Raw genomic sequence first — 57,671 nt, forward strand, 5'->3', positions numbered from 1 at the left:
TTCTCTGGAAACAAAAGGTTTTTTTGTTTTTGATACGCTTCGCTCACGCAGCGATGCAACTGTTCATTCAATTAATAGTCTTTTTAATCTAGATGATAGTATTCCCAGGCCAAATTACAGTTATGCTACGAATGGATTAAATCAAAACTTATGGATAAAATCCTTGCAGCAAAAAGGATATGAATTTGTTAACCTTGATTTTTTTAACATTGGCGGGCATCCTAAATTTTATTTACTGAGGTTTTTTACAGATAACTATACAGATCAGCTTATAGATGGGTCTGTTTTTTCTATCTTACTAAATAAAATCATTAAAAAAGATATGCCTGCTGATCAGTATAATCAGAAAATAATTAGTGCCTTTAAGTTAAAGGTCCGTGAAAAAAGAGCTAAACCAGCTTTTATCTGGGTACATTTATTGATACCGCATGAACCATTTTACAGAGATGCAAATGGGCAGCTTAATAAAGATCCTGTTTTAGATGTTAACTCTTCTTCACACGCAAAGGTAGCTAGTCAATATACAGCCTATCTCAACTATGGTAATAAAGTAGTGCTGGAAATGTTAAATGGAATTCCGGACTGGAGAAATAAAACGATTGTTATTTCGGGAGATCATGGCGCAAGGATGATTGTGCCTGATAACGACCCCAGAAGAAAACAAACATTTGGTGCAATCTATTATCCTGATATGGATAAAAAAGAATTGAACAAAATTAAGTATATGCAGCAAATCCCGTTTCATCTTCATTAATAAATGAATAACAGAGCACTTTGTTTTGGAATTGTATCCTTTGCGAGATCATTTATAACGGTTATGTTTCTAAAAACTGTAAATGAGCTGACATAAAGCAAGAGCGGGAAACCGATATTTGTGGCGAGTATAAAATTAAATCATCTATGAAATTATTAATAACTTGTCTTACTGTTATCTTTTTCTCTCTTTCTGCTTCAGCGCAGGACATCGGTTCAAAAATACCTAACGCTATCTTTTACAACAGAGATAATACCCCCTTTTCTACTTACAATATTCCCAATGGTAAAAAGTCACTGATTATCTTTTTTGATGCAACCTGTGAACACTGTCAGAAGGTGGTTGCGCAAATGAGTAAAAGGACAAAGGAATTGAAAAACGTAAATGTCTACATGATTTCACAAGATGAGTACAGATCTATCGATTACTTCATGACTAATTTTGGAAAGCCATTTTTACAGCAAAAAAATGTAAAGGTAGTTCAGGATCGTGACCATGTATTTATTATGGCCTTTCATCCCAAACAATACCCTGCTATTTATTTATACAACGCAGATAAAAGTCTGGCTTTTACTTCGAGTAATCAAAATGATGTCCCTAAGTTTTTTAAGCTGATTAATCCTTAGTAAAATAGAACACTATAAAAAATGCCTTTCTGATCAAAAAATCAGAAAGGCATTTTTTATAAAATAGGGAATGTCATTACCAATTTATATGTTTACAGCATGGAAGTTAAACTTGACAAAACCACGCTGCCACAACACGGCCAGCAAGTGCTATTTCAAACTGTCATTGATGAAGAATATGAAACCTGGCAAGAAGGGATCTACAATGCAAAAGCTGAATATATACGAATCTCAAAAGGAGATATTTACGACATGTGGGGAGACGTAGTCAGGTGGGAACCCTCAGTCTAAGAACTTATGCTCCGAAAGCTTGTTCATTATTTTGTAAACGTTGAAATTAACTAAAAATAAAAGACAAAGTTATCTTAAAATCCAGTTTTCTTTATTCAGCCCCTGAATATATCACCTGTCGTTTAAGTTGTATTGAATATAAAAAAATAGCTTCCATAATCCTATGGAAGCTATTTTTGTTTTAAATAATCTCATTATTAGCGTTTTATGTTTTAAAATAAGCCTTTGTAAAGGTTGATGGTCTAACTTAAAACTGCAAGGAAAATCTCCCGGGGCCAATTAATTACTGGCTATTCGCTTCATTTCATTTCATTTTGTTTTACCAGCTTTCTGGTTTTTATTTCTTTCATGTTATTATATTGTGAATAAATTATACCTGTTTTATTCTTTTTGTTCATTCCTCTTTCTGAGGCAGAAACCTATAACCAGAGTCGTAAATTTGTTCTATTGAAAGAATTAAGGCTCAACTTGATTATAGTTTTTTCGATTTAGCTAATTTATTAGCTTAATTACAACTATTTGGATGTTAAGCGGGGTGGATTCTTTGACATACTGAATCATTTTGTAATAGAAGTTTTTGACAGAATAATATCTATAAAGTTTAATATTTTATCTACCTAATAATATGGAAAATCTTAAGATAATCGGAATAACTCCATTTGAGAAGCCAGATACCGAACTTGCAATTGCTTTAGATCAAGCAGGAATATTTCCTGTACTTAATCTTGGCTATCAGCTCCCTGAAGCAATCCAGGCATTGAATAAATTAGTACAAAAAGGTGTGACAGACTTTGGAGTCTGTATTCCGTCTTCTGATTTGACAACTATTGTTCTTCCTGCACAAGTAAGCCTGATCATTGTTCCTGATGGTGTCGGATTTCAGCACAAACCAGGAATTAAACTGGTTCGCCAGGTCTATGATCTGGAGTCGGCCAGGGAAGCTAAAGCCGCTGCTGCTGATGGGATTATTGTGAAAGGAAATGAAGGCGCGGGAAAGGTTGGACACGAATCATCCTTTGTGCTTTTTCAACGAATTATACAAGAAATAAAAGATATTCCTGTCTGGGTACAAGGTGGTGTAGGCGTACATACTGCTGCTGCTTTAATCGCTCAGGGAGCCGCTGGGATTATATTGGATAGTCAGCTGGTTTTATTTCCAGAATGCAGTGCACCGAAAGCAATCAAAGATAGCTGTGCTAAATTAAGCGGTACCGAGACCAGGTTATTTGGCAATTACCGTGTGTTATCCCGCCCAAACTCACCTGTAATTGAACAGGATATTACCCCGAAAGAACTTATTGCTTATTTTACTGACTTCGATCTGGATAAGAGTTATCTTCCTTTAGGGCAGGATATTACACTGTCTGCAGATCTCTTTAGCAGCTATAAAAAACTAAGTAAGCTCGTATTTGGTATCAAAGAAGCCATTTACGGACATTTAAATCAGGCAAAATCAATCAATGTAATCAGTCCTGAGAACCCACTAGCTAAAGAACTTAACCTAACCTATCCGATTGCACAAGGCCCGATGACCAGGGTAAGCGATGTTGCACAATTTGCAGATGCTGTATCTGGTGCTGGCGCTTTATCCTTCATCGCTTTATCCTTACTCAAAGGAGAAACCGCAAAAAACCTGATTAAGGAAACTAAAAGACTCGCAGGTACAAAGACCTGGGGAGTAGGTATTCTGGGTTTTGCGCCGCAAGAACTGCGTGACGAGCAAATGCAATATATACTAGAAGAAAAACCACCAGTAGTTTTAATCGCAGGAGGCCGTCCATCACAAGCAAAACCATTGGAGAAAGCAGGCATCAAAACATTTCTGCATGTGCCTTCAGCATCTCTGCTCGACATGTTCTTAAAAGAAGGAGCCCGGAGATTTGTTTTTGAAGGCCGCGAATGCGGAGGCCACGTTGGCCCGCTATCCAGTATGGTCCTGTGGGAAAAACAAATTGAACGTTTACTGAAAGAGGACAACCCGGAGCAAATCAGTGTATTTTTTGCCGGAGGTATCCATGATGCTTTCTCTACTGCATTTATCTCGATTATGGCTGCCCCACTTGCCGCAAAAGGCGTAAAAGTCGGTGTATTGATGGGAACTGCTTATTTATACACCAAAGAAGCCGTAAGTACCGGAGCTATTCAGGAGAAATTTCAGCAGCAGGCTGTACAAGCGAGTGACACCATATTATTGGAAACAGCTCCTGGCCATGAAACAAGATGCCTTAAATCTCCATTCTCTGATTTCTTCAGTGAAGAGAAGGTCAAACTTCAGCAATCAGGGATAGATAAAAAAGAGATATGGGCAAAACTGGAAACGCTGAATGTAGGGCGTTTAAGAATTGCAGCCAAAGGAATAGAGCGCAGAGGAGATAAACTGGTTACGATCAACGAAGCCGAACAGCTTACCCTGGGGATGTATATGATTGGCCAGATTGCCGCGTTGCAAAATAAAGTAGTTTCATTGCTTGAGCTGCACCAGGATGTAGCCGAAGGTAACTATCAGCATGTACTGAATGCTGCACTTTCTGTTCCACCAGAAAAAACCGGAAAATCTCTGGATGTTGCTATCGTAGGAATGGCTTGTATTTTCCCGGGAGCAAAAAATCTGGAAGAATACTGGAGCAATATTATTTTAGGAAAAGACAGTGTGACCGAGGTTCCTGATGAACGCTGGAACAAAGAATTATATTATGATCCGGAATCTACAGCAGGTGATATGTCACACTCTAAATGGGGTGGCTTTATTCCTCAAATAGACTTTGACCCAGTTGAATTTGGTATTCCGCCACAATCACTGGCGGCCATAGAACCTACCCAGCTGCTAACGCTGATGGTGGCTAAACAAGCTATGGAAAATGCAGGCTATCTGGATGGCGGTTATGATCAGGAAAATGTATCTGTAATTATTGGTGCCGAAGGTGGTAACGATCTGGCAAACAGCTATGGATTCAGATGTTTCTATAAACAAGTATTCGGAGAGATGCCAGCCGAAATCGATCAGGCGCTGCCTAAAATGACAGAAGACTCTTTCCCGGGTATTCTGGCTAACGTAATTTCAGGAAGAGTAGCCAACAGGCTAAACCTCGGCGGACGTAACTTTACCGTAGACGCAGCCTGTGCATCCTCTCTTGCAGCAGTTGATTTAGCTTGTCAGGAACTATTTTTAGGTAAATCTGATATGGTACTGGCAGGTGGAGCCGATTTACACAATGGGATCAATGATTACCTGATGTTTTCAAGCACACATGCACTTTCACGTAAAGGCAGGTGCGCAACTTTTGATGCTGAAGCAGATGGGATTGCCTTGGGTGAAGGTATAGCTATGGTCGTCTTAAAAAGACATGAAGATGCTTTGAGAGACGGAGACCGTATTTATTCAGTCATTAAAGGTGTTGGCGGTTCAAGTGACGGTAAAAGTTTAGGCTTGACTGCACCGCGTAAAAACGGGCAGGTACAAGCGCTGGAACGTGCTTATGATCAGGCTGGGATTACGCCTTCAGTAGTTGGACTGGTTGAAGCGCATGGAACAGGAACTGTAGTAGGTGACCGCACAGAATTAAGTGCGTTGACGGATAAATTTATTCAATCTGGCGCAATAGCCGGACAAGTGCACCTGGGCTCTGTAAAAACTCAGATCGGGCATACTAAATGTGCTGCTGGCCTTGCTGGTCTGATTAAAGCATCCCTGTCAGTTTATCATGGCATTAAACCACCAACAATCAATCTGAAAAATCCAAATAGCTATTATAATGTGAAAACCAGTCCATTTGCTTTTCATACTGAAGCAGGATTGTGGTCTGAAGAAAAACGTTATGCAGGAGTGAGTGCATTTGGCTTTGGCGGAACTAATTTTCATGCCGTAATTGAGAATAAAACCCCCGTAAATACAATGGTGCCGACCTTGAAAACGTGGCCTTCAGAGCTTTTTGTTTTCAGAGGCGATACTTATGAAGAAGCGAAAACCAAGCTAACAGCAGTTAAAACATTATTAGACAGCAATGCACAGGTTGACTTAAAAGATATCGCTTACAGTCTGGCTATGGCCGATCAAAAACCAATACAATTATGTATTGTCGCTGACCGGCAGGAAGACCTGAATATGAAGGTAGAACTTACGCTATCTGGTATTGAAAGTAAAGATACTTATGCCACTAAAAACAAAGCTGGTAAAGTAGCTTTTATGTTTCCCGGACAGGGCAGTCAGCGTATTAATATGGCAAGAGACCTTTTTGTCATCTTCCCGGCCATGCGGGGATTATTAAAAGACTTACCTGAATATGAAAAAGTACTGTTTCCAGATGCAGTATTTGATGCCAACTTGCTCAAAGCACAAAAAGAAGCCATTAAAGACACCCGCATGGCGCAACCACTACTGGGAATTGTCAACCTGGCTATTGCTAACTTCCTGAGAGAACTGGGGATTGTACCAGACATGGTTGCCGGACACAGTTATGGAGAATTGCCAGCGCTATGTTTTGCTGGTGCATTTGCTGAAGATCAATTGGTAGAACTCAGTTCAGCAAGAGCAAAAGCTATTCTGGATGCTGTTGAAGGCGAAGATACCGGAGCAATGATTGCGGTAAATGCCAAACAAGAAGAGCTGCAGAAAATCATTTCTGGCTTAACTGATATTTATGCTGTTAATTACAATTCACCACTGCAATGTGTGCTTGCAGGAACCACACCTGCAATTCAGCAGCTGATGGAAACCCTTAAAGCAGCCAAAATATCTTTCAGAGCATTAGAAGTTGCCTGTGCATTCCACAGCCCGCTGGTTGTTAAATCAAAAGAACTTTATCAGCAAGTATTAGCGGATGTTCAGTTCAATGAGCTGAATTTACCCGTATGGTCGAATACTACTGCAAGAGAGTACCCTGCACAAGCAGTACAAATTAAAGAAAGACTGACAGATCATCTGATCAAACCAGTGAAATTTGTAGATCAGGTGCAAGAAATGTACGCTGCAGGAGCCAGAATCTTCATCGAAGTCGGCCCGGGTAAAGTATTGTCCGGTCTCACCAAAGCCTGCCTGGGTAAAGACGAAATTCTGATGCATGCTGAAGACAACGGGTTGAATAAGCTGACCCATCTTTTAGGAATGCTGGCCAGTTATCTCTCTACCGGACGTACCGTCCACATCGAAAAATTATTTGAAGGCCGCGGCGCAAGATTATTAAATCTCAATGAACCAGCATTGTATAAAAAAAGCCCTACAGTCTGGTTCGTTAACGGCCAGCATGCAATTCCTTCTAACGGGAAATTGCCAGCTAACGGGGCGTTACCTATCATACAACCTATCCAAATGAAAAACAGAGAATTAAGATCAGAATCCTCACAAAACGCTCACTCTACCAGTGATTTGATGATGCAGGAATATCTGAACAGTATGAAATTATTAATTCAGGCACAGCGGGATGTCATGCTTACCTTTTTAGGACAAAATGTTCCTTTTAACCAAGGATTAGCTAATCCCGTAGCTTTACCGCAGCCTGTTTTCGCGCAACCAGTACCGCAGGCAGCCGCTTACCAGGCAGCAGCGCCGCAAGCAGTTATACAACAACCAGCAGCAGCGGTTCAGCAGGCAGAACAAAAGGATGTTAAACTTGCTTTATTAAAGATTGTAAGTGATAAAACAGGCTATCCGCAAGAAATGCTGGGCATGGAAATGGATCTGGAAGCCGATCTGAGTATTGACTCTATTAAACGCCTGGAAATTATAGGTGCCTTGCGCACCGAATTAGGAAGCTTTAGCAGTACGCAGAGTGAAGATACAGTGATGGAGCAACTTGCCAGTATTAAAACCTTAAAAGGGTTGGTCAACTGGATCACAGAAAACGCAGCACCAGCCAGTACCAACGTCTCTGCAACCATCAATATAGAAGTTACCGTTAATGGTAATCAACCTAAGTTTTCAGCAGAAGAGCTCAGAGCAGCAATCCTGTCTGTAGTGAGCGAAAAAACAGGCTATCCTGAAGAAATGCTGGGAATGGATCTTGATCTGGAAGCCGATTTAAGTATTGATTCCATCAAAAGAATGGAGATCATCGGTGAACTGAAACTGAAAATTGGCTTTAGCCAGGGGCAGGAGCAGGATGATGATATCATGGAGAAACTGGCAGCCATTAAAACGCTGAACGGACTGGTGAACTGGATCTCGGACATTGACTCAGAAACCAACGAGATACTCACAGAAGCAAAAAAAATCATAGAAGAAACCCTGGTAGATAATTCGAGTCTGGAAAAACTATCCAGATTACGTTTTGAACTCACTCCGGCAGCAGTATCTGATATTGAAGCGGCTATCCTTAAAGGACAGCGTTTTGCCATCACTGATGACGGTAACGGACAGGCTATCAAGATCAAAAATCTGTTTAAGAAAAGCGGTGCTTTGGTAGATGTGATATCGGCTGGTGATGATTTGGAAAGCTACCAGGGATTGATTATCCTGAATATGTTTACCACAGCAAAGAAATCAAGTATCATAGATCATTTTGCAATGATCAAACAACTGAATTTTGAAAAGGTAAAATGGGTTTATATGATTTCTGATATCAGAAGTCATCTGAATGACAGTGCCGATGTAGAAATGCTGAGACTTTACCAAGGCTATTCGGGCTTCTTCAAAAGCCTGGACAGAGAGTATGAAAATACCAAATGCAGAATTGTGAGCCTGGAAACGAAAATGTCTGGTGAAGCTATTGCCAACATTACCCTGAATGAAATCTTAAACCCTGATAAACCATCAGAGATTATTTACCATGACCAAAAAAGACAGATCATGGAATTGATTCCTGCAGAATTGGTTACCGGGCTTGAAGAATCTCATATCCAGTTGGATAAAGACGCAGTTGTACTGGTTTTGGGGGGCGCTCAGGGAATTACAGCAGAGCTGATGATTCACTTTGCCAAAGACTTCCCTTGTAACTATATCCTGGTTGGCCGTTCGGCAGATCCAAAATCAGCTGTTCAGGGCGTAGCTGCATCCTTAAAAACAAAAGATGAAATCAGGAGCTTCCTGGTGCAGCAGGGTGAACTTAAAAAACCAGCTGAAATAGAGCAGGAAACGGCCCGGATTTATAAAAATAATCAAATCCTGCACAGCATTGCCATGCTCGAAAGCGGAGGCTCTAAAGTAGTTTATGAATCCATGGATCTGCGTGATGAAGAAGGCCTGAACCGCTTCGTTGACAGTGTATACAAAGAATATGGCCGTATTGATGGCGTGGTACATGGTGCAGGACTATTAGAGGATAAACTGTTCCACAGTAAAACATCAGCATCTTTTGAACGCGTATTTGATACCAAAGTCACTCCTTTAAGAGTACTTGCAGAAAAACTAAAAGCTGAAACTCAATTTGTCATTCTCTTTTCAAGCATAGCTTCTGTTTACGGAAACCGCGGGCAAACAGATTACGCTGCTGCAAATAGTGTAATGGATAAATACGCCTGGGCATTGAAGCAGAAAATTAATGGAAAAGTACTGGCTATCAACTGGGGCCCCTGGAAAGGAGCCGGTATGGTTTCTCCAACACTGGAAAAAGAATATGAAAGAAGAGGCATAGCCCTGATTCCATTGCAAGACGGTATGGAAACGTTCTTAAATGAACTTAAATATGGAAAAGAAAGCCAGGTACTGATTATGGCTGGAAATAACTGGTAGCTAAGCTGTTTAAACGAAATACTCAATGAAGAAAACGGATGTAGCTGTAATTGGAATGTCCTGCATTTTTCCCGGAGCGGGAGATCTGGATACTTTCTGGAAAAATATTATTAATAAGGTTGATTCTACTCAAGTTGTGCCACCGGATCGTATTGATCCGGTGCACTTCGATAAAGATTCAACTGGAGTAGACCGTTTTTATTGTAATAGGGGTGGATTTATACCTGACTACAACTTTGATCCACAGCGCTTCGGTATTCTTCCTGTAGCCGTGAATGGTACGGAACCTGATCATTTACTGACACTGGATTTGGTTTACAGTTCCCTGGAAGATGCAGGTGTATTTGAAAAAAACACTTCCTTAGCAAAAACAGGGATTATCATTGGCAAAGGAAATTATGCAGGCCCTGGCGCAACAAGGGCTATTGAAATTGTAAGAACCGGTGAACAGATTGCTGCGGTACTGAAAGATTTACTGCCACAACTGGAAACCGCAGCAATAGAAAAAGTAAAACATGAATTCCAGGCACGCAAGGGCCGTTTTGGGCCGGATACAGCGATGGGGTTAATCCCAAATCTGGTAGCCTCACTCGTTGCTAACCGTTTAAATCTGGGAGGTGTTGCATTTACGTTGGATGCAGCATGCGCAAGCTCCCTGATTGCTATAGACCATGCGATTCAGGAATTGAACAGCGGACGCTGCAATATGGTGATTGCTGGCGGGGTACATGTTGGGCAGAATGCAGCTTTCTGGAGTATATTCTCCAATTTAGGTGCACTCTCTAAACAAGAAAAGATCAAACCTTTTGATGCTGGTGCTGATGGTTTAATAATTGGTGAAGGCTGCGGCTTTGTCGTCTTAAAGCGATTAGAAGATGCTATCCAGGATAAAGACAGGATCTATGCAGTGCTTAAAGGTGCAGGGGTAAGCAGTGACGGAAGCGGTACCAGCGTAATGAGCCCTTCAGTAAAAGGTCAGCTCAGGGCGATTACACAAGCCTGGGAAAATTCAGGATTGTCTGCTAAAGACATTGGTTATATTGAAGCCCACGGAACAGGTACACCTTTAGGGGATAAAACTGAACTGGAAACCCTGACACAGTTTTTCGGCCATGATGCTGAATTACCCAAAGCAGGAATTGGAACGGTGAAATCTAATATCGGCCATGCCATGCCAGCAGCAGGGATTGCCGGGCTGATCAAAACCTGTTTAGCTTTATACCACGATATCCTGCCGCCAACATTGCACTGTGAAAATCCTTTAACACAGCTCGCAAAAACCCAGTTTTCAGCAGTTCAGGAACCATTAAGCTGGGAGAAATCCGGGTTGCCTAAAATAGCCGGGGTCAATGCCTTCGGTTTTGGAGGGATTAACGCCCACGTGGTTCTGGAAGGATTTAACGCGCCTAAAAAAGACAAAGTCTTATTACTGGCACGTCCCACACACGAAGAGTTGATCCATGCTTTGGAAAACAACGATTATAGTGCTGGCAATGGAAATTACCGGATAGCACTATTCGATCCGACTCCCGAAAGAATTAAAAAAGCAATTAAGATTGCCGCAAAAAATAATCCCTGGCGTAATAAACAGGATATCTGGTATACCAACGAACCTTTAATTAGCAATGGTGGCAAAATAGCCTTTGTATTTCCTGGTCTGGATGGTCTGGCAGGTGGTGAAGTATCGAGCGTAACTGATTATTTCAATATTGCTGAAGCGCAGCATGCTAAAGCGGAAGGTTTACTAAGTGATGCCTTAAAAACACTGAATAAAAGCAGTGTATTAGACATTGCCCTGAAACAATTAGGCGTACAACCTGATATGAATGCCGGGCACAGTTTAGGCGAGTGGCTGGCAGCAAGATCATCAGAACTGGCCGAAGAAAGTTCTGTTTCACAATTGCTTAAAGTCCTGGATCCAGAAACTTTTGAGTTAAAAGATTCAAGATTTATCGCTGTGGGATGCGGAATAGAACTGCTCTTACCCATCATCGCCAATATCAATGACGTCTATCTTTCTAATGACAATTGTCCGCAGCAGGTTATTTTATGTGGAAGTAAAAATGCTTTAGAAGAGCTGACCCCTCTATTGAAAGCAAGGCAGATTTTTCATCAGATTTTACCTTTCCAGTCTGGTTTCCACTCTCCGTTTATCGCAGATAAACTGGAAGTAATCCTGGAAGGAATGAAAGACATGCAATTCCGCAAAACTACTACGCCATTGTGGTCGGCTACTACGCTGGAACTTTATCCCGAAGGCTTTGAAGCCATCCGTCAATTGAGCGCGGAACATCTGATTAAACCAGTGCGTTTCCGTGAATTGACAGCAAAACTCTATGAACAGGGGGCAAGAGTATTTATACAGATCGGATCGGGTGGATTAGTCGGTTTTATCGATGATACACTAAAAGGAAAAAACTTCAGTACCATTTCTTCCAACGTACCTGTCAGATCTGGAATCACTCAACTGCAACGCGTAATCGCTGCCTTGTTTGTCGAAGGTAAAGAAACCGGACTGGACTTTCTCGGACAAATTAAATCCAGCCCTGCTTCAAAAGGGAAGGGGATCAAATTAGAATTGGGTTTACCCACCATTACCGGACTGAATAGCCTGAAAGAGCTAGCAGCAGGGTCACCATCAGTTCATGCACAACCAAATCCCGCGGTATATGCCAAAGGTCTATTGGAAGATGTAGCTGATCCGGTGATGGAAGCTTTCAATGAAAATATACTGGAAATGGCAAATATCCAGGCCGAAATACAACAATTGTTTAAAGACAGAGTCTTGCAGCCTGCAAACTATACTAACCGGTTAACCAAGCCGGAATTCGCTACGCCTGAAGTGTCAACGCCACTGGCACCTCAGGTATTAGCAACACCATTAAACAGAATGCCTTTTTCCAAACAATTGGATATTACGCTCGAAAACTGTCCTTATCTGAAAGACCACGCTTTACTCAGACAGCCTAAGGACTGGCATTGTGTAGATGACATGGATCCGGTTATTCCGATGACGATGATTTTTGAGTTGTTTGGAGAAATTGCAGAAGAACAGTCTCGGGGAGAACAGGTTCATAAAATATTGAACATCAAAGTTTTTCAATGGATGAATGTGGTCAAGCCTTTCCGCGAAACGATTACTGGTGAATGGAAAGATCAGCAAAAGGTATACCTCAACTTGGAGCGTTTTGCAAATGCTGAAGTTTTGCTGGCTGAAAAGCTGGGTATACCACCTGCGCAACAATCTTTTGACATTGGTAAAATCCTGGACATCCAGCGCACCGCAGAACAGATCTATGAAAATCATATGTTTCATGGACCGGGTTATCAGGGCATCAAACACTTAAAAGCAGTGGGTGAAAAAGGGATTACCGGGACCATAGAAAGTGGTGCCGGAAAAGGGTCACTGCTGGATAATGCAGGTCAGCTTTTTGGTTTGTGGCTGCAACTGATCCTCACTAAAGACCGGATTGCTTTTCCTGTGAAAATACAGGAGATTGAGTTTTTCGGAAATATGCATGACCAGCAAGGTGAATTTGAATGTACCTGTGTGCTGACCGATATGAATGAAGAATTTGCGACAGGTAATTTTATCATTAAACGTGATCACCAGGTTTGGGCAATAATTTCGGGCTGGCAAAACAGGAGACTGGAAATAGATGACGCGCTATGGAGTGTTTCTATGTCACCGCTGCACAACCGTTTATCTAAAGAAATTGCCCCTGGCATTTTTATGTTTCATAATGCCTATTCAAGAGTCGTTTCCTGGGATTTTATTCTGAAACGCTATTTCAATCAGGACGAGAAAAAGTATCATAACGCACTGTTGCCTAACAAAAGAAAGACCTGGATGATTAGCCGGGTGGCCGTAAAAGATGCCGTCAGGGATTTGCTTAACAAAGAAAAACAGCATGCCTGCTATCCGATCACCTTTGAAATTAAATCGGACGAGCTGCAAAAACCTTATCCTCACGGTGGTCAAACTGCTGGTATTCATGTTTCTTTAGCACATAAAGGAACTGATGCCGTGGGGATTGCCCGCCTGAACAGACCTGTAGGGATTGATATCGAAAGTATTGAAGAACGCAGTGCAGGATTTTTTGACCTCGCATTCACCAGCACAGAAATGGCTTTACTGCAAGGCAGGGACAAAGCAGAATGGGCAACCCGTTTCTGGACTGCCAAAGAAGCTTATGGCAAGTACCTGGGTAAAGGCCTGCAAGGCAATCCAAAAGCCTATGGGGTAGAAGAGATCATAGGGGAAGAATTACGCATCAAAGACACAATTATAAAAACCATTAAACACCATAACTATATAATCGGATGGACGCAATAGCAACGAATCGGCAATTAAATAACAACGAAATCTTTGACTTGATGAAACAATTCATCACAGAAGTTATTGGGGAAGAATTTGTGGAAGAAATGGACATTACCCCTCAAAGTTCTTTTACCAAGGACCTTGAAATGGACAGTATAGAAATTGTATCCTTCTCTGAAAAGATAAAAACACACTTTGGTGAACAGATCGACTTTACAGGATGGTTATCTGCAATGGATCTGGATCAACTCATTAACCTGAACCTGGAAATGATCATTAATTATATACACGAATGCCAGTCATCCAAGTAAATCAAAGAGAAGTGCACATCCAGGAATTGAATAAAGGAGCAGCTGAGACTGTTCTTTTAATTCATGGCATGTTCAGCAATCTTTCTGTTTATTATTTTAATATCGCCCCGGTACTGGCCGAACATTTCCATGTGGTCATGTACGATCTGAAAAGCCATGGAATGAGTGAGCGTGTGCTGGAAGGTTATGACCTGAACAGCATGACTGATGATCTCTGTGCGCTGATGGATGTATTGAAACTGAAAAAAGTACATCTGGCAGGGTATAGTTTTGGAGGCCTCATTGCTTTAAAAATGGCGATGCGTTTCCCTGAAAAATTAGGCAAACTTGTGGTCATTGAAGCGCCAAATCCGAATGATGAAAAAACCCGCGGCATTATTGATGACTACAGCAGAGAATTCCTGGAGCACTATGTAGCGAATTTTACAGATACCACCAAGGTGAAAATGGGTAAAAGACAGATGGAGCGCAACCACAGGATGTATGAATATCTATTCTATCAAACCAGTATCAAAGAAGATATGATTCTGGAAAGCGGATTTTTCTGTACACCAGAAATGAATACGCTGGAAAAAGATACGCTTTTACTCTATGGATCAGCTTCTGATTGCTTACAGGCAGGAAAACAACTGAATAAACTGATCAGCAAATCCGACCTGATCCCACTCGATGGTGATCATAATATCCCGATTCAGAAACCAGAAATGGTCGCAAATATTGTAGCCGGGTTTTTTATAAACTAATTCAATCTTATACGCGCGCTATGGCAAAATTTGTATTTATTGTTCCCCCGCTCACGGGTCATATCAATCCCACTTTAAGTATGGGGGCTGTTTTACTGCAACGCGGACATCAGGTGGGCTGGATTACACTAGACCCTGACCTGGCTTTAAAATTACCTGAAGGAGGGGAATTATTATGGATTCAGTATGACGAAAGCGATCAGGATAAACAGGATAGTGAAAAGTATCTTGATATGATCACTAAAAAGATTGTTTATGGAATTGATAGTATCAAGTTTTTATACGAAGAAGTATTAATTCCGTTAAACCGGCATAGCTATGAAGGTATAGTGAGCTGGCTGGAAAAATATAAACCTGATCTGGTGATTACCGATCACCAGATGTTTGCTGGTGCTATTGCAGCAGTGAACCATAAAATTCCTTATGCAACCTCGGTTACTGCACCTGCCGCCATTAAGATTATGGACGAACTCCCTAAAGTTCATGAATGGCAAGTGAACCAGATCGTCGCGTTGCAAAAAGAACTGGGTATTGATAAATCAACTTCTATAGCTTGTTCAGGCATCCTGACGATGGTTTTAACGTCTAAAGATTTTTTTGGAGAATTGGAATTACCAGCTTCCTATCGTTTTGTTGGGCCGGTGATTAACCGTAAGCCAGTCCACACATACTTTAACTGGGACTTATTACAGAAAAATAACAGGCCTAAAATATTAGTCAGTATCGGAACAACCTTTGACCATGTGCATAAAAAGAACTTTTTTGCGAAGGTCATTGAAGCTTTTGAAGACGAAGACCTGACTGTAGTCGTTGTTTCTGATCCCTCACTTTTTGACGTCTGGCCAGCCAACTTTATCGTGCAGCGCATGGTTCCGCAATTGGAATTACTGCCGCATCTGGATGCTGTAGTTTGTCATGGAGGGCACAATACGGTCTGTGAAACCCTGATGAATGGTTTACCGATGGTCGTTATTCCAATTGCCTACGACCAATCACACGTGGCTGGAAGAGTAGTGCGTGTTGGTGCCGGTTTACGTTTGAATTTTAACCGTTTCAAAGCCAGGCACCTTCAGGAAGCTGTTCAGCAAATATTGCAGGATGCTGCATTCAAAACCTCAGCAGAAGAAATTAAAGCCTCATTTATAGCTGCTGGCGGTACCGAAGCTGCCGCTACTTTACTGGAGCAGTTTAGTGTCAACGAACCTTTGTTTTTATTAAATAATTAAAACAGGAATTATGTCTAAATTTTTATTTGTCGTACCCCCATTTTTTGGCCATATCAGCCCAACTCTTAGCATAGGCTCCAGTTTAATAGCCCGCGGGCATGAAGTGAAATGGATTGGGATTACACCGCTTGCCGCAAAACATATCCCGGAAGGCGGAGAATTTATTTATCCCGAAGCCGATCTGGTTGAGCATCAGGAAGAAATTGACCGGATATTAAAGCGTCAGGATGATGGCCCTGCTTGTTCTGGCCCGGAGGTCATGAAACTGGCACTGGAAGAAACTTATGTTCCATTTGCAAGGATCATGATGAAAGGCCTGGGAAACTTTGTGGACGAGTGGAAACCAGGCGTGATTGTAAACGACTGTATTACTTTTGCAGGGGCTTTATGTGCCCATATCAAAGGTATCCCATCAGTAACCACTACACCAGTGCCACCAGATGTGATCGGGGATACCCAGACCAGCGCACCAAAAATATTTGAATGGCAACAACAGCTGATCAAAGGTTTGCAACAAGAGTTTGGTATCTATGAAGATGATATATTCATTCATTCTCATAAACTCAATCTTGTTTTTACTTCCCAGGCATTCGCCGGATTTACGGAAACCCCGCCGCATATGAAATTTGTCGGCCCGGTAAAAGGCAGACCAAATCATGCAGCTTTTGACTGGGAAAGACTTGCGGCCGCAAAAACACCCAAGGTTTTCGTTTCTTTAGGCACTTTATTAGTAGATATCAGAGCTGCATTTTTTCAAAAACTGATTGATGCTTTTGCAGATCAGCCAATCACGATCATCGCAGCAACGAACCCGGATATTTTTGACGTATGGCCTGATAATTTTATCGTCAACGGCTTTGTCCCGCAAACAGAACTGATGCCGCATATGGATGCAGTGATCTGCCATGGCGGTTTCAATACTGTTAACGATACTTTTACCAATGGCTTACCGATGCTGATCACACCAATTGCTTATGACCATTTCCATACAGCCAAACTTATAGTTAATGCAGGCTGCGGAATTAGTATCCGTTACAAAAGATTAAAAATTGCTGATTTGCAAATTGCTGTTTTTGAATTGCTGGAAAACCCACAATACCGGAACGCAGCTTTAAAAATAAAAGAAACTTTTATGGCTTCAGGAGGAAATGACAAAGCAGTACAGCTGCTGGAAGATTTCGCTGAAGCGGAACAATTTGTCGAAGAATAATTAACGCCAATGAACCCGGCATGATTAAAATAAGTATTAGGCACACAGGGCAATAATTAGTTTAATGATCAAGGTTTCATCTAAAAAAAATGTAAATAAATAGATGAAAAGAAAACTGCTTTTTGGAGAAAGATTAATGCTTGGTGATGGAAAAACTCCTTTTAATGGGATAATCCCTGTTAAAATCCGTGGAGAATTTTCTGCTGCGAGCCTGCATCATGCCCTGTTAAGACTGCAACAGAAACATCCCTGGCTGAATGCGGTTATTTCTTACGATAAAAATAACCGTCCAAGCTTTACTACGGATACTGTTCAGCCCGTTAAAATTCCCGTTCAAATCATTTCCCGGCATAAGGATACCGATTGGGAAGTTGAATCTGTTAAGCAGTGGTCAATTCCATTTGAAACAGACCGGGATCCTATGATGCGTATGGTCTGGTTAAAAGGAGAAGGAGTTTCAGAACTGATTATGGTTATACACCATTGTCTGATTGATGGAGGTTCAATTTTGACACTGTTGACAACACTTTATGAACTAATTGACAATGGCGATGCTGATATAGGTCAGGAAAATCCGATCAAAGGAATTCATGATATAGTACCAGCAGAGATTCTGGGGAGCAGGAAAAAAAGATTGAAAGCAAGCCTGATCGGGAGTATAGCAGTTTTAGGATTGTGGCTTACCCCTTTAAAAAAGAAAGCTGTAGCAAGGCAAAAAGATTACCTGATCCATTGGACTGTTGAGGAGGAAATGACTGTAGCTCTTACTCAATTGTGCAAAAATTCTGGAGTAACCATGAATACGCTTTTATGCGCCGTGCTATTAAAAACTTTCAAAGAAGTCCGAAAAGATAATGCACACAATAAAATATCATGCCCGGTTGATCTCCGTAACCTAAACCACCGGATAAAAAAGGATAACATTTTTGCTTTTGGATCTATGTTCGTGGTCAGTTCTTATGCTGATCTCGACTTTATGAGCAATCTCAAAGCCATACAGGAAGACATCAGGCAGAAAATTAAAAAGCTCGATCCCCATCTGATGTTAATGGTACTGGAGAAAGCGCATCCTGTACTTCATAAATTCGGCCGTTTTTTAAAGTATAGTAAATCAAATAATGACTGTATGTTCTCCAACCTGGGAAGAATTACCATCCCTGCGCATTACAAAACATTTGAAATTGAAATGATCTGCACGCCAACAGCAATTGGCCCTTTAGGCAATACGACTTCACTCATCACTTCTACTTACCGTGGCAAGATGGATTTTTCATTTGTAGCCAGCGAAGGTTATGTCCCTTACCTGGAAGGTCAGGCTATACAAACAAGAATGATGACGATTCTCAAAGAACAATTACAAACACAGCTTCAACCAGCATAACAAATGAAAAGAAAATTGATCATTGGAGAAAGGGTAATGTACGTGGATGCAATTACCCCTGTAAATTGCATTTTTACGGCTAAGATCCGGGGTGTGATTGCGCCGGAAAACTTACGTGCTGCTCTAGATAAGATACAGCACAAACATCCTTTATTAAGGATGCAGATTGATGATCAGCAAGCTGGCGGGCCCTATTTTGTTTTGAATGAAAAGCTTAAAGTAATTCCTGTAAGGGTTCTGGAGCGCAATGGGGAACAGGACTGGCTGCATGAATCCAAAGCAGAATGGGACAAATTATTTGACGGTGAAAATGAACCACTGGCCAGGGTTGTCTGGTTAAAATCAGCAGAAGTATCAGATCTTTTATTCGTGCTGCCACACTGCATCTGTGACGGGACTACGCTGGTGACCTTGATGCAGGAACTGTTATTTCTGCTCGATGAGCCGGGTATGGAGCTCAAACCCTATGCTTCTTTCCTGTCTGTAAAAGAACTTTTAGCCTCGTCTTTTTCAGTTTCGCAGGCGAAGATTTTGAAAGCACGCCTATTTTCTTTACTAGGCAGAGCCTTTTTCTATTTCAAACCCACACAGCGTAAAGTTGCAGCAGGAAATAATTATGTAGTGCATTGGAGGCTGGATCAGCAGGAAACCGTTGAATTGGTTGAGCGCAGTAAAGCTGCAGGCACTACTGTTCATGCAGCTTTATGTATTGCGGTTATGAAGGCTTTTGAACAAGTGAGGGGAATAAAGGCACATGGAAAAGTAATTTGCCCGGTAGACATCAGGCAGTTTATCCCTGAAATCAAGAATGATACTATGTTCGCTTTTGCACCTATCGTAGAATTGGAGATCGATAAGAATGCGGAGATAGATTTCTGGACAAAAGCAAGAATGCTGAAAGCCGACCTGAATACTAAAGTGGGGGCCCTGAAAGTGTCAGAAATGCTCTGGATGAGTGAATATTTCCATGCGATTGTGAGCAGGATGGTCAGGTTTTTAAAAGCTACAGAGGGTACACACGATGTTACGCTTTCCAATATGGGCAGGCTCCGGATTGCTGAAAACTATCAGAATTTTGAAGTATTGGCTATTCATAGTCCGACGGTGGCTTTTCCGTGGAGAAATCCCAGTACGCTGATTGCAAGTACTTATAAAAATAAAATGGATTTTACCTTGATGTCTAATGATACTTTTTTGACTGAACAAGAAGCACGGCTTATTCAAGCAGAAACAATGAACTTATTATTTGAAGACCTAAAACAACTTTCTGTTGCCTGATATGCTGATACCTGATACAAAAAAAAATGAAGTCACGCTAAAGCGTTTTTTGCGTAAAAATTTGCTGTATTATATTATTCCGAATGTATTTTTCAATACGATCATTCCCTATTTTAGTTTTACAGACCTGAATGCCGTTCACTTATTTGATGGAACGCAAAACCTGGCCCGGTTTATTTTGCCAATGGCTTTTTTTCTGCCCTTCATCATTACTTTTGATATTCTGAAAAAGACCATTACACTTTCAGAGAAAGGACACTCCGAAATCATCTTGCCAGAAGGCTTCAGAAAAATTAAGTTCATCTTTCAGATGGCAGGCATGAACGGTTTTTGTACGGTATCCTTTGTTTTTGCAGTGATGCTTGGCCTGCATTTTGGCTTTCCTGAGTTTTATAATTATAATGGAACTGTTCTCGCTGTTCTTTTAGGATTAACAGCAGGCGTATTTTCTGTTCTTTTTACTTACCTGCCGATCAAAAAAATAAAGAAACACCATCTGCCTTATCCCGTGGAAGACCACGTTGATCAGCAGCAATTGATTAAAGAATAATAAGTAAAGGCAGGTAATCCTGCTTTAGCATTCCTCTTTTAATCTTAAGCTATGAATGCCGGAATTTCAACTGTTTTTCCTGGTGAACTACTGCCATCAAAACTAATTCAATTCAAAATCTTTTAATTCACTTTCCCGGCCATTGAGAATAATAGCTAACTGTTGTGCGCCGGGATAGAACTTCCTGGTCGTAATAATTCTAAAACTTTGTTTTCTATTGATCACAGCAATTTCTGCAGGCTGAAATTCACGCTCACTGATTTTGAAAACCTTTTTAGAGGCCTGGCCATTCAGCCTTTTATAATAAACTGCATATTCCATGCGGATTTTCTGTGGAACCAGTGCTGTATTTTTAACACTGATCGTAAATTCAAGATGCTCACCAATAGCGACAACTGCGGTCAATATTTCAAAATCCAGTAATTCGATAGCCGTACTTTCGAATCCATAATGTGCTAATATTTTAGTATGGCCTTGTTTCAGTAAACCGCGGCAGCCATGTTTAATGAGTGCATCCGTTTCTTTACTCAATCCCTTCCAGCGGCCGGCAATAGCGATCACAATTTCAGGATGATCTTTAGAAATGTCATTTAAGCTATTTGCTACACTTCTGCGTACATACGCTGAAGGATCAGTCTTTAGATTTTCCAAAACAGGGAGGATCATCGAAGGATCTTTTTTTAATCCGGGTACCGCCATTGCCCAGGGTAACCTTGATCTGCTGCCTTCACTGGCCAGTCTTCTGACATGATGGTTTTCATGTAAAGACCATTTTTCCATTTGCATCATCATCTGCTGCCCATATTTAGCCAGAAATGGTCTGACTGCAAACTCACAGCTGATAAATTGTGTAACCGATTCGATGGCCGGAATGGATGTTTCATAATCTTCCAGCCCGTAGGTTTCAATATAGTCCGGCAAAAATATATAAGCCAGCATTTGTTCTCCTGTTTGCTGTTTTTTCAGCTGATGAATCAGAGCGGATAAATGCCGGATTGCTGCTGGATACCCGGCAGGCAGGAACTGATGAATGACCAATGTGGTATGGTGCATCCGCTGCTTAAGTTCCATAGCAGTGAACCCCTCCACATTGATCAGTTCAATAAATCTTTTTTTATTGAATTCAGGATTGAGCTGAATCAGGCTGTCGGCTAATTTATTATAAAAGGAAACGGAATATATATCTTTTAATAAGCTCATTTAATTTAATCTTCTTTTTTTCTGACACCGCTAAGGTCGAACTGATTGTTGATGTTACCAACTATATTATCTTCATCTTTTTTGAGCAGGTTCATTTCTACCTGACCGCTGCTATGGTCAAATGTAACTGTAACCGTAGAATCTTTTAAGGTGACTGTTTTAAAAGGCATCTCTTTTTTCTCTGCCATACTCGTTATACTGCCAGCCAGCTGACCATCTTTCAAATCAAACTTCACCAAAACATCGGTATTACCATTGGGAAGCCCTTTAATTAAGACATTCCATTGCCCTACAAAATAGGTGTCGTTTTTTTGAGCTGATGCAGCACTGGTCATCAATAACAGTACTACAAAAGAGAAAATAAAGCTTAAATTCTTCATAATTGTCTGATTAAACGTTTTCTTTAAATATAAATAATAATTAGTCAAACGAAAGAAGCCGGCCCCCGTCTTTTTATAAACATTCGAACCGGCTTCTGAGGAAGATATTTTTGTATTATCCGACTAATTCAATTGCTTTATTTAAGCTATTTAATTCAACAGTACTTAAAGTGATATCCATTGTTTTTGCGTTGTCAATGGCCTGGGCAGCATTTCTTGAACCAGCAAGTACAATGCTTACGCCTGGTTGCAGGGTAGTCCATCTGAGTACTACTTGTGCAACCGTTGCATTTTTGCTTTCCGCAATAGGCTCAATAGTTTGCAGCAGTGCTTTTACTTTTTCAGGATCAAACTGGCCAAAATAACCGTTACGGTGATCATTTGATTTCAGTCTGGCATCTTTGAAATATTTGCCAGTCAGCAAACCTCTTTCCAGCGGACTGTATACAATGATACCAATGTTATTTTCTATTGTATAAGGCACAATTTCTTTTTCAATTGCCCTGTTCAGCATACTGTAAGAAACTTGGTTTGAGGCAAGGCTGATAGTTTTTTGTGCTTCCTTTAACTGATCAAGGCTGTAATTACTTACACCAGCTGCTCTGATTTTACCTTGTGTTATCAATTGATCAAGTGCTTCCATGGTTTCATCAATCGGAGTAGTTGCATCGGGCCAGTGTAACTGTAAAAGGTCGATATAATCAGTTCCCAGGCGCTTTAATCCTTCCTCTACTTCTTTAATGATATTACTTTTAGCCGCATATTTATAAACGGGTATACTTTTACCATCTGCTCCTGCATCAAAAAAGAATTCTCCTTTGCCATTATTGCTGCCATCCCAAACCAAACCGAATTTATTCAACAACTGGATTTTCGAACGATCTCTTCCTTTAATGGCTTCACCAATCAGTTCCTCACTTAATCCGAATCCGTAAAACGGTGCAGTATCGATACTGGTTACTCCATGGTCAAGTGAAGCATGAATTGCATCAATTGAATCTTGTTTTTCATTTCCACCCCACATGGTTCCGCCGATTGCAAAAGCACCATGGGTAATCGTTGATAAGTTTAATTCTGTATTTCCTAGTTTTCTGTATTCCATTATTATAGCTTATAATCACTGGCCGGAGCAGGGTTTAATCTACTCTTTTAGTGAGGTGTAAGATGGGTGCGCCATCTAATATTGGTGCAGCATCTGCTGCAAATTTTTTAATATGAGGAGTTACATTGTGTAAATCCAATTCTTCCTGACTTGCCCATTCTTCATGGAAAATAAACAAATCCGGATCTTCTTCAGACTGATGCAAATCATATTGCAGACAAGCAGCTTCACTTTTTGATCCTGAAACCAAAGTTTTTAGCAGCTTTTTTAACTGTTCAGCATTTCCTGGTGTACTTTTAATTATTGCTGTTAGATAAACACTCATGTTCTTGTTTTTGATTAATGAAGGTATTGGTTAAATGTTCCTGATATAATTTCATATCATTTACAATATCAGCATTCTTCTCTACATCGTGAAAATGGATACCAGCTAATGGCTGCATTCCTGTAAAAGCATTCATCCGGTGAAAACCAAACAATACGCCATTATCTACACTGCGCTGATCGAAAAACTCACCAGGCAAAGTGAAAGCAGTAGCTGGTGCATTCCACGAAGAAGTTACCATATATTTTTTGCCATGTAAAGAGCCACCAGTTCCGTAATTAATGTCCGGATTGGCCGAAGAGCGGCCATCGCTTCTGTAGATCCCTTTCTGGTGACCTTCAGTAAATACAACGTCAATATATTTTTTTAAGCCATGGGGTACCTGAAACCACCAGATAGGCGTATGGTAAATGACTACATCGGCCCATACATAGTTTTCAACTTCCTGTGCTGGATCATATTCATCATTGATATCGGTTGACCTGATTTCAAATCCAGGCTGACTTTTAAAGAAGTTTAATGTTGCATTGAAAATTGTGTTGTTAAAACGACCTCCGGAGTGTCCGAAAACTTGTCCTCCGTTGATCACAAATATTTTTTGATTTTCCATTTTGCAGATCTTTTAATTTCTAAGACAAAATTAAGTCTTCTGCTGGTCTCATTAAAATAGTATGAATCATAGTATTGTATCATAATTATGATACGTAGACATAGGTGTCTTAAACCTTGGGAAGGACCTCTATGAGATCTGATGATTACATCATGGTATTAATACGGATACTTGCTTTGATAAGAGCCATCGCTTTAACATATTCTATTCTGATGTCTTTTGGAGCATGTGTAGTATTATGGCTGATTAGTTTGATATAATTTTCTCCTTTTTCCGACTGATGGACATATCTTAAGATAGTCACATCATCTCCATCGATATTAATTGATAACAAATACATTTCGCCATAATAGATTCCTTCGCTCAGGTTATTTATCCTTTTATAAATGACAATATCACCGCTTTTCAGAACAGGGTACATGCTTTCTCCAAGAATATAAAGTGCGCCATCACTTTTTGGAAGTTTAGGGATATAAATATGATCGATGATATTTGGTGGCTGATTAAAAAAGTCAAGCAAATTACCTGCTGGGTTCATTTCGTAAAGCGGGATTCCCTGTTGGTGTTGCAGGTTATTCCTATTTCCTGTTCCGGGTGTATAAGTTCCTGCTGTTACAACTGCGTAAGCTACTGTTGCTGTTGGATTTGTTTCAGTAATCAGGGGATAGGTTAAAGAAACACCAGTTTCTTTTTTAACCTTGTTCATTTCTCCTGAGTCATTAAACATCCATTCAAAACTAATGTTAAGATCGTTACATAACTTCACAATAAAATCTACCTTAGGAACGATTTTACTCCTGTAGTTCCTGATGTTAGCTTCGTTTGTTCCTAAGGCGGCGGCGAATTTTGAATTGTTATCCTCAAAATAATTCACAGCTATCTCATTGATCTTTTTAATTATATCCATTTTGATAAAAAGGAGTTCCAGCTGTAAAGATTGCATAAAAAGAATAATTATAGCTGATATTGATGCGCAAATTAATTAGTATTTGTCTTGAATGCCCCCTGAAATTGACTTTTCAGGCAAGCAAGAGTATCCCTATTATCTATTTATATTAGTCTGGATTTTAAAGCATAAGTTATGGAAACAATTCTGTTAGACACAGACCGCACGTTTACTACGCTGATACAGGCCGTCTCTTCATTCGATGAGCAACAGTTAAATGAGACCCCTTTTTCTGGTAGCTGGACAGCCGGACAAGTGGCGCAACATCTTATCCTGGCCAATACAGGGTTCATAGAAGTTATGCAGGGCCCGGTCAAGGATGCCGACCGGGAACCAGGCCAGCAGCTTGGGCAGATCAGGGCCGATTTCCTGAATTTTGAGACTAAAATGAAATCTCCCGATTTTATCTTACCGCTGCCTATCGATTATAGTAAACAAAGGCAACTGGGGACGCTGGAAAATATCAAAAGTAGTTTAATGAATTTGATAGAAACTATGGAACTTGATAAAATATGTCTGACTTTTGAGTTGCCCGGCTATGGTTTTCTAACCCGTTTTGAAGCTATTTATTTTGTGAATTATCACAGTCAGCGGCATACCTATCAATTGAATAACATCTATCATCATTTATCAGAAGAATAGCACTGAAATTTTAGCCTCATTCTTTTACCTTAGCAAAAATCACAGGTTGATTATCAATAAATGCCGGTGGGCTATAAGTATTAAATAATTCTATAGTTATAAATATGAAAGATGAAGGGGAAGATGAGGTACAGGTTTCCTCACATCAGTTAAAACTGGAAGTAGAAGAGCAGCAAAGGAAGAAAATGTTCCTTTCAGGCTATCGGTTCTGGTTAAAAACAGGCGTAGTATTTCTGTTTTTTTGCGCAGGAGCATGGCTGTATTCCAGCCGGTTTTCTACACAGGAACTTTTTTTTCTGACTAAAGGAACAATACAGGCAGATACATTAGCTGATGGATCGGTCATTGTGCTGAATAAACACAGCCTATTGCGCTACCCTGAAAAGTTTAAAGGTAGTCAGCGCCAGGTCTGGTTAACAAAAGGAGAGACTTTCTTCCAGGTTTCCCCAGTGCAGGAAAAATCATTTATTATTCAAACCAGCAGTACCACAATCAAAGTGGCCGGAGCTTCTTTTAATGTAAAAAACAGAAAGGGCAGTATAGAGATCATTGTTGAAAAAGGAAAGGTTCAGGTGAGCAAAGGTGGTCAAATGAGCACGCTTAATGCCGGAGAGAAAGTCCTGATTAAACAGAGTTCATCTCAATTGATAAAAGTTAACAATACCGACCAACTGTATACTTATTACCGGACTGGCGGATTTAACGCCGGAGGTGTGCCGTTATGGAGAATGGTTGAGGTTTTAAATGAAGTCTACAACAGTCCTGTTGTCATTGGCAGAAAAGGGTTGAATAACAGGTTATTAACCGGGACTTTTAAAAATGTATCTCTGGAAGCCGTTCTGGCTGCCATCTGCCGCAATACTGGTTGCGCTATCAAGACAAAAAACAATCAGGTCATTCTTATACTGAACATTCTGCTGAACTCTTATTTTTCATGATTTACAACCCCTGAGGGATTGTACGTTATTCACTTGACATGTCAAGGGATTGTACTGCTTTTGTTTTACCTCAATTCTTTGCTTGCATACCATTTCTTTGCTTGGATACCAGATCAGAACTGAATATGTCGCAGTTGCCCCCTTAAATTGCCCTGTTTAACCCCGGGACAATCCAGTTCGTATGTTCATCTTAGCCTGATGTAATTATCAATAAATCTAATCTTAAGCTTATGGCAATGTTTAAAGATGTTAAGGCATTCAGTGGTTTCTCCGTAAAGGAGATATCTGAAGCCATGAAATTTTATGGGGAGATATTAGGACTGGAGATTTCCCAGACCATGGGGCAGTTAGTACTGCATATTGCAAGTGGTGGAACTGTATTCGTTTATGCTAAACCTAATCATGTCCCTGCAACTTTTACGGTTCTTAATTTTCCGGTTCAAAACCTGCAGGAAGCGATGAATGAATTGCATAAAAAGGGAGTCGAATTTATCATTTATAAAGAAAAAGACTTTGAAACTGATGATCAGGGAGTATTCCATGGCGGCGGCCCTAAAATAGCCTGGTTTAAAGATCCATCCGGTAATATCTTATCTGTTTTGGAACGGGACAGTACTGAATAAACTAATTTGCTGGTTGAATTGCCTATTGTGGGCTTAATACCGAAAGACTGGTCATAACATTGCAAAATGATCCTCCTGAGCCGGGAATCATTTTGCAGGTGTATGTTTAAAATATTTAGCTGGCACCTTCAAAGAAGAAGCAATTCAAGATTTCTTAAATGGCGTCGTAAATGATAACCTTTTCGAAGAAGCATCTGAACTCGTCTAAAAAGGCTATATGAATAGGGTGAGCCTGGTATACATCATGACCAGCAAGGTCTTCAAAGAATACAATCTCCGAGAAGGTATAAGTTGTATCCACAACTGCGCGGTCAATAGGTGCAGGAACCCCAATATGTATTTTTGTTACGGTTTCTATCTTTTCTAAAGATTCAAGGCCTTTTCTGAATGCATTTTTTTGATCTGCTGTGGTATCGGCTTTTAACCAGAATAAAACGTGGTGAGCTATCATCGTATTTTTTGTTTTTTTTATTCTGCAAATGTAATAACCTTCTCCAGTATACAAGAAAAACAAACAGGCGCAGGTGATACAGATGAATGAATTTGGGTTTTATATGTTATATTTAGGTATTAAAAAATAATCAAATGATAAAACTTGGTCTTCTCCTGACGAATCAATATAGATTATTAAGCGTAGCTGCTCTACTGGATGTCTTTGAAACAGTCAATAAGCTTTATATTCAGGATGGTCATCCTGTTCCCTTCCAAATTGATTTGTTTTGTAGTGATGACAGTTTGTTGCGTAAACCGGGCACCTATTTTTATGGCTATGAGCCGGTAGCTATTCAAAATTCTCCCCAGCAAGACCTGATTTTGATACCTTCGTTTATCAATGAAGATATCCAGCATGCAATTGCTGAAAACTATGCGGCAGTTAGCTGGTTAAATCAGCAATATGCAGCAGGGGCGGAGCTGGCCAGTTTTTGTACTGGTGCTTTTTTGTTAGGTGCAACAGGGCTGCTCAATGGAAAGATCGCAACGACACATGTTGATGCTTGTGCAGCGTTTGCTTCTGCATTTCCGGAAGTAAGCCTTCAGGCAGATAAAACGGTTACCCAGGACGGCAGGTTATATACAAGCGGTGGGGCAACTTCCAGTTTCCATTTGATGCTGCACCTTTTACAGCTACATTGCGGAAACTCAATCGCCATTAAAATTGCAAAGTTGTTTGCCATAGACATGGACAGACATACACAATCTTATTTCAATACTTTCCAGATTTCAAGAAAACACAATGATGACCTGGTTGCCATGGCGCAGCAGAAAATAGAAATGGCTTATCATAATACCGGAACTATTGAAGAAATGATCAAAGATATCCCTGCCAGCAGGAGAAATATAGTAAGACGCTTCAAACAGGTTACCGGAATTACATTAATTGAATATTTGCAGCAGACCCGTATTGAAGCTGCAAAAAAACTTTTAGAGCAAACCGTTGAGCAGATGACGGAAGTCATTTATAAATCAGGCTATAATGATCCTAAAGCTTTTAGGAAAGTATTCAGAAAAACAGTTGGAATGACACCAAGCGAATACCGGGATAAATTCTATTTAGGAACAAGAGCCTGATCCCGCAATGAACTGGAACAACAATAAAGTAATTGCCCATCGTGGTGCTTTTAAAAAGAATAACCTGCCTGAAAATTCAATAGCTTCCTTAAAAGAAGCGATCAGGTTAAAATGTTACGGATCTGAATTCGATGTACATCTCACTAAAGACAATTTTATTGTCGTAAATCATGATGAAGATTTTCAGGGGATCCCGATTGCAACTTCCACTTATGCTGAGTTGAGGCAAAAAACGCTACACAATGGGGAATACCTTCCAACTCTGGAAGCTTACCTGAAGGAAGGTATGAAACAAGAACACACGAAATTGATCCTGGAAATTAAAGTTGCTGCAAACCTTTCGCGTACTTTAGCACTGACTGATGCCGTGTTCGGAATGGTGCAAAAAATACAGGCCGGAGCGTGGGTAGAATATATTAGTTTTAGCTATGAAGCACTGTTGCGGATATTACAACATGATCCAGCCGCAAATACCGCATTTCTGGCTGAAATCAATGATGAACTTCCTGTTGAAACCTTAAAAAAAGATCACATTTTGCAGGCCGATTATGACTTCAATATTTACCAGACAGGAGACTGGTTTAACCGCGCCCATCGCTTGGGAATGACAATTAACGCGTGGACCGTTAATGATAAAAAAGATATGTTAACCTTACTGGAAAACAAGATCGATTTTATCACCACTAACGAGCCCGAATTATTGCTTAACTTACTAAGTTAACTTAGTTTATTTATATTTAATAGCTTAATTTATAGAGAATTAACGTGCAGGACTAATGCCCTTATAAATGAAACTATGAATAGCTGCTGTCGTAACTTTCAAGTCGGCCGATAAGTACCAGATATTGTTGACTCTTATACCTTTGCTCGAAGAATCCAGCGGAAACCTGGCTTGCTCAATAATCTTGCTTTTTGAATTCAGAATATCTCCGCCTATCTTAAATAGGTTCATACCAGACAGACTAGTTTCCATATTGGGTAAAATCTGATTCATAAATACCGGATATAATGCCGGACCTGCGCCTTTCATCTTGTTAAACAGCGCGACCAGGACAGTTCTTTGTCTTTCAGTTCTTTCATAATCACCACGGCCAACTGCTCTGATCCTGGTATAGGCTACGGTTTGTCTGCCATTTAATACTTGAATGCCGGCATTGTTTACATTTACCGGAGGGATATTTTCAATAATGGAAATCTCTTTCAGATAATTGTTCAGGTAAGGGATTTCTTCTGGTTTAACATTGATCTCTACGCCACCGAGTGCGTCAATCATTTTAGCCGTTCCGAAAAAATCGACATTGATATAATCCTGGATGTCCATATCAAAGTTCTGATTAATGGTCTTAATAGCTAGCTGAGGCCCTCCTAAAGCAAATGCGGCATTGATTTTATCCATTCCTTTACCTTCTATATTTACATAAGTATCCCGCAGGATAGAAGACATTTTAATTTTCTTGGTTACCTGATCAATCGTAATAATCATGATCACATCAGAGTTTCCTTCCTGGTTTTTATCCCGTCTGTCTACTGCGAAAAGCGCCAGATTGATCGGCGGGTTGGCAATAGCCGCAATCCTTTTTTGTGTTTTTGGTGAGATGCCTAGTGCAGCTGGTGTTTTGATGAGTTTAACTATGGGAATCGGGACCGTTGTTCCGGCAATATTGGCAGGCACTGCTGTGGTGGTTAAGCTGGTCGTGTCTTGTGCTGAAACTGTCAAAGAAATTGTGCTGAACAGAACCAGGCTTAAAAAGATATATCTCATAAAAACAGGGTAATCATTAAGTTAATTATTTATAATCTATTTGTTAACTGCAAATTATGTGCTAATAAATCAGATTAATTCCAATTGTTCTGAGATCCAATTCGCTTTAATTCCTGAAAATTCCCCCATTTTGAGCACTGGGGGTATAAATTTTACAGTTAGTTGAGATAATTCCCCTAATTATTGTGCTGCTGGGATCTTTAGGATAAAATGGGGAAATTAAAAGGGAGTATCTAAATAAAACATCATTATCTTCAAAGGGAGATTGCGGGTATTTGTTTATTGCCTTTAATCGATTGATTGCTGATAATCCGGGCTTTAGGTTAAAAAAATTAAGAGGATTTGATTCTTAAATTATATTTTTTTTAATACGGTCTTTCAGGAATTGGTCTTTGTGGCCGATTTTGGCAAGATATTGGGAATATAGAATGTAAATACAATAGGTATTGATAATTAGAAATTATTTTATCAATCCAATATTAAATTATAAAACTGATGTTTATTTTAATTCGTAATTGTTGATAGGATGTATAACTTGCATAATAATTGTAATGCTTTTGATACATTCAAAAACACGGTTATTTAGTCAAATAAAAAATCTCTGAATAATATTAATCTACATCTTAATTCCCTTTTAAATGGAAAATGTCTCATTTGGTAAAAAGCAAATTTTAATAGTTGATGATGAGCCAAGTATCTTAAAATTACTGAACTTCATCCTGTCAAAACAGTATGTTGTCCATGCTAAGGAGAGCGGATACAAAGCTCATCTATGGTTGGAAGAAGGAAATTTTCCTGATATCATTATTCTGGATTTGCACATGCCTCATTTTGATGGTACTTCTTTTCTGAAAAGTATTAAGATCAGTGGTTATTACCGGGAAATCCCTGTTATAATTTTATCGGCAGCAGAAGATCTGGATAAAATTGTTGCAAATTTGCCGTTCAAAGTAGAAGCACATTTCCCAAAACCATTTAATCCGGAGAGTTTAAAAATGGAAATTGCCAGAGTTTTAGCCACATTAACAACTGCTATTTAAAGAAATAATGGATTATAATTACAAAGGAATAAGGTTGGTTTACTGCGGTACTGAACTTTCAACTGAGTCAGCTGGGATTTTAGGGCAGGAGTATCATATTTTCAGCCTGGATGATTCCTCTAAACTGGAAGCATATTTAAGTTCTTTATCGTTGTTCTCGACACCTGATGTGATTATGATCGAGGTCAGAGAAAAGGAAGAAGAGGCAGTCTTTGCCATTATTGCAAAGATCAAGAATAATCCCTTAACCAGCGGATTGATCATTGTATTGTTAGCACAGCAGCACGATGTGAAATTAAGAGCAAGGGCAATCAAAGCTAAAATACATGATTTGTATTTCCTTCCTTATCAAATGGAAGACCTGAAAGACAGGTTAAATTTCTTAATCAAATTTAAGCTGATCAAGCCGAATATCGAACAGCTTTCCGTAATTAAAAAACAGAAAGAATATATAATCCCTACCACCAAAAGGATTTTTGACGTGGTAGCTGCTGGTGGTGTATTGGTGGTTTTATCACCGATTCTGCTAGTTGTCGCCTTATTGATCAAAATGGATTCTAAAGGCCCTGTAATTTATAAAAGTAAAAGGGTAGGTACAGGTTACAAGATCTTCGACTTTTATAAGTTCAGATCTATGAAAGCCGGTGCAGATAAGGAACTGAAAAATTTATCGGCGCTGAACCAGTATGCCGATGATGGAAGTGGTACCAATGCCTTTATGAAAATTAAGAATGACCCACGTGTAACTAAATTGGGTAATTTCTTAAGAAGTTCAAGTATTGATGAGATCCCACAGTTATTGAATGTACTGAAAGGGGATATGTCTTTAGTAGGAAACAGGCCTTTGCCTTTATATGAGGCAGAAATGTTAACCTCCAATGAATGGTCAATGCGGTTTTTAGGCCCCTCAGGCCTCACTGGTTTATGGCAGATCAGCAAAAGAGGAAAAGCTGATATGTCTGATACAGAACGTAAAAAACTGGATAACTTTTATGCAAGGAATTATTCGGTATGGTTTGATATGAGTATCATGTTAAAAACCTTCCCTGCCTTGTTCCAGAGAGAAAAAGTATAAATAGATAAAATCAATCCTATTAATAATCAACTAAAATAATAATCAAATGAAAAAAGTATCTGCTCTCACAGTTCTTTTACTATCGTTTCTATGCCTGCACGTATCTGCACAGGATTCGATTATCGGAGACATCAATTACGGCATATTGGATAAATATATCCAGGCTGCAAAAGAAAACTATCCAAAACGCAAGATACTTAAAGCACAGGAAGATGCAATTAAAACTGGTATAGCTGTAGCAGAAATATCTTATCTTGATATGTTCAGTGCTTCTTATTTTTATCGCCCTGGTGATAAACAAGCAATCAGTACACCTGGACAGACTGCAAATCCGTATATTGTAAATGGTATTCAATATGGTATCAGTTTAAACCTGGGCGCTTTCCTGCAGAAACCATTTTTAGTGAAACGTGCAAAAGCTGATTATAAAGTTGCTCAATTGCAAACCGCTGATTATGATTATGCATTAGTAAATGAAGTTAAAAAAAGATATTATACCTATATTCAAATGTTAAGTGAGCTGAAAATTAAAACTCAGACTGCACAGGATAACAATGGGGTAGCTGAAAATCAACGCCGCAGATTTGAAAAAGGTGAGATTCCGTTGGATGCTTATAATGGAAGCAGAGTGCAATTGTCAGATTCTAATTCTGCTAAAATACAGACTGAAGTGAATTTTCTGAATGCTAAAGATGCATTGGAAGAGATAATTGGCAGAAAACTTACCGACATTAAATAAAATAATTCAAGTTTATTACTGAAAATGGACATTCAAAGATTTTTAAAGCTGCTCAAAAGATATATATGGATACTGATACTGGTACCTGTAGTCGCTGCCGTTATCACTTATTTTCTATCTAAAAATATTCCTAAAGAGTATAAATCTCAAGTTCAGATTTCTACTGGTCTGGTAGATCAGTCTAAGCAATTGTCTTCACAGACCCAGAATGATTATTTCAAGACCAGTCAGCAATTCAGTAATATTATTGAAAAGATGAAAATGAGAAAGATCATGAGTATTCTTTCTTATAACCTGATTATTCATGACCTGGAAAATCCGAAAGCCGCGTTCAGAAAATATAGTCCTAAACTGGATTCTCTTCCTGCTGCGCAGAAATTGGAATTGCTGAATACTTACAAAAAAAGACTTGCGCAAAAGGTTCCGGTAACCGTTTATGATAACAAAAGGAAATTCAAATTATATGATATCCTGCAATCAATGGGTTATGGTGAAGCTGCCCTGAATAAAAAGATGATGATTTACAGACCTGATAACAGTGATTTTGTAAATATCGATTTTACTTCAGAGGATCCGCTTTTATCTGCTTATGTGGTCAATACTTTAGCCACCGAATTTATCAGCAATTATAGTATTGATGTTTATAACAATCAGAATAACTCTATAGCTGTACTTGATTCCTTACTGAAAAAGAAGGAAAGAGAAATGAATGCTAAAAATGGAGCTCTGAAAGGCTTCAAAATGAAAAATGGTGTACTGAACCTGAACGAACAGGCGGCTACAGTTTATTCTCAAATCTCTCAGTACGAGGAAAGAAAAGCACAGGCAATCCGTGATATTCAGGCAAACCAGGGTGCACTTTCTGCGATCAAGAATAAATTAAGAGGAGTTGGGGACCCTTACATGGGGGGAACTGTTGTAGAGGATAACAATACCATTCTGAATTTAAAAAGCGAATTGAAAGCTGCGAATGACCGTTATATTGATAACAGCTTCAGACAGTCTGATAAACGTAAAATAGATTCTTTACAGACTTTAATATCCAGACAGTCTGCAAGAAATTCTGATAAAAATGTAGTGGATCCGCAGATTGCAAAACAAGGATTAATCCAGCAAAAAAATAACCTGGAGATTTCAACAGAACAGATCAAAAACACGATCAGCTCTATTGATAAACAACTGGCAAAATTGAAAGGACAATACAATACAATGGTTCCTTTTGATGCCGGGATACAAAATTATGAGCGTGATGCTGATATTGCGACTAAAGACTATATGGCCGCGTTGGAACGTACAAATACAAGCCGTACAGAACAAAATACAGGTTTAAAACTTCAGGTTGCACAGGTTGGTTTGCCTGGTTCTGCGGAAGCTTCAAAAACTATTGTATATATCGCTTTATCGGGTATCGCTACTTTTGCAGTTTGTTTCTCTCTTTTGGTATTGCTGTTTTTAACAGATCATTCTATCAATACGATCCACCAGTTGGAAGCTGCGACTAAAATGCGCGTACTGGGCAGTTTGAATTATATCCCTGAGCAGGTTACAGATATCAAATCGATCTGGAATGATACTAAAAATAATAACTATACGATCCATAAAGACTTACTGAGATCATTAAGGTTTGAGATCGGTGATGAAATGGCGAAGGAAGACAGCCGCGTATTGGGGATTACAAGTTTAGGTGTAGGGGAAGGGAAAACATTCCTGGCTTCTAACCTGGCTTATGCTTATGCGATGACTGGTAAAAAAGTATTATTGATTGGTGGTGATCAGGTAGCCCCGGTATTGTCAGACTCTAAACAGTTACAAATCAGTCAGAATTTTGAGACCTTTTTGGTGAAAAGAGAAATACAGATTGATGACATGATTACCCGTCTGAATAAGATTGATGAAACCAGATCTTTATTGGAGATCCAGAGTGAAAGAAATCTGAGAGCTGGATTTGATGTACTTAAAAAACAATTTGATATCATTATCATTGATGTCAATAGCTTATTGAATATTAACCTTGCCAAAGAATGGCTTTCATTTACAGAGAAGAACGTTGCTGTATTTGAAGCAGGTAAAACATTGACTGGTTCAGACAAAGATTTAATAGCCTTTCTTAAGAAACAGCCTGGATTTATGGGCTGGGTGATAAATAAAATAAAATTAGCCGGAATTGATGGTTAATTTAGCGGTAGATATTTAATTATGCAGCGAGATTCTAATCACCTGTTTTTAAAGAAGTCGAGAATAAAGTTTTTAATTTTTGGTCTTTTAATAGCAGGAATATCCAGTTTTGCAACCGCAAAACTGGAATTATTAGTTCCGGTAGTATTAGCGCTGCTGGCCGTATTTACTGTTTACCTGATTTTTCTTTTCAGAAATCCAAAGGTCGGCCTGGTCACCTTAGTCATCTACTGTTTTTTACTGGGCTTTCTGGGCAGGGAAATAGGGGGTCTGTCTTATGGAATGGGGATCGAATTACTACTGATCCTGACCTGGCTGTCCTCCCTGATTTATTATAAAAGGGAAGACTGGCTGGTGATCCGCAATGACTTGAGCCTGTTATTCCTGATCTGGTTTATTGTCAGTGTAATTGAAGTCATTAATCCTGCTGGTGCAAGTGTAATGGGCTGGCTGATGGAAATCAGGTCTGTTGCCTTATATCCGGTCCTGCTTATCCCTTTGAGTTTTATTGTCTTTAATAAGAAGAGTGATCTTGATCTTTTCATTAAACTGATTCTTGGTTTAGCTCTTATTGCTGCATTAAACGGGATTAAACAGATACATTTTGGCTTATTTCCTGGTGAACAACGCTTTATTGACGGACCAGGCGGGGCAACCCATTTGATTTTTGGAAAACTGCGTGCATTTTCCTTTTATGATGCCGGGCAGTTTGGGGCATTCGAGGCTGTATTTGTGGTGATGGCCGTGGTACTGGCTTTAGGTTCCTCTAAGCTTTGGAAAAAAGTTACTTTATTAACCCTTGCTGGTTTTTACGGTTATGCGATGTTGCTTTCCGGTACAAGGGGGGCATTTTTTGCCTTGGTTGTCGCGGCAATTTTTGCGATATTCCTGACTAAAAACTTCAAGGTATTGTTTTTAGGCGGTTTGTTTATGGCCATCTTTTTAGGTGGGTTGAAATATACCACCATTGGAAGTAATTATTATGAAATTAACCGTTTCAGAAGCTCCCTGGACCCTGAAGATCCATCCTTGAATGTTCGTTTCAATACGCAGCGGATTTTGAGGGAATACCTCAGTTCGCGGCCTTTTGGTGGTGGATTGGGTGTTTTAGGGGCTTTTTCGGAATATAATCAGGATAAATTCCTCTCGATTATACAACCAGACAGCTACTGGGTTAAAATCTGGGCCATGTATGGCATTGTAGGTTTAACGCTGTGGTTTAGTATGCTGATGTATATTCTGGGGAAATGCTGTGGAATTATCTGGATGATACAGGATAAAAAACTGAAAGTAAAACTGATTGCAATCTTATCAGCCAGTGCTGGGATTTTCTTTTGCAGTTATGGAAATGAGGTCATCAATAATATGCCTTCTTCTTTAATTGTCTGTATTTCGTTCGTGCTGGTTTATCTGGGACCTAAATTTGATAAAGAGATTGCAGAGGAAAAATTAATTGATGCCAATAACCGCATTGTTGCGAACAGCCTAATTGTAGTTAAACCAATTTAATCAGACCCCTATGCCATTTGAAATATTTCTTATTCCCGGTTTACTCTTCTTTGCTTATGGATTTTATAAATCCAAAAAATACTTTGAGCAACAACAGCAGTCGAAAGAAGAACATAATTAATAAAAAAGATTGCTCATGAAGATAACGCTCTGGATAATTTTGCAAATCATTATTGGATACAATCTTGTGCTTCCAATAGTACTTTTCTTGTTTTATAAACTCTTTAGAAAAGAGAGAAAGAACAGCCTGCATCAGGCAGACTATGATTATGCGATCATTGTTACTGCCTATGAGCAAACCGGGCTGCTGCACTCGGTAGTTGATTCTTTACTGCAGGTGAATTATAAAAACTACCTGATTTATGTAGTAGCTGATAATTGCGATATCTCCAATCTGCATTTTAACAATGAAAAAGTAGTGCTGCTCAGACCGGAGACTGTTTTAGCCAGTAATACCAGGTCGCATCTTTACGCGATCAGTCACTTTAAAAGAGCGCATGAGATCCTGACTATCATTGATAGTGATAACCTGACAGATCCTGAATATATCAATGAATTAAATGTATTTTTTGACCAGGGATTTGAAGCTGTACAAGGCGTCAGGGCGGCTAAAAATCTGAATACAACATTTGCCTGCCTGGATGCAGCAAGAGATATCTATTATCATTTTTATGATGGAAAGATTTTATTTGAACTCGGCTCATCGGCTACATTGGCCGGATCCGGAATGGCTTTCAAAACAGCATTGTACAAAGCCTGTTTTGAAAACCTGGATATTACCGGGGCAGGGTTTGATAAGGTATTACAGGCACAACTTTTAAAGCAGGGAAAACGCATTGCATTTGCTGAAAATGCGATTGTATTTGATGAAAAAACCACGAATTCTGCACAACTGGTGAATCAGCGTTCCAGATGGATCAATACCTGGTTTAAGTATTTTGGGTATGGATTTGATATTTTATTTAAGGGAATCAAAGGATTGAACCGGAACCAGTTTTTATTTGGTGTGATCCTGTTAAGGCCGCCTTTGTTTATGTTCATTTTGTTATCCATGTTTTGCGCCTTTATCAATTTGTTTATTTTCCCTTTTTATACTTTGATCTGGTTCATTGCTTTTGGCCTTTTTGCAATTAGTTTCCTGATTGCATTATGGAGCCATCCTACAGATGCAAGAATTTACAAATCGTTAATTAACATTCCTAAGTTTATATTTTTTCAATTGTTATCTTTAGTGCATGCGAAGCAGGCTAATAAGCGCTCTGTTGCTACTAAACATGAAATTAATTCATAAATTATATGATTAGTCAGCCAGTGGAAGAAATTGTTTCAGGAAGAGATATCGTTATTGTTGGCCAGCAGCCATGGGATGTTAACATTGGAAGTAACTGTAAAAATATAGCCATTGAACTGGCTAAACATAACCGGGTCCTCTATGTTAATTCTGCCTTGGACAGGATAACTTTACTCAGGAACAGAAAAGATAGTAAAATTATCAAACGTAAAGCGGTCATTAAAGGCAAAACAGATGGCCTGATTCCGGTTGCGGATAACTTATGGACTTTATATCCGGATGTATTGATCGAATCTGTGAACTGGATTAATAATTTCAACATTTTCGACTGGTTAAATAAGCGGAATAACAGGCTTTTTGCAAAATCAATTTTAAAAACAACTGCATTGCTGGGGTTCAAGGATATCATACTCTTTAATGACAATGATATGTTCAAGAGTTTTTACCTTAAAGAATTCCTTCGTCCTTCGTTGAGTATTTATTATTCCAGAGATTTTATGCTGGCTGTGGACTATTGGAAAAAACATGGGACAAGAATTGAACCCGCACTCATTAAAAAAAGTGATCTGTGCGTTGCAAATTCCACTTACTTAAGTAATTATTGTAAACAATATAATCCGGCTTCCTTTTATATCGGACAGGGCTGTGAACTTGATATTTTTACCAGTTCCGCAGCTTTACCTGCCGTGCCTGCTATTGATCGTTTAAAGGGGCCAAAAATTGGCTATGTGGGCGCATTACAAAGTATCCGTCTGGATATAGAATTGATTGCGCATATTGCAGTGACCAAACCAGCCTGGAATATTATTTTAGTTGGCCCTGAGGATGATGTATTTAGCGCAAGTAAATTACATGAAATTCCGAACATCCATTTTCTGGGTGCACAGAAACCTGAAGATTTACCACAGTATATCAATGCATTTGATTTATGTATCAACCCTCAGCTGGTGAACCAGGTAACAATCGGAAACTATCCAAGGAAAATTGATGAGTACCTGGCGATGGGAAAACCTGTGGTCGCTACGCATACTGAGGCCGTAACGATTTTTGAAGATACCGTTTACCTTGCAGAAAATAAAGAGAGTTTTGTTACGCTGATTGAAAAAGGCTTGCAGGAAAATACGGAGGAATTAGTAGCTTACCGGGTGAAGATTGCACATTCGCATTCCTGGGAAAATAGTGTGGGTGAATTGTATAAGGCTATGAATCAAGTTATATAAATTATAAATGTCATTATCCGCGAAAATAAAAGCAAATCCGGTATTGAAAAAGATAGCGCACCGGATGTTGATCCCTGCTAACGATTTCAGGCCAAGATTATGGGTCAGATTGTTTATAAATCCTTTCAAACATAAAAAAGGAAAAGGATCAACTGTGCGGTCAAAGACCAGGATGGATGTTTTTCCTTTCAATCATTTTGAGTTGGGGGATTACAGCATGATTGAAGATTTTTCTACGATCAATAACGGCGTTGGGGACGTAGTGATCGGTACAAAAACGATTATTGGGATCGGTTGCACAGTAATTGGCCCGGTAAGGATAGGAAACCATGTGATGTTAGCTCAGAATATTGTAATTTCAGGACTTAATCATGGTTATGAATTGATAACTATGCCTCCAAGTGAGCAGCAGACGGTTACTAAAAAAATAACTATTAAAGATGAAGTCTGGATAGGCGCAAATTGCGTAATTACCGCTGGCGTGACTATTGGTAAACATGCAATTATAGGTGCCGGGAGTGTAGTGACTAAAGATATACCTGATTATTCGGTAGCTGTTGGAAATCCGGCAAGAGTAATAAAAGTATATAATTTTGAAAATAAGATATGGGAAAAGATAAAATCAAGTTGAGTTTATCTTTCCAAAGCTGAGCGCTATGAAACATCAATATAATCCCGCCTGGATAGATCAGTTTCTTTATACTTATGAAAAGTATGAAGATATAGATCCTGCTGTATTTTCGGCGGTCAATAAGGACCTTGACCGGGTACAAAGTAAAGACCCGCTGGTAAGTGTGGTGGTAATTGCATGGAATGAGGAGATTAATATCCTGCGTTGTGTGGCTTCTTTGTCTAAAATGGTCACTGCTATTCCTTTTGAAATTATTGTAGTGAATAATAATTCAAAGGATAAAACACAGCAAACGATTGATCAGCTGCAGGTGAAGTCTTTTAATGAATTAACACAAGGAGCAGGGCCGGCAAGACAAAAAGGGCAGGAAAATGCTTTGGGAAAATATATCTTAACTGCTGATGCTGACTGCTTTTACCCTGAAGTCTGGATAGATGAGATGATGCGTGTACTGACACAAAAAGACGTAGTCTGCGTGTATGGAAGATATTCTTTTATAGGAGAGCCTGGTTTTCCCCGATGGAAATTAAGGATCCTGGAGAAATTAAAAGATGCCATGGCCGAAATCAGGCATATTAAACAGCCCTATTTCAATACTTTTGGGATCAGTATGGGTTATGTGAAAGAATTTGGCCTCAAAATTGGTTTTATAAAAATCAACAGGAGAGGTGAAGATGGACAACTTTGTATGGATTTGATGCGCTATGGCAAGATTAAGCAGGTAAAATCCAGGAAGGCCAGGGTATGGACAGGGGTAAGAACACTGAGCCAGAATGGATCTTTTTATAATATTGTAATTTCCAGAATCAAAGAAGATCTTAAAAGATTTAAGTATAATTTTATTACGCGAAATTAATATATGTCCACGATGCCAGTGAATGCTAAGGAGAGCCTGTTTGATGATGTTACCCTGCTGATTACCCACTATAACAGAAGTAGCTCTTTGGAACGGTTGCTGCTTACTTTTAAAGAACAGCAGGTTCGTTTTAAGGAGATCATTGTTTCTGATGATTGTAGTGCTGATTTTCATTTGGGCCAGCTGGAGAAGATGGCGCAGGTGTATAATTACAGGTTGATCAAAGCAAAAATCAATGGTGGATTGGGAAATAACCTGAATAAAGGCCAGCTGGAAGTAAAAACACCTTATACTTTGTATGTACAGGAAGATTTTATTCCGCTGCCTGCTTTTGTGGCGCATTTTAATGATGCAATGGACATGATGCATGCAGAAGCAGACCTGGACCTGGTCAGATTTTATGCTTATGGGCCTTATCCTTATTTAAAGCCATATAAAAAAGGTTTCTCCACGATGGTTTATAAGCCATGGTTTACAGATAAAAACAAAATATACAATTATAGTGATCACCCTCATTTGCGCCGTTCTTCATTTTTTGAGCGTTTCGGCCAATATACTGAGGGCATAAAGTCTGACAAAACGGAATATGAAATGTGTTTATCTTTTATTCAAAATAAAGGAAGAGCATTGTTTTATGACCAGTATGATAGTTTGTTCCTGCAGGAAAATTCTTCAGCAGAACCTAGTACGGTGACCAGAAGTAACTGGAGACAAAGTGGGAACCCATTAATTTCATTCGTCAGACTGGTCTACAGACAAATTAAGTACAACTATGACCTTCATCTCAATACCAGGTTCAAAAGACACAAATAATTATGGAAACTAATTCTCGCATATCTGTTGTAGTGGCTTGTGATAATCACTATGTCATCTTAATGGCTGCCTTATTGAAGTCAATTGAAATGAATCATTTGAGTGATCATATCGTTGATGATCATATCTCTAAAACAAATAAGCAAAAGCTTACCGGATCACTGGTCTTAAAAAAGATTAACCTGATCTGGTTAAAAATGAGTGAGATTATTCCGGAAGGGGTGAAACTACCGCTGGTTAACAATTCATATCCGTTAAATACCTACATCAGGCTATTGATTCCTTATTTTATGCCTGAAGAGATTAAAAAAGTTATCTTTTTAGATGTAGATATGATTATGCTGGACGATATCAGTAACCTATGGAATATCGAAATCGGGGATAAGGTGATCGGCGCAGTCAATGACAATGCTGGTGACCATGAGAAAACGATTGCAGAAGGTATAGAAAACTATAAAGAATTAGGACTTGATCCGAATCAGAAATACTTTAATGCAGGTCTTCAATTGATCAATACAAAAAGGTGGCTGGAGCAGGATATTACGCAAAAAACCTTTGATGCGATCAATAATAATAAAAAATATGCTGGTCTGGGAGATCAGTATGGCCTGAATATTTCTTTATGCGGGAACTGGCACGAGATTGACAGAATGTGGAACTGCTTTTCAGTTTGTACAGATCCAAAGCCCAAACTGATCCATTATTTTCATAGAAAGCCTATTTATAAAACTTACGCTTACAACTATAGAGAAGAATTCTTTCATTATCTGAACCTAACCGCATGGAAGGGTTTTAAACCTATCGGAGAAACTACGCGGTATATGAAAAAGATAAATAATATCTTTGAAAAGATTAAACTGTTATTCTAACAAGGCGCTCAATGACTAAGAATTCAAATCAGCTTATTTCTGGTGTTACGTTACTCATTACGCATTATAACAGAAGTGAGTCTTTGTTGCGTTTGTTAAAAACGATAGCCGGGCATGAAATTTCTTTTGAGCAGATTATTGTTTCAGATGACGGCAGTAAAAAGGAGCATCAGGACCGCTTAAAAGGGATGCAGCAGCAATTGGGCTTTACTTTAATCATGGCCCCGGTCAATAAGGGGCTGGGCAATAATATCAACAAAGGTATGGATGCGGTGAAATCTCCTTATATCTTGTATATACAGGAGGATTTTGTCCCTAAAGCTGCTTTTATTACAGCATTAAAAGACGGGTTGGAAATTATGAAATCGGAGCCTCAATGGGACATTGTCCGTTTTTACTCTTTCCCATGGTCACCTTATCCTTATTTAAAGCCTTACAAAAAGGGTTTTTCCAAAATGATATTTAGTTTATGGCCATGGTATACCAATCACCTGAAATTTCATGTTTACAGTGATCATCCGCATTTGAAAAGAGCAGGTTTCACGGAGAAATTCGGGAGGTATTTCGAAGCGCCGAATGGAGATGTGACAGAAATGAAAATGTGCCGGTCTTTCCTGAAAAATGACGGAAAGGCACTCTATTATAAAAACTATAAGGAGTTGTTTGAACATGATAATCCGGAGGATGAACCTGGTCTTTTCAGGCCCGATAAGGTGAAAACAAAAACTTATGCAGATATTAAGCCTTTATATTGGGCATATCTGAAATACAAACTGATGAAGGACACGGTATCTTTTGTACTGAATAAATAGTAACCTATGAGTAATAAAAAATTAGCTATCTCAGGTGCAAAATGGACAACCATTTCAACTGTTGTCAACACCGTGCTTCAATTTGTCCAGATAGCGATTTTGGCCCGGTTGCTGGAGCCGTCTTCTTTCGGTATTGTCAGTATCAGTACGCTGGTAATAACTTTTTTAGGGATTTTTGCCCATTTTGGTTTCTCCAACTCTATCGTTTATAAACAGGAGAGTGACAATAAAGTCTTATCTACTATTTATTTTCTGAACCTGATGATTGGTGCTGCCATGTTTGTGATCATTTACTTCGGTGCACCGCTGCTGGTCATGTATTACAAAGAGCCCCGGTTGCTGGAAGTCCTTCACATTTCTGCTTTTTATTTCCCTATCGTTTTTCTTGGACAGATTTACAATATCCTGCTGGAAAAAGAACTTAAATTCAAATCTCTGGCTTTAACAGAAATTGTATGTTCAATACTGGCTACCACGATCACCATTATACTAGCTTATAAAGGTTTTCAGGCCAAGTCATTGGTATTCGGTCTTTTAGCCGGACAGACACTTAAAATGCTTGTTCAGAATGTAATTGGCCGGGTATATTTTTCGCCGGTATGGTATTTTAAGCTGAAGGAGATTAAAGAACACCTGATGTTTGGTATTTATAATATTGGTGATAGCCTTTTAGGTTTTGCCAATAGCAATATGGATACGATCCTGATTGGTGGTTTATTAGGCGTAAAAGAGCTTGGTTATTATACCATTGCTTCACAGGTTGCGATTTATCCGGTAGCGCGGATCTGCCCGATTATTGTGCAGATCTGTTATCCGATCATGGCCAGGATGAAAGAAAATCTGGAACATCTGAAAGGTGCTTATCTGAAGATTGTTGATTTTCTATCCTATGTAAATATTCCGTTGCTGGCCGGCTTATTTTTAATGTCTGCCAATGTGATCCCTTTAATTTATGGCCCGGGATGGGATGCCACAGTTCCATTGATCAAGATCTTTGTTTTTACAGGGATATTTTCTTGTCTGATGTACCCGCTTTCTACAGTAGCTTATTCTACTGGTAAACCGAAATTACTTTTTTACCTGAACCTGATTACCTTAGTGATCAAGTTTCCATTGATTTATATCATGGCTAAACATTATGGTATTATGGGGATTGCTTATGGATTCTTAACCACGACCTTTATTACGCTGGTAATGAATTTCTTCCTGATCCAGTTTATGGTAGGTGATTTTATGAAAACGTTTCTGGAAAATATTGCCAAGCCGCTTTTATTCAGTGTGGCCATGGCAGTGGTTATCTTGTTATATAAACAATTTATAGGCAATACGGGGACTTTCCATACCATGGCCCAGATTGCTCTGGGTGGACTGGTTTACGCCGGCCTGACCTTAAAATATAAATTGTCATTCGCTGAAATTAAAAACTTAAAGCAATCCTTGTAAGTGAACAGAAGATTATATATTAAGAGTGTCTTCGGCTTAGCTGTAGCAGGTACAGCTTCTTTTTCTATTTTTAAATGGGTGAGCATAAACAGGGCTATCGTCCCTGCTGATCTGGTCCATAAAAGAGATCTTTTGGCGGAGCTTGCGGAACTGATTATTCCTCAGACGGATACGCCAGGGGCGAAGGCTGCAATGGTGCAAGATTATATTATCACGGTCATGCTGAACTGTACGCCTGCAAAGGAGCAAAATAAGTTTATTGATGGCATTGCCGAGCTGGAGGATTATACTGCTGCTCAATATGGTAAAGCGTTTTTGAAATGCAGCCCGTCAGAAAGAAAAGCCGTATTGAAACATATGGCCAAAAATTCATCCGGTTATTCTTACAAGATCCTGAATAAGATTAACAACAAGCTTTTTGGAAAACCATTTTTTCTGAAGCTCAGAGAATTAACTGTAGATGGCTATTGCCAGTCCCAGTTAGGGGCTACGCAAGGTCTTGCCTATGATTATATTCCCCACACTTTTGAAGCCTGTATCCCACTCCTTAAAAACCAGAAATCCTGGGCAACCAAGTAATTATGTACATCAGCGATAAAAACAAGCAACTCAATACTTATGATGCCATTGTAATTGGTTCAGGGATCAGTGGAGGATGGGCTGCAATGGAACTTTGTAAAAAAGGAATGAAGACATTGCTTTTAGAAAGAGGCCGGGACGTGAAACATATTGTAGATTATCCAACTGCAACACTTAATCCCTGGGATTTTAAAGCGGGTCTGAACAATACCATGAAGGACCGGGAGATTGATCCTGTTCAGAGTACTGCTTACAGCCCTGCTGATAAACATTTTTATGTAAGTGATGCGGAGCATCCATATATTCAGGAAAAGCCATTTAACTGGTACAGAGGTTATCAGGTTGGTGGCAGGTCATTGACTTGGGGCAGACAATGTTACCGTTTGAGTGATCTTGATTTTGAGGCCAATCATCAAGATGGTTTCGGTGTGGACTGGCCAATCCGGTATAAAGATCTGGAACAGTGGTACAGTTATGCAGAGTCATTTATTGGGGTAAGCGGGAACCGCGAAAATTTAAAACAGTTGCCGGATGGTGAGTTTTTAACACCGATGGAGCTGAATTGTATTGAAAAGCATTTGGGCGATTCTATCCGCAAGCATGATGAACACCGGTTATTAACGATTGCAAGGGTGGCTAATTTAACCAGGGGATGGGATCACCGCGGCCCTTGTCAAAACAGGAATCTTTGTAACAGAGGATGTCCGTTCGGTGGATATTTCAGCAGCAACAGTTCTACGATTCCTGCAGCCATGGCTACAGGGAATTTAACTTTAAGACCGTTTTCAATTGTTACTGAAATCTTGTTTGATGAGCAGCAGCAAAAGGCCAAGGGGGTTAGGGTAATTGATACTTTAAGTAATGAAGTCTATGAGTTTTATGCGAAGATAGTTTTTGTCAATGCTTCTACTATTGCAACTGCGGGCTTATTATTAAATTCTGTTTCTTCGCGATTTCCTGATGGTTTTGGTAACGGAAGCGGGCAGTTAGGGCATAACCTGATGGATCACCACTCTTCGGCGGGTGCTTATGGGGTGCATGAAGGCTATACAGAACAGTACTACAAAGGAAGAAGACCTTGTGGATTTTTAATCCCGAGATACAGAAATCTTCAGCATGATAAAAGCCTGGATTTTAAAAGAGGCTATAATATCCAGGGCCATGGTGAGCGCCAGGAGTGGATGGACAAAGCGCAAAGTATTGATGGGTTCGGGGAAGATTTTAAGGCACAGCTAACAACGCCCGGCCCGTGGACGATATGGATGGCCGGCTGGGGAGAATGCTTGCCTTATTTTGATAATAAAGTCTCTCTCGATAATTCCCGGAAAGATAAATGGGGACAGCCATTGCTTAAAATTGATTTTTCTTTCCGTGAGAATGAACATAAAATGATGACTGACATTCAGCACACTTGTGGGGAGATGTTCGAGAAAGCAGGGTTCAAAAATATTGATACTTTTAATTATAATAAACCAGGAGGTTCAACCATTCATGAAATGGGGACCGCCCGTATGGGACATGACCCCAAAACATCTGTTTTAAACAAGTTTAACCAGATGCATGAGGCTAAGAATGTTTTTATTACTGATGGCAGCTGTATGACTTCCTCTGCATGTCAGAATCCATCTTTAACTTATATGGCCTTAACAGCAAGAGCAAGTCAGTTTGCTTATGAGCAATTAAAGAAGGGTGACTTATAATTTACAGGGTGGGTTATTTAAGGCCCACCAGGTTTCTGAGTTTTTCTAAGATATTGTAGAACTTCTTTAAATACCTTGAACTTTCACCAATAGGTTTGAAATTCTTCCAGGCCGTCATATTCAGGTAAGAGAAGAATATTTCTTTGTATTTTTCGCTGAATTCGTAAGATTTATAGATAGGCTTTCTTCCGGTAAAATGGATCAGGAATGGTCTTTCTTCTTCCGAGTAAGCAAAACGGTTCCACAGCGGGTCGAGTTCCTGCCAATGCAGTGCGAGCACTGCATTCAGTCCGTATTGATCCTGAAATACAGCATGTTTTTTATGCTGGGTAAGGCAAGCCAATACTTTATTGGTAATGTCTGCTTTTTCCCATTTATCAATATCCAGTACCATTAATCCTGCATTGAAATATTTATTATCGGCTGGTATGCCTAATTCTTCATAATTACTGATCCCGCCCCAACGGGTTACCACCTGTATAAACTGATCCTGAACAGCGCCAACAATGTTATTGCCCAGATCGGTATGCCATAACTTACTGACATCTTCCAGCATAATCATATCTACATCCAGAAAGATAATTTTCTTGATATGTTTAGGGATGAAATGAGGGATGAATAACCTGGTGTAAATATTTAAGGGCAGACTGCTTTTGTCAACAGGAAGCTTTGCATCCTTTGGCAGACATTCTGACATCGCCATCCAATGAATAGAAGTAACTTCCTGGTTGCTGGCATTGCGTATTCTTGTCTTATTTTTAGTGGTAATGCCATCTTCTACGATAAAGAATTCCAGTTTTTCACCGGAGTGATGGTTTACCTCAATAGATTTGATTAAAGCTGCCAGTAAAATAGCATAGTGGTTATCACAAACACAAATTATAGCAATAGGATCCGATTTTTCCATCAATTTAACGTAGTTCTTTTTTTATAAATATATACAATTCAGGTCTTAAACCCATTTCGTTATTTGGTGAGCAGCTGTGCATTAAGTTTTAAAAACTTATACTTCGAATAGAGCCATTTAGCCGCAATAAAAGGGACGCTGTTGCCACTTCTCCATGATTTTCTGAAAGTTGCCGTACTTGGCTCTTCTGCTGAATTTTCTTGTGTCAATAAACCATAATGATCATCATAAAAAAGACATCTGCCTTTGTTTTTGATAAATGCAAAGCTCATCTGCATTTCGGTCTGGTCACCATTGAGGCCTTCAGGGTATCTGCCAAAGTCTTTTAAAAAGGTTGACCTTCTTAAATGGGGATGGTCCCCATAGAGATAAAATTTCAGGTTATTGGTATACCATGGGGCCAGGTGAAATACCTTTTCAGAGAAGCCCAGCTTATAAGGCTCCATATAAGGGTAGGGCGAATAAGAATATAAAGTGACCATATCCCATTTCTTATCTTGCTGCATAATTTGCAGGGCATCGGTAAAATGTTCAGGAAAAGTAGCCTTAGGGACAAAATCTTCCTGTATGTAAAGTGTGTATTCTGTATGGACGTTATCCTGGCCTTTGTTTATATTATTCCCCAATCCTTTGTTAACTGGGGTAGTAATTAACCTGAAGGTATAATCCTGCTGTAATTTTTCAATGTATTGCAATTGACTTTTTTCACTGCCGTCATCAGAAATAACGATGTCATCGAAATGGCAGTTCAACTCCTTAAAAGCCTTTAGAAGCCGCTCCAGCGACTTACATCTGTTGTAATGGGTAATCAGTAAAGTAACGCTTTTAAAATGGTATGGAGTGTTCATCATCTATTAATTGCCCGGCTATTGAATATAAATGTAATAAGTTTGTTTGACAACTAGGCAGATAGAGTGCCAAAAAAAAATCTCAGTTCATAGAGCGAGCTGAGATCTTAAATTATATTTTTTGTTTGCTTATTCAACAGCACCTATAGAAGGAGCAGTTGCGCTTCTTGGCTTGCCATAAAAATCTGTGATTACAAACGGTGTTGGTCTGCCTTTATATTTTGCAGCTGAGTTGCTTGTTAAGTTCAGTGAAGTCTGATCAGTGATGCCGGCTTGTCCGGAGGTTTCATTATATATATTATAAGAAGCGTTCGGAATAACCTCAGCCCATTGTAAAGCGATCAGTTTTTGGTTTGGCATGAAGTTGAAACCAAGGTTGTTGTAAACGTCAACTTTACCGCCCGACATGCCGTATACGTCAACTACAGCCGCTTGCCAATCATTAGACAGGTTTAAATTACCACAGGTATTGTTGAAGATAATCGCATTGGTATAAGTTGTTTTTCCAGGTGTAATTCTATCCGCATAAGCCTGAACTTCAAAACCTGAATATTTACGGGAGTTTAAAACGATGTTATTGTAGATCAGAATGTCTTTTGGTGTGCTGCCAACGGTGTGTCCCCAGGCCCGGATTGCATTTCCCTGGTGGTTGGTCACTAAGTTATCATGAAATCTACCATTTCCTGCAATCTGAAAGATGCCGTTATGGTTGTTATTGCTGGTATTGATATTGTTGATTTTGTTATTGTGGATATTATAATTTTCTACATTCCCCATAAAAACAACTGTACCTACATCAGGCGCATTCTGGAAGTCAATGTTAGCGACCTCAATGTTCTTCACTAAACCATAAACAACCCCGCCTTGAATATATCCCCCGGTAGTCAGGAACTGAGCTGTGTTGTCACAAGACATGTTCAGGAATTTAAGGTCTTTGGAGTAAGATCCTTCTGTTCCATCATAAACATCATTGTATTTAAAGGTAATATCCAGATCACCGATATTTTTAAAAGCTGCATATTGAAAAGTGAATTTGTTCAGGGTACCTGTAATGACTACTGCTCTGTAAGAGTTGTCTCTGAATGAAAATCCTTTAGCCAGTCCCGGAGTCCCGTCTCCGGATATATATACATTTTTTAAATTTTCAAGAGACATGGCATTATAGTTTCCTGCAAGTTCTACAAGCCCGTCATTTTTGAAGGTAATCGGACATCCATCGGCAGAAATTACATTCTTGATATTGATAGAAGTATAGTTCCCTCCTTTAATTTTAATCAAGTCATTGCATTTTACACCAAAGGTTGCACCGTCAAAATTCAAAACTCCGGAACCAGTGCCAATATTAACCGTTCTGTCATAAACAATTGGCGCGGGCGCTTTGGTTGTATCAGGCCCTGATCCAGGAAGAACCACTGAAATATCGGGATTTTCAATACTATTCTTTTTACAAGAAGCTAATAATAGAATCGAGGAAAGAGAAAAGATGAATATAATTGATAATGTTCTCATTTTTAGCGGGATAGTTTTGTGCATTATTTTTTCAACCTGATGCATAGATACACATATTATTTATAAACCAAAGAATATTATTGAGAAAATGGGGAAATTTGGGTAATTATTTCCCGATTTACATTGGTTGCTGTAAATTGGTTAACGCGTTGGAAAGGAGTTTGAATTATTTAGGGTGAAAAAGGCTTATATTGCTAAAACGAAAATTACCATTGACACTGATAAATTTGATGACTGTGGATTTATCATCGTCTGATTATCAGCTGTTTTAGCCTGATCTGGAATAATCATTTTTATTTATGATTAGTTTTGCACTATTTTAGAGCTCTCTTTTGATCAGTACAGCCCATGAAGAATGTGATGCGATGCGAGTTTGTAATTGGAATTAATTTAATTTTTCTATGCGTATAGCACATATTATAATTGCGCATAAAAATCCGGAGCAATTAAATCGTCTTTTGCTAAAGATGCAGCATCCTGATTTTGATTTTTATATCCACGTAGACAAGAAGGTTGATATTAAACCTTATGAATTTCTGGGAGCTATCCAGGGGGTTAAGTTCATACAGTACAGGTCGATTTGTAATTGGGGAGGGTACAGCACCCTTCATGCGATGGTCAGTTCCCTTAAAGAAGTATTGCTCAATCAAACGGAGTATGGGTTCTATAACCTGTTAAGTGCCCAGGATTATCCCTTAAAAAGCAATGCGGAAATTTGCGGCTTTTTTCAGCAAAATAAGGAGAAGTCATTTATCTATTATGAAGGTGAAGGTTCCAAATGGTGGGAAGGGGCGGTCTATAGATTTCAACGTTATCACTTAACTGACTTTAATTTTATTGGTAAGTTCTTTATTGAAAATATGCTGAACAAAATACTTCCACCGCGTAAATTCCCATTGTCGATGAAGCTATACGGAGGCAGCAAGTCGAGCTGGTGGAGTCTCAATAAAGAAAGTGCGGTTTATCTCGCCAATTATTTTGATACAGAAAATAAGATCAAGAAGTTTTTGAAGTTTTGCTGGGGGACGGATGAATTCGTGATCCCGACCATCTTAATGAATTCCCCACTAAAGGAGCGTATTGTGAATGATAACCTGCGCTATATAGATTTCCCGGATGGGATGGCAAATCCAAAAATCCTAAGGCTGGCAGACCTGGATAAAATGCTTTCCTCTCAAATGCTTTTCGCCAGGAAGTTTGATATTGGTATAGATATTGATATTTTAGCTGCAATTGATGAATATACCTCCAACAGTAAACAGGTTTAATCCTGATCAGAACCTGGTTTTTCTTTCTTATGGTGCAGAAACCGAATTTCGCAGGGCTATCTTTAGTATCCTGAGTTTTTATGCCTGGTCGGCTGCCAGTGATATTGAACGGACAAGGATTGTGGTGTATACCGATAAGCCTGTTTTTTTTCAGACTTACCTGGATCAGCCCAACATTGAGTATGTTACCATGACTCCTGAGGTGATGGAGGAGATGCTGGGAGGGACTTTGTTCTATCACCGCAGAAAGATAGCTTCAATTGACATGACCTTTAAGAAGTATCCTGAAAGCAATGTGATTTTTATTGATTCAGACACTTTTTTTACTGGTGATGCGACCGTGCTTTTTAATGGAATAACTAAAGATCATGCTTTTATGCATCAGCGGGAATATACTTTTGAGCAGGGATTAGGGATTTTTAAGAGCTTTAACGAGGGAGAATATCCGGAGGCATTTATCGCTTATATCTCTGACCGTGAGCTGATGATTGGCGGGAAACCAGAAAGGTTTACCAAAAGTGATTATGGCTGGAATTCTGGTGTATTGGGATTGCATAGTAGCTTTTCTACTTATATGCCTGATGTATTCAGGTTAAATGATGAATTCTATGAGAATTCCAGATGGTTTATTAGTGAACAGATTGCCTTTTCGTTAATCTTGCAGCGCAGAAAGATTTTGCAGGCTGCAGATGCGTCTATTCTGCATTATTGGGGTAAACGCCAGAAGGTAATGCTGGATAAATTGCTGGTTGATTTATTAAACAGGTATAAGCTTGCTGAATTAAAAGATAAAAAGCTGATCAAAAGAATAACAACCCATTGGAAGTTCAAGGTTGAGGTTGATATTATTCAGGAAAAAGCAGCGATTGCACTTTCTTTGGGATCATGGTTATATGGGCTGAAGAAAAGTGCACAAGTACTCCTGAAAGATCCTTTTAATCCTCTTTTGTATACGGAGTTAATTGCAGCAGCGAGTTCAAAAAGAAAATAACAAGCTATTGTGGCAGTACTTTCCACAGTGATCCCTCATATCTGAAAGGTTTAAACTGAACGTAATATTTTTCATTGGCAGCAATGAAATCATACGCTTTTTCATAATATTCACAGAGTTTATCCTGTATTTTGACCCTGCTAAAAAAATAACAGGGATAAGAGCTCTCAATTCCATAAAATACCGGAGGAACATGCTGTATAGTGATTCTGTCGGTATCACCGTTATTATAGCCTATATAATCCAGCATCACATAGGGAATCCTGGTCTCCATAACCTCGTTCAGCAATTGATAAGGTTTATCAATATATTGCAGCACACTACAGATCAGAAATAGCTGAGGCTTATTTTCAGCCATGCATTCCTGAATATTGTTGTAGAATTTAATGTGTTCATTTTCAAAGTGTTTCTTTCCTGCTGCTACAAACTTTGGTTGTTCAATAATGCACCACTTTAATTTTTTTAAATGCTTTAGATAGGGGTAATTCTGATAATAGGTGGTGCCCAGGGAGCCACCAAAGTCTATGACTGTAAGCTCATTGTCATTTGTAGAAGCAATGTATAGTAGTGTTTTTAATAAAGGGAAGTTCATCTGGACAGTAGCATAAGCAATCCCGTCCCGCTCATAGGCAATCTCCTTATTTTTAACCTGGTAAGTGGTTTCAATAATCCGGTTCAGGATATGATCTTCATCATAACCTTTACACTGTTGTTTAGCTTGCTCGTAAGTCTTATAATTACCTTTCCAGCCATATTTAAAACTATACCATCTTAAGGTATTTACAATAGGAGGGGCAAGTTCTTTCAATAAATAGAACATCCTTCGTTATTTTAAATGAAATTTATTCATGACCTCAGTAACGCGGAAAATATCTTCCGCTGTATGTGCAAAAGAACAAGGCAGACTAAGCGTTTGCTGATGAATTTTTGCGGAGATTGGATAATCGAAACTTTGGAGTACGTCCTTTAAAGCTACCTGATCCTGAGGGGGTACTGGATAGTGAATTTCTGTACCGATCTGGTGCTCCTGTAAATATTGTTTGAGCTGATCTCTTTTCGGATGCAGAATATTGTAGATGTGATAGACATTGTGAAAATCAGCATCAAGTTTTGGCTTGATGAATGAAGCATTCAAATGCTCATTATAGATTGCTGCCAATTTTCTTTTATGCGCATTGATCTCATCCAGGTGTGGCAATTTAATCCTTAAAAAGGAAGCTTGTAGTTCGTCAAGTCTTGAATTATACCCGATTACGCCATTATGATACTTCTTTTCCGAACCGTAGTTCCTTAATTGTCTGAGCTGATGATAGTCTGATTCAGTACGGCATAAAATAGCCCCTGCATCACCTAAAGCACCTAAATTCTTGGTTGGATAAAAACTGAAAGCACCAAAGTCACCAAAAGTTCCGGCTAATTTACCTTTATATTTTGCCCCATGTGCTTGCGCGCAATCTTCAATTATTTTAAGCTGATGTTGTTTGGCCAGCCCCAGTATAGGATCCATTTCGCAGCATTGCCCGTACAAATGGACAACCATAATAGCCACAGTTTTGGGGGTAATGGCGCGGGCGATCAGTTTGGGGTCAATATTGTAGGTATGACTGTCTGGCTCAACCAGTACCGGCGTTAGCCCGCATTGTATAATAGCCAGAATAGTTGCGATATAAGTATTGGAAGGCACGATAACCTCGTCACCTTTTTGAAATTTGCAGCATTGCAGGGAGAGGATAAGTGCGTCCAGCCCATTGGCTACCCCAACGACATAATTTTCCTGGTGGTAGGCTGCAAATTCCTGTTCAAATTGCGCAACTTCTTCACCCAGTATATACCATCCTTTATCCAGAAAATCAGCAAATTTACTTTTAAACTTTTCTTCAAATGGAAGGTTGAGTATTTTCAGGCTTTCATATGGAATCATAAGGCTCGTAAATATAGTCTTTAGGATCAAATGCTGTAGAAGCCAGTACTAAAAGAATTGCATCTGCTGAAAAGTCGTGCATCACATGCCAGTCTTCAGGCAATAACATTAAACATTTTTCAGGACTGTCTAAATCAAACATCTCTGTCTTTTTTCCGTTGTTATTGGTGATTTTGCAAGATCCTTTGATACATATTGCCGCCTGATGGGTTTCGTGATGTCTGTGGCCTCCGCGATCGGTATCATCTACAGAATAGATATAGAATAATCTTTTAATTTCGAAAGGAACAATATTATCGAGCACTGTCAAAATGCCTCTGCTGTCTTTAAAAGTTTGTATATTAAGTATGTGCGCCATTTGCTAATAAGTTCTTGTCTATTAAATTAAGGATTTCCGGATGGTCGGCCATATTAAACTTCCTTGCAAACAGCATATCTGAAGCTGCAATTTTTTCGAAGTCACTTTCATCTAGTGTTTTTGGGTTAGCTCCGCCAGCTGACCAGTCAATATATCTGTAGTTATTATTGATAACTCTGTCTTTGTATCTGGAATTGAGTAAGATAGTCTGGAACACAAATTCATCACTCGCCCAGCATAACGAGAAAAAGTATTTAAGTTTCTTATCGTTTTCAACTGTGTGTACCACGTGTAAGGCAACTTCAGGGCTCAACATCCAGAACATTGATTTACCGTAAGGATGGAGGTTATAAGGCAGCTTTCTTTTAGGCATGATCCTGTTGATCAGGTTTTCCAGTCTGTATTTCCCGATAAAGTTATAGCTGGTCAGGAAGTATTTTTCCATTCTGATCAGCCCTTCTTTCCAGTCATTTTTGATATCACGGTAACTTAAAAATTCTTTGCCTTTGTGCTGTGCAAAAAAATCATTGATAAAATCAGCTGATTTAACCGGGTAATCCTGTCCGCTCAGAAAATTGATAAAATCATATCGGATACCAGTTTTTGAAATCTCTTTGATACATTCAAAGGTTGCGGTCACGGTACTGAAGCCTGCCCACCTCACGTCAATCCTGTTGTTAATGAAATAAACGTTTGGGGTGTCTTTAAGGAATAAGTGTGGGTTTATGTCAAACTTTTTATCTACATGAATATAGAAGTCAAAATTAGGATGAGATAAACTTTTGATCATTCGCTCTGTTTGTTCTGGACTGGTATAAGTAAGGATCAAATGGGCAATACGCATTTTCTGGTAGAGTTGATGAAGATTTTATGTCTACTGTAACACCGACCCTATAGAAAAAATGGTGCCAGTATTAAAAACAGGTTAAAACGTCGCTTGTTATTTTATACTAATTAATGTTTAAATGCTAATAGGCAATAAAATTAATATTTTATTGCTATGGCTTATAGTCAATTCTAATTGAGAGGTACAAATCGCAATTTTTGCCCAAATTGTAGATACTCTTATACACAAATCTACTTATTTTATAATAATATCATTGTGAAAGGCCTGAATTAAACCAATAGGAGTTGGATTACTTATTGCTTATCAGGATTTAATTATTAGCACCAACTTATAGTATAGGAATTACAGGATATTATCCTCAAAATTTAAGCTATCTGTTACCTTCAAATCACTACTTTTACCAGGGATGAAACGCACTTCAATTATAACAGTTAATTTTAACCAGCCGGCGGTCACACTGGATTTTTTAAAGTCAGTAAAACTTCACACCAATTTGACTGAAGTTGAGGTTATCCTGGTCGATAATGGTAGCACAGAAGACCATTCGGCTAGCTTCATCAAAGAATATCCCGGCCTTATTTATATGGCTTCTCCTGAAAACCTTGGGTTTGCGGGTGGGAATAACCTGGGAATTGCAAAAGCGGAAGGAACCTATCTTTTATTCCTGAATAACGATACCGAAATTACCGGGAACCTGGTGACTGAACTGACCAGCGCGCTGGATGAAAACCAGGAAATTGGATTAATATCTCCATTATTATTGTATTTTGATGCACCTGATGTGATTCAGTATGCAGGTTCAACAAAAATGAATTACGTGACTTGCCGCAACAGCACCATCGGAGCGATGGAAATTGACCAGGGACAATATGATGAGGCTTTTGTGGAAACTGCTTTCTGCCATGGTGCTGCCATGATGTGCCGTAAGGCTGATCTGCAGTTTGCCGGGTTAATGGAAAACAACTTTTTCCTGTATTATGAAGAACTGGACTGGTGTGAGAAATTTAGAAAAGCAGGTAAAAAAATATGGTTTACAGGCCGTACCAAAATTTACCATAAAGAATCCATGAGTGTGGGGAAAGAAAGCAGTATTAAAACATACTTTATGACCCGGAACAGGATGTTGTTCATCCGCAGGAATACCAACTGGTTGAATACTTTGCTTTTTAGTTTGTATTATATCGGCATTGCCAGCCCGAAGCAAGTATTAATGTATATAAAGAAGAATAGGAAAGACTTGATTAAATGGGTTTTCCTGGGATTGAAATGGAATTTTAACCATTCAAAAGATAGTAACGATTTAGGCTTTAAAATATAAATATTGATGATTATAGTTTTTTGGATCAGCATTTTTCTGATTGTATATACGTTTGTTGGTTATGGTTTTATGCTTTACCTGCTGGTGAAAATCAAAAGATTGTTCAGCAAACCGTTTGCATTTAAAACAGATGCAGTTTTGCCAACAGTTACCCTGATGGTTGCAGCCTACAATGAAGAAGATATCATTGAAGATAAAATAAGGAATACTTTGGAATTGGATTATCCTGAAGATAAGCTGCAGCTGATTTTCATTACTGACGGGTCTTCCGATCAGACCGCAGCGAAAGTGGGTAATTTTAAAGAGATCACGCTCTTACATCAAGATTTACGAGCGGGAAAGATGGCAGCTATTAAAAGGGCTATTCCTTTAATCAATGGCGCAATTACGGTATTTACGGATGCGAATACTTTTTTAAATGCTGAAGCTATCCGTGAACTGGTGAAGCATTATCAAAATCCTAAGGTTGGGGCCGTTGCAGGTGAAAAGAGAATACTGGTT

At 39.2% G+C, this 57,671-nt stretch carries 51 protein-coding genes (2 of these 51 cut by a window edge); 36 read left to right on the plus strand and 15 right to left on the minus strand.

The window, feature by feature from the left end; all coding sequences use genetic code 11:
* The 12 genes from AY601_RS00825 to AY601_RS00880 all read left to right on the plus strand — a co-directional run.
* A protein-coding gene (locus tag AY601_RS00825; protein WP_068395257.1) for a sulfatase-like hydrolase/transferase crosses the window boundary here: on the plus strand, positions 1-754 show its 3' portion. It extends 605 nt beyond the left edge of the window; 754 of the gene's 1,359 nt are visible here — the last part of the coding sequence; its start codon lies beyond the left edge, outside the window; it ends in the stop codon at positions 752-754.
* A gap of 146 nt (positions 755-900) precedes the next feature.
* On the plus strand, positions 901-1,380 hold the full coding sequence (locus AY601_RS00830) for a peroxiredoxin family protein (RefSeq protein ID WP_068395259.1): 480 nt from the start codon (positions 901-903) through the stop codon (positions 1,378-1,380).
* A 99-nt stretch (positions 1,381-1,479) separates the two neighbouring features.
* Positions 1,480-1,671: a hypothetical protein gene (locus tag AY601_RS00835; protein ID WP_068395261.1), complete on the plus strand. Its 192-nt coding sequence runs from the start codon at positions 1,480-1,482 to the stop codon at positions 1,669-1,671.
* Between the two features lie 625 nt (positions 1,672-2,296).
* On the plus strand, positions 2,297-9,334 hold the full coding sequence (locus tag AY601_RS00840) for a type I polyketide synthase (RefSeq protein WP_068395262.1): 7,038 nt from the start codon (positions 2,297-2,299) through the stop codon (positions 9,332-9,334).
* A 25-nt stretch (positions 9,335-9,359) separates the two neighbouring features.
* The gene (locus AY601_RS00845; protein WP_068395264.1) at positions 9,360-13,670 is read left to right on the plus strand and encodes a type I polyketide synthase; all 4,311 of its coding nucleotides are present in this window, start codon (positions 9,360-9,362) and stop codon (positions 13,668-13,670) included.
* A 41-nt stretch (positions 13,671-13,711) separates the two neighbouring features.
* Positions 13,712-13,966 carry a phosphopantetheine-binding protein gene (locus tag AY601_RS00850; RefSeq protein WP_232324672.1) on the plus strand — a complete coding sequence of 85 codons (255 nt, stop codon included), beginning with the start codon at positions 13,712-13,714 and terminating at the stop codon, positions 13,964-13,966.
* Positions 13,948-14,709, plus strand: coding sequence for an alpha/beta fold hydrolase (locus AY601_RS00855; RefSeq protein ID WP_068395267.1), 762 nt, complete (start codon positions 13,948-13,950; stop codon positions 14,707-14,709). Before AY601_RS00850 ends, AY601_RS00855 begins: the two co-directional genes overlap by 19 nt.
* Before the next feature lie 20 nt (positions 14,710-14,729).
* A complete protein-coding gene (locus AY601_RS00860; RefSeq protein ID WP_068395269.1) occupies positions 14,730-15,935 on the plus strand; it encodes a glycosyltransferase in 1,206 nt (401 codons plus the stop codon).
* A gap of 10 nt (positions 15,936-15,945) precedes the next feature.
* The gene (locus tag AY601_RS00865) at positions 15,946-17,145 is read left to right on the plus strand and encodes a glycosyltransferase (RefSeq protein WP_068395271.1); all 1,200 of its coding nucleotides are present in this window, start codon (positions 15,946-15,948) and stop codon (positions 17,143-17,145) included.
* Between the two features lie 103 nt (positions 17,146-17,248).
* Positions 17,249-18,526 carry a condensation domain-containing protein gene (locus AY601_RS00870; protein ID WP_068395273.1) on the plus strand — a complete coding sequence of 426 codons (1,278 nt, stop codon included), beginning with the start codon at positions 17,249-17,251 and terminating at the stop codon, positions 18,524-18,526.
* Positions 18,527-18,529: 3 nt separating this feature from the next.
* Positions 18,530-19,804, plus strand: a complete 1,275-nt coding sequence (locus tag AY601_RS00875) for a condensation domain-containing protein (RefSeq protein ID WP_068395275.1) — start codon at positions 18,530-18,532, stop codon at positions 19,802-19,804.
* Between the two features lie 49 nt (positions 19,805-19,853).
* Positions 19,854-20,354 carry a hypothetical protein gene (locus AY601_RS00880; protein WP_157287632.1) on the plus strand — a complete coding sequence of 167 codons (501 nt, stop codon included), beginning with the start codon at positions 19,854-19,856 and terminating at the stop codon, positions 20,352-20,354.
* A gap of 102 nt (positions 20,355-20,456) precedes the next feature.
* Here the strand turns inward: AY601_RS00880 and AY601_RS00885 are convergent, their stop codons facing one another.
* From AY601_RS00885 to AY601_RS00910, 6 genes are all read right to left on the minus strand, one after another.
* Positions 20,457-21,554 (minus strand): DNA alkylation repair protein, encoded by a 1,098-nt coding sequence (locus AY601_RS00885; RefSeq protein ID WP_068395282.1) that lies wholly within the window; start codon positions 21,552-21,554, stop codon positions 20,457-20,459.
* 5 nt (positions 21,555-21,559) lie between these two features.
* On the minus strand, positions 21,560-21,934 hold the full coding sequence (locus tag AY601_RS00890; RefSeq protein ID WP_068395284.1) for a hypothetical protein: 375 nt from the start codon (positions 21,932-21,934) through the stop codon (positions 21,560-21,562).
* Between the two features lie 115 nt (positions 21,935-22,049).
* Positions 22,050-23,036: an aldo/keto reductase gene (locus tag AY601_RS00895; RefSeq protein WP_068395286.1), complete on the minus strand. Its 987-nt coding sequence runs from the start codon at positions 23,034-23,036 to the stop codon at positions 22,050-22,052.
* A 34-nt stretch (positions 23,037-23,070) separates the two neighbouring features.
* A complete protein-coding gene (locus AY601_RS00900; RefSeq protein ID WP_068395288.1) occupies positions 23,071-23,361 on the minus strand; it encodes a putative quinol monooxygenase in 291 nt (96 codons plus the stop codon).
* Complete coding sequence (locus AY601_RS00905) at positions 23,333-23,971, minus strand: NAD(P)H-dependent oxidoreductase (protein WP_068395290.1); 639 nt, start codon at positions 23,969-23,971, stop codon at positions 23,333-23,335. Before AY601_RS00905 ends, AY601_RS00900 begins: the two co-directional genes overlap by 29 nt.
* 145 nt (positions 23,972-24,116) lie before the next feature.
* Positions 24,117-24,914 carry a S24 family peptidase gene (locus tag AY601_RS00910; protein ID WP_068395292.1) on the minus strand — a complete coding sequence of 266 codons (798 nt, stop codon included), beginning with the start codon at positions 24,912-24,914 and terminating at the stop codon, positions 24,117-24,119.
* Positions 24,915-25,052: 138 nt separating this feature from the next.
* On the opposite strand from AY601_RS00910, the gene AY601_RS00915 reads away from it, so the two are divergent.
* The 3 genes from AY601_RS00915 (at position 25,053) to AY601_RS00925 (ending at position 27,120) form a co-directional block, all read left to right on the plus strand.
* Positions 25,053-25,559, plus strand: a complete 507-nt coding sequence (locus AY601_RS00915; protein WP_068395295.1) for a DinB family protein — start codon at positions 25,053-25,055, stop codon at positions 25,557-25,559.
* A 104-nt stretch (positions 25,560-25,663) separates the two neighbouring features.
* Complete coding sequence (locus AY601_RS00920; protein WP_068395297.1) at positions 25,664-26,497, plus strand: FecR family protein; 834 nt, start codon at positions 25,664-25,666, stop codon at positions 26,495-26,497.
* 230 nt (positions 26,498-26,727) lie between these two features.
* Positions 26,728-27,120 (plus strand): VOC family protein, encoded by a 393-nt coding sequence (locus AY601_RS00925; protein ID WP_232324673.1) that lies wholly within the window; start codon positions 26,728-26,730, stop codon positions 27,118-27,120.
* 154 nt (positions 27,121-27,274) lie between these two features.
* Here the strand turns inward: AY601_RS00925 and AY601_RS00930 are convergent, their stop codons facing one another.
* Entirely contained in the window at positions 27,275-27,571 is a 297-nt protein-coding gene (locus AY601_RS00930) for a Dabb family protein (RefSeq protein ID WP_068395298.1), read from the minus strand.
* 134 nt (positions 27,572-27,705) lie between these two features.
* Between AY601_RS00930 and AY601_RS00935 the strand changes: the two genes are divergently transcribed.
* The gene (locus AY601_RS00935) at positions 27,706-28,689 is read left to right on the plus strand and encodes a GlxA family transcriptional regulator (RefSeq protein WP_068395299.1); all 984 of its coding nucleotides are present in this window, start codon (positions 27,706-27,708) and stop codon (positions 28,687-28,689) included.
* 7 nt (positions 28,690-28,696) lie between these two features.
* Positions 28,697-29,410, plus strand: a complete 714-nt coding sequence (locus AY601_RS00940) for a glycerophosphodiester phosphodiesterase (RefSeq protein WP_068395300.1) — start codon at positions 28,697-28,699, stop codon at positions 29,408-29,410.
* Positions 29,411-29,449: 39 nt separating this feature from the next.
* Here the strand turns inward: AY601_RS00940 and AY601_RS00945 are convergent, their stop codons facing one another.
* A complete protein-coding gene (locus AY601_RS00945; protein WP_068395301.1) occupies positions 29,450-30,451 on the minus strand; it encodes an LCP family protein in 1,002 nt (333 codons plus the stop codon).
* Positions 30,452-31,089: 638 nt separating this feature from the next.
* On the opposite strand from AY601_RS00945, the gene AY601_RS00950 reads away from it, so the two are divergent.
* The 15 genes from AY601_RS00950 (at position 31,090) to AY601_RS01020 (ending at position 47,203) form a co-directional block, all read left to right on the plus strand.
* Positions 31,090-31,491 (plus strand): response regulator, encoded by a 402-nt coding sequence (locus AY601_RS00950; protein ID WP_068395302.1) that lies wholly within the window; start codon positions 31,090-31,092, stop codon positions 31,489-31,491.
* Positions 31,492-31,498: 7 nt separating this feature from the next.
* Positions 31,499-32,566: a sugar transferase gene (locus tag AY601_RS00955; protein WP_068395304.1), complete on the plus strand. Its 1,068-nt coding sequence runs from the start codon at positions 31,499-31,501 to the stop codon at positions 32,564-32,566.
* A gap of 46 nt (positions 32,567-32,612) precedes the next feature.
* Positions 32,613-33,305: a TolC family protein gene (locus tag AY601_RS00960; protein WP_068395306.1), complete on the plus strand. Its 693-nt coding sequence runs from the start codon at positions 32,613-32,615 to the stop codon at positions 33,303-33,305.
* Positions 33,306-33,329: 24 nt separating this feature from the next.
* On the plus strand, positions 33,330-35,480 hold the full coding sequence (locus AY601_RS00965) for an exopolysaccharide transport family protein (protein ID WP_068395308.1): 2,151 nt from the start codon (positions 33,330-33,332) through the stop codon (positions 35,478-35,480).
* Between the two features lie 21 nt (positions 35,481-35,501).
* Positions 35,502-36,989 carry an O-antigen ligase family protein gene (locus AY601_RS00970; RefSeq protein ID WP_084359005.1) on the plus strand — a complete coding sequence of 496 codons (1,488 nt, stop codon included), beginning with the start codon at positions 35,502-35,504 and terminating at the stop codon, positions 36,987-36,989.
* Between the two features lie 136 nt (positions 36,990-37,125).
* Complete coding sequence (locus AY601_RS00975; protein ID WP_068395311.1) at positions 37,126-38,280, plus strand: glycosyltransferase; 1,155 nt, start codon at positions 37,126-37,128, stop codon at positions 38,278-38,280.
* A gap of 5 nt (positions 38,281-38,285) precedes the next feature.
* Positions 38,286-39,500, plus strand: a complete 1,215-nt coding sequence (locus tag AY601_RS00980) for a glycosyltransferase (protein ID WP_068395313.1) — start codon at positions 38,286-38,288, stop codon at positions 39,498-39,500.
* A gap of 7 nt (positions 39,501-39,507) precedes the next feature.
* Complete coding sequence (locus tag AY601_RS00985; RefSeq protein WP_068395315.1) at positions 39,508-40,131, plus strand: acyltransferase; 624 nt, start codon at positions 39,508-39,510, stop codon at positions 40,129-40,131.
* A 25-nt stretch (positions 40,132-40,156) separates the two neighbouring features.
* Positions 40,157-40,987: a glycosyltransferase family 2 protein gene (locus AY601_RS00990; protein ID WP_068395317.1), complete on the plus strand. Its 831-nt coding sequence runs from the start codon at positions 40,157-40,159 to the stop codon at positions 40,985-40,987.
* A 3-nt stretch (positions 40,988-40,990) separates the two neighbouring features.
* A complete protein-coding gene (locus AY601_RS00995; RefSeq protein WP_232324674.1) occupies positions 40,991-41,800 on the plus strand; it encodes a glycosyltransferase in 810 nt (269 codons plus the stop codon).
* A 2-nt stretch (positions 41,801-41,802) separates the two neighbouring features.
* Entirely contained in the window at positions 41,803-42,669 is an 867-nt protein-coding gene (locus AY601_RS01000; RefSeq protein WP_068395320.1) for a glycosyltransferase family 8 protein, read from the plus strand.
* Positions 42,670-42,680: 11 nt separating this feature from the next.
* Complete coding sequence (locus AY601_RS01005; protein ID WP_068395322.1) at positions 42,681-43,481, plus strand: glycosyltransferase; 801 nt, start codon at positions 42,681-42,683, stop codon at positions 43,479-43,481.
* Positions 43,482-43,487: 6 nt separating this feature from the next.
* Positions 43,488-44,924: an MOP flippase family protein gene (locus tag AY601_RS01010; RefSeq protein ID WP_068395324.1), complete on the plus strand. Its 1,437-nt coding sequence runs from the start codon at positions 43,488-43,490 to the stop codon at positions 44,922-44,924.
* On the plus strand, positions 44,925-45,503 hold the full coding sequence (locus tag AY601_RS01015) for a gluconate 2-dehydrogenase subunit 3 family protein (RefSeq protein ID WP_068395326.1): 579 nt from the start codon (positions 44,925-44,927) through the stop codon (positions 45,501-45,503). It abuts the gene before it with no gap.
* Between the two features lie 2 nt (positions 45,504-45,505).
* Entirely contained in the window at positions 45,506-47,203 is a 1,698-nt protein-coding gene (locus tag AY601_RS01020; protein ID WP_068395328.1) for a GMC oxidoreductase, read from the plus strand.
* A 13-nt stretch (positions 47,204-47,216) separates the two neighbouring features.
* Here the strand turns inward: AY601_RS01020 and AY601_RS01025 are convergent, their stop codons facing one another.
* The 3 genes from AY601_RS01025 to AY601_RS01035 form a co-directional block, all read right to left on the minus strand.
* On the minus strand, positions 47,217-48,110 hold the full coding sequence (locus tag AY601_RS01025; protein ID WP_068395329.1) for a glycosyltransferase family 8 protein: 894 nt from the start codon (positions 48,108-48,110) through the stop codon (positions 47,217-47,219).
* 59 nt (positions 48,111-48,169) lie between these two features.
* Complete coding sequence (locus AY601_RS01030; protein ID WP_068395331.1) at positions 48,170-48,961, minus strand: glycosyltransferase family 2 protein; 792 nt, start codon at positions 48,959-48,961, stop codon at positions 48,170-48,172.
* A gap of 126 nt (positions 48,962-49,087) precedes the next feature.
* Entirely contained in the window at positions 49,088-50,467 is a 1,380-nt protein-coding gene (locus tag AY601_RS01035; protein ID WP_157287633.1) for a hypothetical protein, read from the minus strand.
* 401 nt (positions 50,468-50,868) lie between these two features.
* Between AY601_RS01035 and AY601_RS01040 the strand changes: the two genes are divergently transcribed.
* Positions 50,869-51,735: a beta-1,6-N-acetylglucosaminyltransferase gene (locus tag AY601_RS01040; protein ID WP_068395335.1), complete on the plus strand. Its 867-nt coding sequence runs from the start codon at positions 50,869-50,871 to the stop codon at positions 51,733-51,735.
* Entirely contained in the window at positions 51,704-52,726 is a 1,023-nt protein-coding gene (locus AY601_RS01045; protein ID WP_068395337.1) for a hypothetical protein, read from the plus strand. The genes AY601_RS01040 and AY601_RS01045 overlap by 32 nt, the downstream gene beginning before the upstream one ends.
* A gap of 4 nt (positions 52,727-52,730) precedes the next feature.
* Here AY601_RS01045 and AY601_RS01050 read toward each other — a convergent pair whose 3' ends face one another.
* Genes AY601_RS01050 through AY601_RS01065 form a run of 4 tightly spaced genes read right to left on the minus strand, consistent with a single transcriptional unit; the run spans position 52,731 to position 55,849 of the window.
* A complete protein-coding gene (locus tag AY601_RS01050; protein ID WP_068395339.1) occupies positions 52,731-53,546 on the minus strand; it encodes a methyltransferase, TIGR04325 family in 816 nt (271 codons plus the stop codon).
* Positions 53,547-53,552: 6 nt separating this feature from the next.
* Positions 53,553-54,647 (minus strand): DegT/DnrJ/EryC1/StrS family aminotransferase, encoded by a 1,095-nt coding sequence (locus AY601_RS01055; RefSeq protein ID WP_068395341.1) that lies wholly within the window; start codon positions 54,645-54,647, stop codon positions 53,553-53,555.
* The gene (locus AY601_RS01060) at positions 54,634-55,005 is read right to left on the minus strand and encodes a sugar 3,4-ketoisomerase (RefSeq protein ID WP_068395343.1); all 372 of its coding nucleotides are present in this window, start codon (positions 55,003-55,005) and stop codon (positions 54,634-54,636) included. Before AY601_RS01060 ends, AY601_RS01055 begins: the two co-directional genes overlap by 14 nt.
* Positions 54,989-55,849 (minus strand): beta-1,6-N-acetylglucosaminyltransferase, encoded by an 861-nt coding sequence (locus AY601_RS01065; protein ID WP_068395345.1) that lies wholly within the window; start codon positions 55,847-55,849, stop codon positions 54,989-54,991. Before AY601_RS01065 ends, AY601_RS01060 begins: the two co-directional genes overlap by 17 nt.
* A 409-nt stretch (positions 55,850-56,258) precedes the next feature.
* Here AY601_RS01065 and AY601_RS01070 point away from each other — a divergent pair, with 409 nt between their 5' ends.
* Positions 56,259-57,170 (plus strand): glycosyltransferase family 2 protein, encoded by a 912-nt coding sequence (locus AY601_RS01070; RefSeq protein ID WP_068395347.1) that lies wholly within the window; start codon positions 56,259-56,261, stop codon positions 57,168-57,170.
* A gap of 6 nt (positions 57,171-57,176) precedes the next feature.
* A protein-coding gene (locus AY601_RS01075) for a glycosyltransferase family 2 protein (protein ID WP_068395349.1) crosses the window boundary here: on the plus strand, positions 57,177-57,671 show its start. 675 nt of this gene lie beyond the right edge of the window; only the first 495 of its 1,170 coding nucleotides appear in the window; the start codon lies at positions 57,177-57,179; its stop codon lies off the right edge, out of view.

It is taken from the genome of Pedobacter cryoconitis, from assembly GCF_001590605.1.
Lineage (GTDB): Bacteria > Bacteroidota > Bacteroidia > Sphingobacteriales > Sphingobacteriaceae > Pedobacter > Pedobacter cryoconitis_A.

Bases quoted from the DNA above. Each gene is read 5' to 3' on its own strand.
- AY601_RS00895 (WP_068395286.1), bottom strand. From the start codon at position 23,036: ATGGAATACAGAAAACTAGGAAATACAGAATTAAACTTATCAACGATT.
- AY601_RS01055 (WP_068395341.1), bottom strand. From the start codon at position 54,647: ATGATTCCATATGAAAGCCTGAAAATACTCAACCTTCCATTTGAAGAA.
- AY601_RS01045 (WP_068395337.1), top strand. From the start codon at position 51,704: ATGAATATACCTCCAACAGTAAACAGGTTTAATCCTGATCAGAACCTG.
- AY601_RS00965 (WP_068395308.1), top strand. From the start codon at position 33,330: ATGGACATTCAAAGATTTTTAAAGCTGCTCAAAAGATATATATGGATA.
- AY601_RS01040 (WP_068395335.1), top strand. From the start codon at position 50,869: ATGCGTATAGCACATATTATAATTGCGCATAAAAATCCGGAGCAATTA.
- AY601_RS00915 (WP_068395295.1), top strand. From the start codon at position 25,053: ATGGAAACAATTCTGTTAGACACAGACCGCACGTTTACTACGCTGATA.
- AY601_RS00930 (WP_068395298.1), bottom strand. From the start codon at position 27,571: ATGATAGCTCACCACGTTTTATTCTGGTTAAAAGCCGATACCACAGCA.
- AY601_RS01005 (WP_068395322.1), top strand. From the start codon at position 42,681: ATGACTAAGAATTCAAATCAGCTTATTTCTGGTGTTACGTTACTCATT.
- AY601_RS00870 (WP_068395273.1), top strand. From the start codon at position 17,249: ATGAAAAGAAAACTGCTTTTTGGAGAAAGATTAATGCTTGGTGATGGA.
- AY601_RS00850 (WP_232324672.1), top strand. From the start codon at position 13,712: ATGAAACAATTCATCACAGAAGTTATTGGGGAAGAATTTGTGGAAGAA.
- AY601_RS00980 (WP_068395313.1), top strand. From the start codon at position 38,286: ATGATTAGTCAGCCAGTGGAAGAAATTGTTTCAGGAAGAGATATCGTT.
- AY601_RS00990 (WP_068395317.1), top strand. From the start codon at position 40,157: ATGAAACATCAATATAATCCCGCCTGGATAGATCAGTTTCTTTATACT.
- AY601_RS01010 (WP_068395324.1), top strand. From the start codon at position 43,488: ATGAGTAATAAAAAATTAGCTATCTCAGGTGCAAAATGGACAACCATT.
- AY601_RS00985 (WP_068395315.1), top strand. From the start codon at position 39,508: ATGTCATTATCCGCGAAAATAAAAGCAAATCCGGTATTGAAAAAGATA.
- AY601_RS00900 (WP_068395288.1), bottom strand. From the start codon at position 23,361: ATGAGTGTTTATCTAACAGCAATAATTAAAAGTACACCAGGAAATGCT.
- AY601_RS00945 (WP_068395301.1), bottom strand. From the start codon at position 30,451: ATGAGATATATCTTTTTAAGCCTGGTTCTGTTCAGCACAATTTCTTTG.
- AY601_RS00905 (WP_068395290.1), bottom strand. From the start codon at position 23,971: ATGGAAAATCAAAAAATATTTGTGATCAACGGAGGACAAGTTTTCGGA.
- AY601_RS00860 (WP_068395269.1), top strand. From the start codon at position 14,730: ATGGCAAAATTTGTATTTATTGTTCCCCCGCTCACGGGTCATATCAAT.
- AY601_RS00865 (WP_068395271.1), top strand. From the start codon at position 15,946: ATGTCTAAATTTTTATTTGTCGTACCCCCATTTTTTGGCCATATCAGC.
- AY601_RS00975 (WP_068395311.1), top strand. From the start codon at position 37,126: ATGAAGATAACGCTCTGGATAATTTTGCAAATCATTATTGGATACAAT.
- AY601_RS00925 (WP_232324673.1), top strand. From the start codon at position 26,728: ATGGCAATGTTTAAAGATGTTAAGGCATTCAGTGGTTTCTCCGTAAAG.
- AY601_RS00950 (WP_068395302.1), top strand. From the start codon at position 31,090: ATGGAAAATGTCTCATTTGGTAAAAAGCAAATTTTAATAGTTGATGAT.
- AY601_RS00960 (WP_068395306.1), top strand. From the start codon at position 32,613: ATGAAAAAAGTATCTGCTCTCACAGTTCTTTTACTATCGTTTCTATGC.
- AY601_RS00845 (WP_068395264.1), top strand. From the start codon at position 9,360: ATGAAGAAAACGGATGTAGCTGTAATTGGAATGTCCTGCATTTTTCCC.
- AY601_RS00920 (WP_068395297.1), top strand. From the start codon at position 25,664: ATGAAAGATGAAGGGGAAGATGAGGTACAGGTTTCCTCACATCAGTTA.
- AY601_RS00885 (WP_068395282.1), bottom strand. From the start codon at position 21,554: ATGAGCTTATTAAAAGATATATATTCCGTTTCCTTTTATAATAAATTA.
- AY601_RS00875 (WP_068395275.1), top strand. From the start codon at position 18,530: ATGAAAAGAAAATTGATCATTGGAGAAAGGGTAATGTACGTGGATGCA.
- AY601_RS01050 (WP_068395339.1), bottom strand. From the start codon at position 53,546: ATGTTCTATTTATTGAAAGAACTTGCCCCTCCTATTGTAAATACCTTA.
- AY601_RS00995 (WP_232324674.1), top strand. From the start codon at position 40,991: ATGTCCACGATGCCAGTGAATGCTAAGGAGAGCCTGTTTGATGATGTT.
- AY601_RS01060 (WP_068395343.1), bottom strand. From the start codon at position 55,005: ATGGCGCACATACTTAATATACAAACTTTTAAAGACAGCAGAGGCATT.
- AY601_RS01000 (WP_068395320.1), top strand. From the start codon at position 41,803: ATGGAAACTAATTCTCGCATATCTGTTGTAGTGGCTTGTGATAATCAC.
- AY601_RS00835 (WP_068395261.1), top strand. From the start codon at position 1,480: ATGGAAGTTAAACTTGACAAAACCACGCTGCCACAACACGGCCAGCAA.
- AY601_RS00935 (WP_068395299.1), top strand. From the start codon at position 27,706: ATGATAAAACTTGGTCTTCTCCTGACGAATCAATATAGATTATTAAGC.
- AY601_RS00910 (WP_068395292.1), bottom strand. From the start codon at position 24,914: ATGCAATCTTTACAGCTGGAACTCCTTTTTATCAAAATGGATATAATT.
- AY601_RS00955 (WP_068395304.1), top strand. From the start codon at position 31,499: ATGGATTATAATTACAAAGGAATAAGGTTGGTTTACTGCGGTACTGAA.
- AY601_RS01070 (WP_068395347.1), top strand. From the start codon at position 56,259: ATGAAACGCACTTCAATTATAACAGTTAATTTTAACCAGCCGGCGGTC.
- AY601_RS00840 (WP_068395262.1), top strand. From the start codon at position 2,297: ATGGAAAATCTTAAGATAATCGGAATAACTCCATTTGAGAAGCCAGAT.
- AY601_RS00890 (WP_068395284.1), bottom strand. From the start codon at position 21,934: ATGAAGAATTTAAGCTTTATTTTCTCTTTTGTAGTACTGTTATTGATG.
- AY601_RS01020 (WP_068395328.1), top strand. From the start codon at position 45,506: ATGTACATCAGCGATAAAAACAAGCAACTCAATACTTATGATGCCATT.
- AY601_RS00855 (WP_068395267.1), top strand. From the start codon at position 13,948: ATGCCAGTCATCCAAGTAAATCAAAGAGAAGTGCACATCCAGGAATTG.
- AY601_RS01035 (WP_157287633.1), bottom strand. From the start codon at position 50,467: ATGAGAACATTATCAATTATATTCATCTTTTCTCTTTCCTCGATTCTA.
- AY601_RS00830 (WP_068395259.1), top strand. From the start codon at position 901: ATGAAATTATTAATAACTTGTCTTACTGTTATCTTTTTCTCTCTTTCT.
- AY601_RS01025 (WP_068395329.1), bottom strand. From the start codon at position 48,110: ATGGAAAAATCGGATCCTATTGCTATAATTTGTGTTTGTGATAACCAC.
- AY601_RS00970 (WP_084359005.1), top strand. From the start codon at position 35,502: ATGCAGCGAGATTCTAATCACCTGTTTTTAAAGAAGTCGAGAATAAAG.
- AY601_RS00940 (WP_068395300.1), top strand. From the start codon at position 28,697: ATGAACTGGAACAACAATAAAGTAATTGCCCATCGTGGTGCTTTTAAA.
- AY601_RS01065 (WP_068395345.1), bottom strand. From the start codon at position 55,849: ATGCGTATTGCCCATTTGATCCTTACTTATACCAGTCCAGAACAAACA.
- AY601_RS01030 (WP_068395331.1), bottom strand. From the start codon at position 48,961: ATGATGAACACTCCATACCATTTTAAAAGCGTTACTTTACTGATTACC.